Source organism: Geodermatophilus sp. SYSU D01119, assembly GCF_054049975.1.
Genome location: NZ_JBJGYL010000007.1, coordinates 113,718 through 170,579, shown reverse-complemented (window position 1 = coordinate 170,579; position 56,862 = coordinate 113,718). Strand labels below are relative to the sequence as shown.

At 76.5% G+C, this 56,862-nt stretch carries 53 protein-coding genes (2 of these 53 running past the window's edge); 26 read left to right on the top strand and 27 right to left on the bottom strand.

Annotation, left to right across the window (positions count from 1 at the left end):
• From ACI79X_RS07680 to ACI79X_RS07670, 3 genes are all read left to right on the top strand, one after another.
• Window positions 1-366: the 3' end of an alpha/beta fold hydrolase gene (locus ACI79X_RS07680; protein WP_457024824.1), read on the top strand. It extends 420 nt beyond the left edge of the window; only the last 366 of its 786 coding nucleotides appear in the window; its start codon lies beyond the left edge, outside the window; the stop codon is at window positions 364-366.
• A gap of 96 nt (window positions 367-462) precedes the next feature.
• Window positions 463-1,428, top strand: coding sequence for an NADPH:quinone oxidoreductase family protein (locus ACI79X_RS07675; protein ID WP_457024823.1), 966 nt, complete (start codon window positions 463-465; stop codon window positions 1,426-1,428).
• 26 nt (window positions 1,429-1,454) lie between these two features.
• Window positions 1,455-1,718: a hypothetical protein gene (locus ACI79X_RS07670; RefSeq protein WP_457024822.1), complete on the top strand. Its 264-nt coding sequence runs from the start codon at window positions 1,455-1,457 to the stop codon at window positions 1,716-1,718.
• A 14-nt stretch (window positions 1,719-1,732) separates the two neighbouring features.
• Here the strand turns inward: ACI79X_RS07670 and ACI79X_RS07665 are convergent, their stop codons facing one another.
• The 3 genes from ACI79X_RS07665 to ACI79X_RS07655 all read right to left on the bottom strand — a co-directional run bounded on the left by ACI79X_RS07665 (window position 1,733) and on the right by ACI79X_RS07655 (window position 4,691).
• Window positions 1,733-2,575 carry an ABC transporter permease gene (locus ACI79X_RS07665; RefSeq protein ID WP_457024821.1) on the bottom strand — a complete coding sequence of 281 codons (843 nt, stop codon included), beginning with the start codon at window positions 2,573-2,575 and terminating at the stop codon, window positions 1,733-1,735.
• On the bottom strand, window positions 2,572-3,555 hold the full coding sequence (locus tag ACI79X_RS07660; protein WP_457024820.1) for an ATP-binding cassette domain-containing protein: 984 nt from the start codon (window positions 3,553-3,555) through the stop codon (window positions 2,572-2,574). The genes ACI79X_RS07665 and ACI79X_RS07660 overlap by 4 nt, the downstream gene beginning before the upstream one ends.
• An 80-nt stretch (window positions 3,556-3,635) precedes the next feature.
• Window positions 3,636-4,691 (bottom strand): hypothetical protein, encoded by a 1,056-nt coding sequence (locus tag ACI79X_RS07655; RefSeq protein ID WP_457024819.1) that lies wholly within the window; start codon window positions 4,689-4,691, stop codon window positions 3,636-3,638.
• Window positions 4,692-4,855: 164 nt separating this feature from the next.
• Between ACI79X_RS07655 and ACI79X_RS07650 the strand changes: the two genes are divergently transcribed.
• Window positions 4,856-5,419, top strand: a complete 564-nt coding sequence (locus tag ACI79X_RS07650; protein ID WP_457024818.1) for a GtrA family protein — start codon at window positions 4,856-4,858, stop codon at window positions 5,417-5,419.
• A 38-nt stretch (window positions 5,420-5,457) separates the two neighbouring features.
• On the opposite strand, the gene ACI79X_RS07645 is transcribed toward ACI79X_RS07650, so the two are convergent.
• Complete coding sequence (locus ACI79X_RS07645) at window positions 5,458-6,597, bottom strand: phosphatase PAP2 family protein (RefSeq protein WP_457024817.1); 1,140 nt, start codon at window positions 6,595-6,597, stop codon at window positions 5,458-5,460.
• A gap of 89 nt (window positions 6,598-6,686) precedes the next feature.
• Between ACI79X_RS07645 and ACI79X_RS07640 the strand changes: the two genes are divergently transcribed.
• Both ACI79X_RS07640 and ACI79X_RS07635 read left to right on the top strand, forming a co-directional pair.
• Window positions 6,687-8,195, top strand: coding sequence for a hypothetical protein (locus ACI79X_RS07640; protein ID WP_457024816.1), 1,509 nt, complete (start codon window positions 6,687-6,689; stop codon window positions 8,193-8,195).
• Window positions 8,196-8,200: 5 nt separating this feature from the next.
• Window positions 8,201-8,782, top strand: coding sequence for a CDP-alcohol phosphatidyltransferase family protein (locus tag ACI79X_RS07635; RefSeq protein ID WP_457024857.1), 582 nt, complete (start codon window positions 8,201-8,203; stop codon window positions 8,780-8,782).
• A 49-nt stretch (window positions 8,783-8,831) separates the two neighbouring features.
• Here the strand turns inward: ACI79X_RS07635 and ACI79X_RS07630 are convergent, their stop codons facing one another.
• On the bottom strand, window positions 8,832-10,358 hold the full coding sequence (locus tag ACI79X_RS07630; RefSeq protein ID WP_457024815.1) for a hypothetical protein: 1,527 nt from the start codon (window positions 10,356-10,358) through the stop codon (window positions 8,832-8,834).
• A 98-nt stretch (window positions 10,359-10,456) separates the two neighbouring features.
• Between ACI79X_RS07630 and ACI79X_RS07625 the strand changes: the two genes are divergently transcribed.
• The 5 genes from ACI79X_RS07625 to cydC all read left to right on the top strand — a co-directional run bounded on the left by ACI79X_RS07625 (window position 10,457) and on the right by cydC (window position 16,725).
• On the top strand, window positions 10,457-10,825 hold the full coding sequence (locus ACI79X_RS07625) for a DUF2784 domain-containing protein (RefSeq protein ID WP_457024814.1): 369 nt from the start codon (window positions 10,457-10,459) through the stop codon (window positions 10,823-10,825).
• A 138-nt stretch (window positions 10,826-10,963) separates the two neighbouring features.
• Window positions 10,964-12,388: a cytochrome ubiquinol oxidase subunit I gene (locus ACI79X_RS07620; RefSeq protein ID WP_457024813.1), complete on the top strand. Its 1,425-nt coding sequence runs from the start codon at window positions 10,964-10,966 to the stop codon at window positions 12,386-12,388.
• A 2-nt stretch (window positions 12,389-12,390) separates the two neighbouring features.
• Window positions 12,391-13,425 (top strand): cytochrome d ubiquinol oxidase subunit II, encoded by a 1,035-nt coding sequence (cydB, locus tag ACI79X_RS07615; protein WP_457024812.1) that lies wholly within the window; start codon window positions 12,391-12,393, stop codon window positions 13,423-13,425.
• Between the two features lie 10 nt (window positions 13,426-13,435).
• The gene (cydD, locus tag ACI79X_RS07610; RefSeq protein ID WP_457024811.1) at window positions 13,436-15,097 is read left to right on the top strand and encodes a thiol reductant ABC exporter subunit CydD; all 1,662 of its coding nucleotides are present in this window, start codon (window positions 13,436-13,438) and stop codon (window positions 15,095-15,097) included.
• On the top strand, window positions 15,094-16,725 hold the full coding sequence (cydC, locus tag ACI79X_RS07605; RefSeq protein WP_457024810.1) for a thiol reductant ABC exporter subunit CydC: 1,632 nt from the start codon (window positions 15,094-15,096) through the stop codon (window positions 16,723-16,725). The genes cydD and cydC overlap by 4 nt, the downstream gene beginning before the upstream one ends.
• A 15-nt stretch (window positions 16,726-16,740) precedes the next feature.
• Here the strand turns inward: cydC and ACI79X_RS07600 are convergent, their stop codons facing one another.
• The 6 genes from ACI79X_RS07600 to ACI79X_RS07575 all read right to left on the bottom strand — a co-directional run bounded on the left by ACI79X_RS07600 (window position 16,741) and on the right by ACI79X_RS07575 (window position 23,817).
• Complete coding sequence (locus ACI79X_RS07600) at window positions 16,741-18,054, bottom strand: alpha-amylase family glycosyl hydrolase (protein ID WP_457024809.1); 1,314 nt, start codon at window positions 18,052-18,054, stop codon at window positions 16,741-16,743.
• A 110-nt stretch (window positions 18,055-18,164) separates the two neighbouring features.
• A complete protein-coding gene (locus ACI79X_RS07595) occupies window positions 18,165-20,357 on the bottom strand; it encodes a diguanylate cyclase domain-containing protein (RefSeq protein ID WP_457024808.1) in 2,193 nt (730 codons plus the stop codon).
• Between the two features lie 50 nt (window positions 20,358-20,407).
• Entirely contained in the window at window positions 20,408-21,253 is an 846-nt protein-coding gene (locus ACI79X_RS07590; RefSeq protein WP_457024807.1) for an ABC transporter permease, read from the bottom strand.
• Window positions 21,250-22,176, bottom strand: coding sequence for an ABC transporter ATP-binding protein (locus ACI79X_RS07585; RefSeq protein WP_457024806.1), 927 nt, complete (start codon window positions 22,174-22,176; stop codon window positions 21,250-21,252). The genes ACI79X_RS07590 and ACI79X_RS07585 overlap by 4 nt, the downstream gene beginning before the upstream one ends.
• A gap of 38 nt (window positions 22,177-22,214) precedes the next feature.
• A complete protein-coding gene (locus ACI79X_RS07580; protein WP_457024805.1) occupies window positions 22,215-23,321 on the bottom strand; it encodes a hypothetical protein in 1,107 nt (368 codons plus the stop codon).
• Window positions 23,305-23,817 carry a sigma-70 family RNA polymerase sigma factor gene (locus tag ACI79X_RS07575; RefSeq protein WP_457024804.1) on the bottom strand — a complete coding sequence of 171 codons (513 nt, stop codon included), beginning with the start codon at window positions 23,815-23,817 and terminating at the stop codon, window positions 23,305-23,307. Before ACI79X_RS07575 ends, ACI79X_RS07580 begins: the two co-directional genes overlap by 17 nt.
• 196 nt (window positions 23,818-24,013) lie before the next feature.
• Between ACI79X_RS07575 and ACI79X_RS07570 the strand changes: the two genes are divergently transcribed.
• Window positions 24,014-24,223: a dodecin gene (locus ACI79X_RS07570; RefSeq protein ID WP_457024803.1), complete on the top strand. Its 210-nt coding sequence runs from the start codon at window positions 24,014-24,016 to the stop codon at window positions 24,221-24,223.
• Between the two features lie 4 nt (window positions 24,224-24,227).
• On the opposite strand, the gene ACI79X_RS07565 is transcribed toward ACI79X_RS07570, so the two are convergent.
• Both ACI79X_RS07565 and ACI79X_RS07560 read right to left on the bottom strand, forming a co-directional pair.
• Complete coding sequence (locus ACI79X_RS07565) at window positions 24,228-24,608, bottom strand: hypothetical protein (RefSeq protein ID WP_457024802.1); 381 nt, start codon at window positions 24,606-24,608, stop codon at window positions 24,228-24,230.
• 28 nt (window positions 24,609-24,636) lie between these two features.
• On the bottom strand, window positions 24,637-26,229 hold the full coding sequence (locus tag ACI79X_RS07560; protein ID WP_457024801.1) for an acyl-CoA synthetase: 1,593 nt from the start codon (window positions 26,227-26,229) through the stop codon (window positions 24,637-24,639).
• Between the two features lie 354 nt (window positions 26,230-26,583).
• On the opposite strand from ACI79X_RS07560, the gene ACI79X_RS07555 reads away from it, so the two are divergent.
• From ACI79X_RS07555 to ACI79X_RS07535, 5 genes are read left to right on the top strand one after another with little or no spacing between them, the layout of a single operon-like run.
• A complete protein-coding gene (locus ACI79X_RS07555) occupies window positions 26,584-27,372 on the top strand; it encodes an ABC transporter ATP-binding protein (RefSeq protein ID WP_457024800.1) in 789 nt (262 codons plus the stop codon).
• Entirely contained in the window at window positions 27,360-28,253 is an 894-nt protein-coding gene (locus ACI79X_RS07550; protein WP_457024799.1) for an ABC transporter ATP-binding protein, read from the top strand. The genes ACI79X_RS07555 and ACI79X_RS07550 overlap by 13 nt, the downstream gene beginning before the upstream one ends.
• On the top strand, window positions 28,250-29,140 hold the full coding sequence (locus ACI79X_RS07545) for a branched-chain amino acid ABC transporter permease (RefSeq protein ID WP_457024798.1): 891 nt from the start codon (window positions 28,250-28,252) through the stop codon (window positions 29,138-29,140). The genes ACI79X_RS07550 and ACI79X_RS07545 overlap by 4 nt, the downstream gene beginning before the upstream one ends.
• Complete coding sequence (locus tag ACI79X_RS07540) at window positions 29,133-30,362, top strand: branched-chain amino acid ABC transporter permease (RefSeq protein WP_457024797.1); 1,230 nt, start codon at window positions 29,133-29,135, stop codon at window positions 30,360-30,362. Before ACI79X_RS07545 ends, ACI79X_RS07540 begins: the two co-directional genes overlap by 8 nt.
• The gene (locus tag ACI79X_RS07535; protein WP_457024796.1) at window positions 30,359-31,612 is read left to right on the top strand and encodes an ABC transporter substrate-binding protein; all 1,254 of its coding nucleotides are present in this window, start codon (window positions 30,359-30,361) and stop codon (window positions 31,610-31,612) included. Before ACI79X_RS07540 ends, ACI79X_RS07535 begins: the two co-directional genes overlap by 4 nt.
• Before the next feature lie 132 nt (window positions 31,613-31,744).
• Here ACI79X_RS07535 and ACI79X_RS07530 read toward each other — a convergent pair whose 3' ends face one another.
• Together ACI79X_RS07530 and ACI79X_RS07525 are read right to left on the bottom strand one after the other, a co-directional pair.
• Complete coding sequence (locus ACI79X_RS07530) at window positions 31,745-33,406, bottom strand: CocE/NonD family hydrolase (RefSeq protein WP_457024795.1); 1,662 nt, start codon at window positions 33,404-33,406, stop codon at window positions 31,745-31,747.
• A gap of 166 nt (window positions 33,407-33,572) precedes the next feature.
• Window positions 33,573-33,755 (bottom strand): hypothetical protein, encoded by a 183-nt coding sequence (locus ACI79X_RS07525; protein ID WP_457024794.1) that lies wholly within the window; start codon window positions 33,753-33,755, stop codon window positions 33,573-33,575.
• A 112-nt stretch (window positions 33,756-33,867) separates the two neighbouring features.
• Here ACI79X_RS07525 and ACI79X_RS07520 point away from each other — a divergent pair, with 112 nt between their 5' ends.
• Entirely contained in the window at window positions 33,868-34,764 is an 897-nt protein-coding gene (locus ACI79X_RS07520) for an alpha/beta fold hydrolase (RefSeq protein WP_457024793.1), read from the top strand.
• A gap of 96 nt (window positions 34,765-34,860) precedes the next feature.
• On the opposite strand, the gene ACI79X_RS07515 is transcribed toward ACI79X_RS07520, so the two are convergent.
• The 3 genes from ACI79X_RS07515 to ACI79X_RS07505 all read right to left on the bottom strand — a co-directional run bounded on the left by ACI79X_RS07515 (window position 34,861) and on the right by ACI79X_RS07505 (window position 37,264).
• Entirely contained in the window at window positions 34,861-35,736 is an 876-nt protein-coding gene (locus ACI79X_RS07515; RefSeq protein ID WP_457024792.1) for a PadR family transcriptional regulator, read from the bottom strand.
• A 41-nt stretch (window positions 35,737-35,777) separates the two neighbouring features.
• Window positions 35,778-36,254, bottom strand: coding sequence for a hypothetical protein (locus ACI79X_RS07510; RefSeq protein ID WP_457024791.1), 477 nt, complete (start codon window positions 36,252-36,254; stop codon window positions 35,778-35,780).
• A gap of 62 nt (window positions 36,255-36,316) precedes the next feature.
• On the bottom strand, window positions 36,317-37,264 hold the full coding sequence (locus ACI79X_RS07505) for a serine hydrolase (RefSeq protein WP_457024790.1): 948 nt from the start codon (window positions 37,262-37,264) through the stop codon (window positions 36,317-36,319).
• A 136-nt stretch (window positions 37,265-37,400) separates the two neighbouring features.
• Here ACI79X_RS07505 and ACI79X_RS07500 point away from each other — a divergent pair, with 136 nt between their 5' ends.
• Window positions 37,401-37,598 (top strand): DUF1918 domain-containing protein, encoded by a 198-nt coding sequence (locus tag ACI79X_RS07500; RefSeq protein WP_073419784.1) that lies wholly within the window; start codon window positions 37,401-37,403, stop codon window positions 37,596-37,598.
• Window positions 37,599-37,602: 4 nt separating this feature from the next.
• Here the strand turns inward: ACI79X_RS07500 and ACI79X_RS07495 are convergent, their stop codons facing one another.
• Window positions 37,603-38,460 carry a LysR family transcriptional regulator gene (locus tag ACI79X_RS07495; protein WP_457024789.1) on the bottom strand — a complete coding sequence of 286 codons (858 nt, stop codon included), beginning with the start codon at window positions 38,458-38,460 and terminating at the stop codon, window positions 37,603-37,605.
• Between the two features lie 70 nt (window positions 38,461-38,530).
• On the opposite strand from ACI79X_RS07495, the gene ACI79X_RS07490 reads away from it, so the two are divergent.
• From ACI79X_RS07490 to ACI79X_RS07480, 3 genes are all read left to right on the top strand, one after another.
• Window positions 38,531-39,424: an EamA family transporter gene (locus ACI79X_RS07490; RefSeq protein WP_457024788.1), complete on the top strand. Its 894-nt coding sequence runs from the start codon at window positions 38,531-38,533 to the stop codon at window positions 39,422-39,424.
• A 77-nt stretch (window positions 39,425-39,501) separates the two neighbouring features.
• Window positions 39,502-40,083, top strand: a complete 582-nt coding sequence (locus tag ACI79X_RS07485) for a hypothetical protein (RefSeq protein ID WP_457024787.1) — start codon at window positions 39,502-39,504, stop codon at window positions 40,081-40,083.
• 195 nt (window positions 40,084-40,278) lie between these two features.
• Window positions 40,279-40,893, top strand: a complete 615-nt coding sequence (locus tag ACI79X_RS07480; RefSeq protein ID WP_457024786.1) for an AAA family ATPase — start codon at window positions 40,279-40,281, stop codon at window positions 40,891-40,893.
• Here the strand turns inward: ACI79X_RS07480 and ACI79X_RS07475 are convergent.
• Window positions 40,856-43,402, bottom strand: a complete 2,547-nt coding sequence (locus ACI79X_RS07475; RefSeq protein ID WP_457024785.1) for an HAD-IC family P-type ATPase — start codon at window positions 43,400-43,402, stop codon at window positions 40,856-40,858. The genes ACI79X_RS07480 and ACI79X_RS07475 overlap by 38 nt on opposite strands.
• Before the next feature lie 112 nt (window positions 43,403-43,514).
• Between ACI79X_RS07475 and ACI79X_RS07470 the strand changes: the two genes are divergently transcribed.
• Window positions 43,515-45,071 (top strand): sensor histidine kinase, encoded by a 1,557-nt coding sequence (locus ACI79X_RS07470; protein WP_457024784.1) that lies wholly within the window; start codon window positions 43,515-43,517, stop codon window positions 45,069-45,071.
• Between the two features lie 77 nt (window positions 45,072-45,148).
• Here ACI79X_RS07470 and ACI79X_RS07465 read toward each other — a convergent pair whose 3' ends face one another.
• The 4 genes from ACI79X_RS07465 to ACI79X_RS07450 form a co-directional block, all read right to left on the bottom strand.
• Window positions 45,149-45,358 (bottom strand): hypothetical protein, encoded by a 210-nt coding sequence (locus ACI79X_RS07465; RefSeq protein WP_457024783.1) that lies wholly within the window; start codon window positions 45,356-45,358, stop codon window positions 45,149-45,151.
• A gap of 220 nt (window positions 45,359-45,578) precedes the next feature.
• Window positions 45,579-46,730, bottom strand: a complete 1,152-nt coding sequence (locus ACI79X_RS07460) for an acyl-CoA dehydrogenase family protein (protein ID WP_457024782.1) — start codon at window positions 46,728-46,730, stop codon at window positions 45,579-45,581.
• Window position 46,731: 1 nt separating this feature from the next.
• Window positions 46,732-48,738: an acetyl/propionyl/methylcrotonyl-CoA carboxylase subunit alpha gene (locus ACI79X_RS07455; protein WP_457024781.1), complete on the bottom strand. Its 2,007-nt coding sequence runs from the start codon at window positions 48,736-48,738 to the stop codon at window positions 46,732-46,734.
• Window positions 48,739-48,740: 2 nt separating this feature from the next.
• On the bottom strand, window positions 48,741-50,366 hold the full coding sequence (locus ACI79X_RS07450) for a carboxyl transferase domain-containing protein (RefSeq protein ID WP_457024780.1): 1,626 nt from the start codon (window positions 50,364-50,366) through the stop codon (window positions 48,741-48,743).
• 46 nt (window positions 50,367-50,412) lie between these two features.
• Between ACI79X_RS07450 and ACI79X_RS07445 the strand changes: the two genes are divergently transcribed.
• A complete protein-coding gene (locus tag ACI79X_RS07445; protein ID WP_457024779.1) occupies window positions 50,413-51,018 on the top strand; it encodes an SACE_7040 family transcriptional regulator in 606 nt (201 codons plus the stop codon).
• Between the two features lie 85 nt (window positions 51,019-51,103).
• Here ACI79X_RS07445 and ACI79X_RS07440 read toward each other — a convergent pair whose 3' ends face one another.
• Entirely contained in the window at window positions 51,104-52,771 is a 1,668-nt protein-coding gene (locus ACI79X_RS07440) for an AMP-binding protein (protein ID WP_457024778.1), read from the bottom strand.
• 126 nt (window positions 52,772-52,897) lie between these two features.
• Between ACI79X_RS07440 and ACI79X_RS07435 the strand changes: the two genes are divergently transcribed.
• Window positions 52,898-53,461: a TetR/AcrR family transcriptional regulator gene (locus ACI79X_RS07435; RefSeq protein ID WP_457024777.1), complete on the top strand. Its 564-nt coding sequence runs from the start codon at window positions 52,898-52,900 to the stop codon at window positions 53,459-53,461.
• 72 nt (window positions 53,462-53,533) lie between these two features.
• Entirely contained in the window at window positions 53,534-54,106 is a 573-nt protein-coding gene (locus ACI79X_RS07430) for a DUF4865 family protein (RefSeq protein ID WP_457024856.1), read from the top strand.
• A gap of 58 nt (window positions 54,107-54,164) precedes the next feature.
• On the opposite strand, the gene ACI79X_RS07425 is transcribed toward ACI79X_RS07430, so the two are convergent.
• Both ACI79X_RS07425 and ACI79X_RS07420 read right to left on the bottom strand, forming a co-directional pair.
• On the bottom strand, window positions 54,165-56,348 hold the full coding sequence (locus tag ACI79X_RS07425; protein WP_457024776.1) for an MMPL family transporter: 2,184 nt from the start codon (window positions 56,346-56,348) through the stop codon (window positions 54,165-54,167).
• A 3-nt stretch (window positions 56,349-56,351) separates the two neighbouring features.
• Window positions 56,352-56,862: the 3' portion of a TetR/AcrR family transcriptional regulator gene (locus tag ACI79X_RS07420; RefSeq protein WP_457024775.1), read on the bottom strand. The gene runs 92 nt beyond the window's last position; only the last 511 of its 603 coding nucleotides appear in the window; its start codon lies beyond the right edge, outside the window; it ends in the stop codon at window positions 56,352-56,354.

Genomic DNA, 56,862 nt, shown 5'->3' with positions numbered 1-56,862 from the left:
CTGGACGCCGGCGACCACCCCGGCGCGGTGGGCCACTACATGCGCGACATCCCGCTCGACGTGCTGAGCGGCCTGCGGGAGTCCGCGCTGTGGGAGCCGTTCGTCCGGAACGCCGAGAGCCTGCGGGCCGACGCCCAGGCGCTGGAGTGGGCGATGTCCGCGCCGCACGCGCAGCTGTTCGGCGGGCTGGACCTGCCGGTCCTGCTCGTCGTCGGCCGGGAGACCCTCGACGAGATGCCGGCCGCGGCCGCCTCGCTGGCGGCCGCGCTGCCGCGAGGCGAGCGCGCGGAGGTGGACGGTGCGCAGCACACGTGGGAGCCGCGCGCGATGGCCGACCTGCTGGAGCGGTTCCCGCCCGGCCGCTGAGGGTCCCGGGGCCGTTGCGCCCCTGGACCCGCTGCGACCCCCGTCACCTGCACTGACAGACTCGGCCGGACCGTCCCCGAGCGTCCAGGAGGACCCGTGCGCGCCGCCCAGATCGCCACCCTCGACGGCCCCTCGGCCATCGCCGTCGTCGACGTCCCCGAGCCCGACGGTGCGGGGAAGGTCCTCGTCGACGTGCACGTGGCCGGGGTGACCTTCCCCGAGGTGCTGCTCAGCCGCGGCGAGTACCAGCTCAAGCCGCAGCCGCCGTTCGTGCCGGGCAGCGAGGTGGCCGGCGTGGTGCGCAGCGCCCCCGAGGGCAGCGGGTTCACCGCCGGCCAGCGGGTGGCCGCCTTCCCCGGGTTCGGCGGCTTCGCCGAGGTGGCCGCGGCCGACCCGGGCTTCGTCTTCCCGCTGCCCGACGGCGTCTCCTTCGAGCAGGGCGCGGCGCTGCCGATGAACTACCTGACCATGCACTTCGCGCTGCGCCGACGCGGGCAGCTGCGCGAGGGCGAGACGGTGCTCGTGCACGGCGCCGCCGGCGGCCTCGGCACCGCGGGCATCCAGCTCGCGAAGGCGTACGGCGCCCGCGTCATCGGCGTGGTCTCCAGCGAGGGCAAGGGCGAGGCGGCCCGCGCGGCCGGCGCCGACGACGTCGTCCTCGCCGACGGGTTCCGCGAGCGGGTCAAGGAGCTCACCGGCGGCCGCGGCGTCGACCTGGTCGCCGACCCGGTCGGCGGGGACCGGTTCACCGACTCGCTGCGCAGCCTCGCCCGCGAGGGCCGGCTGCTGGTGCTCGGCTTCACCGGCGGGGAGATCCCGACCGTGAAGGTCAACCGCCTGCTGCTCAACAACGTGTCGGTGGTCGGCGTCGGCTGGGGCGCCTTCTGGTCCGGCGAGCCGTCCTTCGTGCAGGAGCAGTGGGCCGACCTGCTGCCGCTTCTGGAGCAGGGCCGCCTGCAGCCGGTCCTCGGCACGGTGCACGACCTGGCCGACGCCGCGGCCGCCGTCACCGAGCTCGACGAGCGCCGCGCCACCGGCAAGGTGCTGCTGCGGGTGCGCTGACCCGCGCGGTCGGGCAGCCTCGGGCCATGAGCGAGCGCGGCACCGGCGGCACCGACAGCGGTACCGCGGCCGGCACCGTCGTCCGGGTGGACGACGGTGCCGGCGCGGTCCTCGAGGTGCCCGGCGCGCCCGGCGACTGCTGGGCCGACGCCGCCGTCGTCGAGGGCGACCCGCTGCGGGCCGGGCAGGTGGTCACCGTCGAGTGGACCACCCCCGGCGCGCACGGCCTGCCGGTGCGCGCCGTGCGCGTGCACCGCCGCACCGACCTGGAGGGCACGCCCGGCGCCTGAGCGGAGGGCCCGGCTCAGTCCCGCGAGCGGCGGCGGAACGCGGCCACGGCGAGCGGCGCGAACACCGCCGTGAGCAGCAGCGACCAGCCCACCGACACCAGCACCGGGTGCTGCAGCGGCCACGCGGCGTCGGCGGGGGCCGGCAGCCCGTTGCCCCACAGCTCCCGGCAGGCCTGGGTGAGGGCCGAGACCGGGTTCCACTCGGCGATCGCCCGCAGCCATGCCGGCATGCTCTCCGGCGGCGCGAACGTGTTGGCCACGAACGTCAGCGGGAACATGACCGTGAACATGAACCCCTGCACGGCCTCGACGGTCCGCATCAGCGAGCCCACCCAGATGCCCAGCCAGATCATCGCGAAGCCGAACAGCAGCAGGAGCCCGAACGCCAGGACGCCGTCCACGACGCCGTTGCGCACCCGCCAGCCGATGAGCAGCCCGGTGACGGCCATGACCGCGACGCCGATGCTCGAGTGGATGAGGCTGGAGATGCTCCGCCCGACCAGCACCGACGACCGCGGCACCGGCAGCGACCGGAACCGGTCGACGATGCCCTTCTGCAGGTCGCTGGTCAGCCCCATCGCCACGACGGCCGAGGCGAAGACCATGGTCTGCACCATGATCCCGGGGAGCAGGAACTCCTTGTAGCTGGCGCCGGCCACCGCGATCGCGCCGCCGAAGACGTAGGCGAACAGCAGCACGAACATCACCGACTGCACCGTGACGTCGAGCAGCATCTCCGGCATCCGCCGGATGTGCACCAGGTTGCGCCAGACGATCACCGACGACGCCCGCAGCAGCGACGGCGGGCGGATCTCCGGCCGGACGGGCGCCCGGGGCGGGCTCTGGGTGGCGGTCACGGCGCGGCTCCCTCGGTCGCGGGGTCGGTCCCGGTGCCGGGCTCGGCGCGGTGCCCGGTCAGGTGCAGGAAGACGTCGTCGAGGCTGGGCCGGGCCAGCCCCAGGTCGTCGAGCTCGATGCCGCTGTCGTCGAAGACGGCGGCGATCCGGGTCATGTCGCGCAGCCCGCCGGCCTGCGCCGTGAGCCGCCGGCTGCCCGGCTCGACGTGCACCTCGGGGGAGTGGTCGCGCATCAGCGCGGCCGCGGCCTCGAGGTCGGCGGAGTGCGTCAGGGTGACGACGACGCTGGCCCGCCCGGCGCGGTCCTTGAGCTGCGTGGGCGTGCCGGCGGCGATCACCCGCCCCTTGTCGACGACGACGATCTCGTCGGCGAGGTGGTCGGCCTCCTCCAGGTACTGCGTGGTGAGGACCAGCGTGGTGCCCTCGGCGACGAGGTCGCGCAGCACGTCCCACAGGCCCGAGCGGCTCTGCGGGTCCAGCCCGGTGGTCGGCTCGTCGAGGAACAGGATCGGCGGGACGGCGAGCAGGCTGACCGCGAGGTCGAGCCGGCGGCGCATGCCGCCGGAGTAGCCCTTGACCGGGCGGTCGGCGGCGTCGCCGAGGTCGAAGCGCTCGAGCAGCTCGTCGCCGGCCCGCCGCACGTGGGCGCGGGACAGGCCGTACAGGCTGCCGATCAGCCGCAGGTTCTCCCGGCCGGTGAGGATCTCGTCGACCGTGGCGGCCTGGCCGGTGAGGCCGATGCTCCGGCGCACCAGGTCGGGCTGCTCGCGGACGTCGAAGCCGGCCACCCGGCCGGTCCCGGCGGTCGGCACGCTGAGGGTGGTCAGCATCCGCACCAGCGTGGTCTTGCCGGCGCCGTTGGGCCCGAGCAGGCCCAGCACGGTGCCGGTGGGGACGACGAAGCTCACGCCGTCGACGGCGCGGTGGTCCCCGAAGTGCTTGGACAGGTCGACGGCCTCCACCGCCGGGGGCGCGGTCACGGCGCCTCCCGGGAGGTCGGGGCCACGGGGTCGGTGAGCGTGGTCACGTGGTCAGGATGGGACCTCCAGTGGACGTGAGGTCAACGGTTTTCCGGCTCGGGTCCCTGCCAGCGGCCCGCCGCCACCGGGAACACCCACCGGCGGCCCGGCCACTCGGAGACGCACCAGAGCTCCTCGCCGGGTACGGACCAGGCCAGGTCCTCCGGCCCGGCCGGCAGCACCCGGCGGTGGCGGCGCCACCTCCCGGGCGCGCCGACGTACAGATCCCCGCCGACCTCCGGGCCCGCGCTGGCCGTGACGAACCACGTCGAGCCGTGGACGGCCACCCCCTGCATGCGCCTCGGCTGGTCCTCGTACACAGCACACGGGGCCACCGTCCCGCGGGAGTCGGCGGCCGGCAGCCCGGTGACGGGGTCCAGGGGGAAGCGGACCAGCCGGGGGGCCGCCTGACCGTTGCGGCGGTACTCCCCGACGACGAGCTCGGGCCGGCCGTCGACCGTCGCGACGGAGAGGAACGAGTGGCGCAGGCCCCGGAGCGCCGAGCGCAGCGGCACCCGGTAGGCCACGTACTGGGGGAGGACGTGGTCGCAGCCGCGCGGCGCGCGGCGGCCCCGCCCGCCCCGCCGCCGGGGCGCGCGCATCACGTCGGCGAGACGGAAGACCCGGACGCCGGACACGGTGTCGGCGACGTAGAGCAGCCCGCGGTGGACCGCGATGCCCCCGGCGTGCACCCGGACGGCGCCCGCGGTCAGGATGCCGAGACGACGGCGGGGCCGGACCAGCAGGACGTGCCGGTACCGGGGGCGGGCGGGGTCCGTCCGGTCGACGACGGAGATCCGCGTCCCCGGCCCGCGGAGGGACCGGCGCCGCCGCCCGTACCAGCTGACCAGCAGCACGTCTCCCGAGGGCAGGCTCGCGATGCCCTGCGGCCACCACACCGGGTCGTGGCGGTCGGCCTCGTCCCAGGTGAGGCCGCGGCCCGCGGCGGGGGCCGGGACCGCGCACGCCTCGGCGGCCCGGCCGGGGTCGGCGAGGACGCCCTCCAGGGAGATCCGCTCCAGCCGCCCGGCGAGCCGGTCGACGAGATCGGCCCGCGGGCGGGTCGCCACCAGGGCGTGGCGCGGCGCAGCCCCCACGCGCCCATCCTCGGCCGGGAGGGCCGGGAGCGCGATCCAGGCGCGGCGGTCCCGTCCCGGCCAGCGTGTTCGCCGTCCGGACGCCATGCTGGTGCCCGGCCGACACCGGGACGACGGGTCCCCGTCACCTCGCCACGGTGCGGCCACGGGGAGGGGATGGGTGGATGAGAGGCACGCCGACCGAGGTCTCGCACGAGGGGGCCGCCGGTCCCGTGTCGACCCCCGGCGGGGAGGAGGGCAGTCCTCCGGACGGGCGCCGGCCCGCTGACGACGGGCCCGCGCCGCCGTCGCACGGGCGCGGCCGGGCACTCGGACGGGAGGCGTCCGGCTTCGCACTGGTGGGCGCCGTCGGGCTGCTCGTCGACATCGGGGGCTACAACCTGCTGGTGCACCTGGGCGGCAACGGCGTCCTGGACGACCAGCCGCTCGTCGCCAAGACGCTCTCCCTGGTCGCCGGGACCTCCGTCGCCTACGTCGGCAACCGCTTCTGGACCTACCGCGACCGGCCGCGGGGCCGGCTCGCGCGCGAGTACGTGCTGTACATGGCGCTCAGCTCGGTCGCCCTCGTGATCTCCCTGCTCTGCCTGTGGGCCTCGCGCTACGTCCTCGACCTGAGGAGCCCGGTGGCCGACAACGTCTCCGCGAACGTCGTCGGTCTGGCCCTGGGCAGCCTCTTCCGCTTCGTGACCTACCGGCGCTTCGTGTTCCCGGAAGAGCGCACGGCCTGATGCCCGGCGGCGCCGGACGCCGGGCGGCGTCCTCCGTCTCAGGAGCCGGAGGGGAAGGCCTGCGGGCGGCGCCGGAGCGCGCGCCGGGGCCGGACGGCTGCGGCCACCTCCGCGCCGTCCTGTTGCGTGCCGTCCTGTTCCGTGCCGTCCGTCCGGGCCCGCTCCGCCCGGCCGCGGAAGCGGCCCGTCCCCCAGGCGGCGAGCAGGACCGACGCCGCGCCGATCGCCAGTCCGGCGACGTCGTCCACGACGTAGTGCCACCCGAAGTACACCGTCGCGACGACGGTCAGCGCGAAGAACACCCACAGCGCCGCGCGCACCGCCACGGACCGGAGCGTGAGCTGGGCGATGAGCGCCGCGGTGAACACGATCGACACGTGCAGCGACGCGAACGCGGCGATGCTGTTGAGGCGCTCGGTCCCCTCCGGATCGGCGAGGACCAGCAGACGGGACCGCAGCAGGCTGTCCTGCAGCCGCGAGGTACCGGTCTCGGCGAGATCACGGAACAGCTGCCACTGCGCGTAGACCGGCCCCCGCGACGGCAGGACGTAGTAGCTGGCCGTGCCGAGCGCCCAGTTGAGGCACAGCGCGGTCACGTACCAGCTGGCGTCACGGGACCGGCCCCGCGTCACGAGGGCGAGCCCGAGCGAGGCGGGCACGAACACCAGGAAGGCCAGGTACACGGAGGACAGGACGTGCGCGGCGACGTCGGTGCCGAGCAGGTCGTGCAGCAGCTCCGCCGGCGCGGCGCCGCCGGTGAGCGCGCGGTCCGTCGCCTCGAGCTCGTCGTCGACCACACCGGGCCGGAGGAGCGGCAGGTAGTGCTTGAGGTTCCGGTAGGCCACGTACGTGACGTAGAAGGCCGCGAGCCCGACCAGCACCGGGCGGAGCCGGCGCCAGGGCCAGCGCTCCCGCGCGACGGCGACGACCTCCCGCACCGGGGCCCGGGACGTCCGCGCGCGCAGCGCGGCCCGCGGCAGCACGTCCAGCCCCAGCAGCAGCGCCGCGATCAGCGGCAGGCGGACGTAGGTGGGGCCGAGGAACCCGTCGGGGTCGCGCAACGGCTGGCCGAGCGCCACGGCGCAGACGACCGCCACGGCACCGGTGACGAGGGCGACGGCCACGGCCATCGCGTAGGCGGGGTGGTCGCGACTTCCACGAGCGGCGGGTGGGACCATGCGCGGCTATCTTCTCTGGATCGTCGGCAAGAACACGTCGTCGCCCTGATCGCCGTCCAGGCCACCCGGAACGGAGCGTCGTGGGGACGATGACCTTACCGGCCCTGCCGGGTCCGGCCCTCCGGCCGGGGGACCGCGGGTCCGGGTCCCGTTCCGGGTGGGCCGTCCTCGGGCTGGCGGCGGTCGTGCACCTGGCGCTGTGCTGGGTCCTCCGGGGGTTCCTCACCGACGACGCCTGGATCTCGGTGCGCTACGCGGAGAACCTGGCGGCCGGCGACGGCTTCGTCTGGAACCCGGGCGGCCCCCGCGTCGAGGGCTTCAGCAACCCCCTGCTGGTCGCCCTGGAGGCGCTCGCCTCGTGGGCCGGCTGGTCGGCTCCCGCGGCGGCCCGGGTCCTGGGGATCGCCGGCGGCCTGGCGTGCCTGGTGCTGGTCCACCTCGGCGGCCGGGCGGTCGTCGGGGAGTCCACCGCCCGGGTGGCCACCGTCCTCACCGCCTGCGGCGCACCATTCGCGCTCTGGGCGGTGGGCGGCCTGGAGACGCTCCTCGTGGCCGCCGCCGTCACGGCGGGCACCCTCGAGGTCGCCCGGCGGGACGGCGGCCGGGTCCTCCGCGCGGCCGCGGCGTTCGCGGTGCTGCCGTGGCTGCGCCCGGAGGGGCTCGCGGTGGCGGCGGCCGTGGTGGCGCTGGGGGAGCTCCCGGGGGTGTTCCGGACCGCGACCCGCCGGCGGGCGATCCGCCGCATCGCGGTGCTCGGCGGCGTCCCACTCGGCTCGCAACTCGTCCTCGAGGCCGCGCGGCTGGGGATCTACGGGCACCTGCTCCCCAACTCGGTGCTCTACAAGTCCGGCGCCGGGGACGCCCTCACGGTCCTGCAGAAGTTCCTCGACCAGGCGCTGCTGCCGCTCCTGCTGGCGGCGGCGGGCGCGGTGCTGCTGACCGGCCGCGCGCGGCTGCTGGCGGTGCCGCCCGTGCTGTACGCCCTGGGCTCGATCGGCACCCTCGACAGCGCGAACGCCTACAGCCGGTTCTTCCAGCCGGTGTGGCCGCTGGTCGCGCTGCTCGCCGCGGTCGCGACGGTGCGCGCCGCGGAGCGCCTCGCCCGGCACCGCGGCGGGGGCCGCCCCGCCGCGGTCGCCGCCGTCGCCGTGGGCCTGCTCCTGCTCCTCCTGCCCCCGGCCGGCCTCCGGAGCGTGCACGGCTGGCAGGAGCGCTACACCGACTGCCGGGTGGGTGCCCGCGAGTCCGTCCTCGGCTGGCTGGCCACCACCCCGCCGGACACCTCGTTCGCCATCTCCGACGCGGGTCTGGTCCCGGCCCGTGCCGGGGGGCGGTACGTGGTGGACGACTTCTTCCTCAACGAGCCGCTGATCCAGGAGACCGGCCGGCTGCCCGTCGCCGAACGGGCGGACCTGGTGCACGGGCGCGCCCCCGACGTCCTCGTGCTCGCCAGCCGCGACGCCGGGCGGTTCGTGGGCTACTACCCGACGGAGCAGGCGATCTTCGACCACCCGGCCATGTCGGCCTACCGCCTGGCGCACGTGGCGACCGGACGCGGCGCCTCCTGCGGCTACACCCTCATGGCCTTCCGGCGGTGACCGGCATGGCGTGGACGCTGCCGAACGGCCTCACCGGGCTGCGCCTGCTCGCCGTCCCCTTCCTGGGGGCGGTCCTCGTCCTCGAGGGTGACACCCCCGGCGGCCGGTGGGCGGCCCTCGCGCTGTTCGTGGCCGCGTCCGTCACGGACGTCGCGGACGGCTGGCTCGCGCGGCGCCGCGGCCAGTGCACCGACTTCGGCGCCCTCGTCGACCCCATCGCCGACAAGGCCCTGGTCACCACGGTGCTGGTCTGCCTGTCCGCCCGGGACCTGCTGCCGTGGTGGGCGACCGTGGTGGTCCTCGCCCGCGAGGCCGCCGTCACGGTCGTGCGCCTGGCGGTCGTGCGCCACGGGGTCATCCCGGCCAGCCGCGGCGGCAAGCTGAAGACGGTGGCGCAGACGGTCATGATCGTCCTCGCGCTGGCGGCGCCCGGATGGACGGTGGTGCTGGCGGTGCTGGTCACCACGACGGTGTTGTGGACCGTCCTGACCGGCCTGGACTACGGCGTCAAGGCGCTGGCGCTCACCAGGGCCCGGGCGCCCGGCCTGCGGTCCTCGACCGTTCCCGGGGCGCCCGCCGGCCCCTGAGCGGGGTCCGGCCGCGGCACCGCGGGGCGGCTCGGCACCGCGGTGCGGCTCAGCACCGCGGGGCCGGGGCGAGCTCGCGGGTGAGGTCCGCGCGCAGCCACACCCGGTGGCCGCAGATCTCGGCCACGACCCGGTAGCGCTCGCGCAGCAGGTCCCGCAGCCGGGACCCCTCGTCGATGCCCCACGCGTCCAGACCGTTGACCTGGACGATCCACGCCGGCGCCTCCGGTCCCGCCAGGGTGGCCCGCAGCCGGGCCTGGGCGGGGTCGAGGGTGCGCATCGCCGCGCTCCACAGGTGCGGATAGGGCGACGGCAGGTCCGCGGCCTCCAGCACGGAGGGGAGGCCGTAGGCCACGAAGCCGGTGTCGCCCGCCGCCTTCGAGTCGGCCAGCCACTCGCCGGTCCGCTGGCCGGCCCACGCCGACGGGGCCGTGGCGTGGACCAGGGTGGAGGCCAGTGTGCCCACGAGTGCGGCGGCCACGGCCAGCCGGCAGCAGCCGCGCATCCAGGCGCCGGAGCGGGCGACCGACGGCGCCAGCGCGCCGGCGGCGAGGACGGCGGCCGGCGCGAGCTGCAGCAGGTACGGGGGCCAGTAGGCGCCACCCGACGCGATCCCGGCGACGCCGTAGACCAGGAGCGGCGTGATCAGCCGCACGCCGGCCGGCCCCGTCCGCGGGGCGCGGCGGCCGGTGACGAGCCACGTGACCACGACCGGCAGGAGGCCGGTCACCGTGCCCAGCACCAGAAGCTGTCCCGCCCGGCGGACCGAGTCGCCGGGACTGGTCGACCAGAGGACGTCGAACGCGACGCCGCGGGAGGCGACGAGGTCGAACCAGGCGTCGGCCGGGTCGATCCGGGCCGCCACCAGCCACAGCGCGAGCAGGGCGGCGGGCAGCAGCGCGCCCAGGAGGCCGCCACCGCCCAGTTGGAGGGCGCGGCGGCGGTCCGCGTCACGGCCCCACGACCCCAGGAGGACCAGGCCGGCGAGCAGCAGCAGCCCCTCCAGCAGGCTCTGCTTGACCAGTGGCGCGGCGGCGGCCGTCGCGCCGGCGGCGACGGCCAGGCCGAACCGGCGCCCGGGAGAGGCGGCGTGCCAGGCGGACAGCGCGAGCGCGAGCGCCGCCATCACCACTGCGGCCCCGAACAGCTCGCCGTCCGCCTGCTCCGCCGCCAGCGCCGGGGAGCAGGTGACCGCCGCGGCCACCGCGGCGGCCCACCGCCCGCCCGCCGGCCCCGCCAGCAGGGTGCCGGCCCGCCAGCCGCCGAGGACGAACGCCAGGACGAACGGGACGGCGAGGGCCCGGATGGCCTGGTCCCACCCCGTCAGCGACGCGATCCTGAAGACGGCCATGAGCAGCGGCGGGCGGTCGACGAAGTAGTCGCCGTAGAGGAACTCGCCGCCCGTGTGCCACTGCCGCGCCACGAGCAGGTAGCCGCCCTCGTCGTTGCGCAGCGGCCGCAGGACGTAGCCGGCCCGGACGAGGACCACGACCAGGCACAGCGGGACGAGGAACCGCCTCGCCGGACTCCCGGGCGAGGGGGCCGGCGCGAGGGCCGGGACCGCCGGGAAGGCCACGCCCCATCCAACCGCGGACCGCCCGAGGGCACCTCCTCCCACCGACCGCCGTCCGGCGGACCGGGCGCGGCGGGTCCCCGCGGCCCTATCCTCCGCGCGTGGGGAGCGGGCTGGCCCTGGCGGCCGCGGCGGTCGTCGCCGTCGTGCACCTGGCCTTCCTCGGCTACGTCGTCTTCGGTGGCTTCCTGGCGCTGCGCGGGCTGGCCTGGCTGTGGCCGAGCCTGGCCACCACCCTGTACGCCGCCGTCATCACGCTGGCCGGCTTCACATGCCCGCTCACGACCCTCGAGAAGGCGCTGCTGGAGGCCGGCGGCCGGGTGCCGTACGAGGGCAGCTTCATCGCCCACCACCTGCACGGCGTCCTGTTCCCGGCGCGGTACGAGACGGCGGCCTGGCTGACCTCGACGGGCATCGCGGTCGCCTCCTACGTCCTGGCGCTGCGGCGGCACCGGCGCGCCGGCCGCTGACGGCAGCCCGGCCGGATCGGCTCCCCGGGCTGCGCCCCAGCCGGTGGGGTGCAACCCTCGTCCCCGGACGCCCCGCGACCTCGGCGCAGCACCGCGCCGCCCTTCCCCGCGACCGGCGTCCGGACGAGGTGGTGGCCCGTGGACGTGGTCGAGCTCAGCCGGTTCCAGTTCGCCTCGACCAGCATCTTCCACTTCTTCTTCGTCTCGCTGACCGTGGGACTGGCCTTCCTCATCGCGGTCATGGAGACCATCGCCCACCGCCGCTCGGAGCGGCGCGAGGTCTACGGGAAGATGACCAACTTCTTCGGTCACCTGTTCCTCATCAACTTCGCCGTCGGCGTCGTGACCGGGATCGTGCAGGAGTTCCAGTTCGGGATGAACTGGAGCGAGTACTCCGACTTCGTCGGCAACATCTTCGGCGTCCCGCTGGCGCTCGAGGTGCTCATGGCGTTCTTCCTCGAGAGCACCTTCATCGGGCTGTGGTGGTTCGGCAAGGACCGGCTCAAGCCGTGGATGCGCCTGGGGAGCATCTGGCTGGTGGCCATCGGCACCCAGATCAGCGCGTTCTGGATCGTGCTGGCCAACGCCTGGATGCACCACCCGGTCGGCTACGAGGTGGTCGACGGCCAGGCGCGGCTCACCGACTTCGGCGCCGTGGTCTTCAACTACAAGGCCTGGCTGTACTTCGCCCACGTGCAGGGCAGCGCCTGGGTGGTGGCCGCCTTCTTCGTCCTCGGCATCAGCGCCTTCCACCTGCTGCGCCGGCAGGACACCGACGTCTACTCCCGGTCGCTGCGCATCGGGCTGGTCTTCGCCGCCGTCGGCACCGTCTTCTCCGTGGTCAGCGGGCACACCGAGGCCCAGGTCGCCCGCGAGGACCAGCCGATGAAGTTCGCGGCGATGGAGGCGCAGTGGGAGACCTCGGAGTCACCCGCGCCGTGGTCGCTGGTCGCGCTCATCGACCAGGACGCGCGGGAGAACCGGTGGAGCGTCGAGATCCCCTACGTGGGCTCGATCCTCGCCTACAACAGCCTCGAGGGCCGCTACGACGGCATCAACCAGATCGAGGAGCAGTACGACGCCGCCTACGGCGAGGACGACTACACCCCGCCGGTCGCCTGGGTGTACTGGTCCTTCCGGATCATGGTCGCCATCGGCTCCCTGCTGCTGGCGACGGCGTTCCTCGGCCTGTTCCTCTGGTGGCGGCGCAAGGGCGGGCTCGACAGCACCCGCTGGTTCCTGCGCGCGCTGGTCTGGTTCATCCCGCTGCCCTGGATCGCCAACTTCACCGGGTGGATGGTCACCGAGATGGGCCGCCAGCCGTTCATGGTCTACGGCGAGCTCACCGTCACCGAGGGCGTCAGCGCCAACACCGCCGGGGAGGTCCTCGCCGGCCTGGTCGGCCTGTGGGCGGTGTACCTCGCGCTCATCGGCCTCGACATCTACCTGCTCAGCGTGACCGCCCGGGCCGGCATCCACCGCAAGCCGGACGCCCAGCTGGTCGCCGCGCCCGCGCCGGACTACGAGGACGCCGGCTTCCAGGGGTACGAGAGGCGGAACTGACGGTGGACCTCGTCACGCTCTGGTTCTGGCTCATCGCGCTGACGTTCACCCTCTACTTCTTCCTCGAGGGCTTCGACTTCGGCGTCGACATCCTGCGGCCGACGCTCGCCCGCACCGAGGCCGAGGAGCGCGCGCTCACCGGCACGATCGGCCCGTTCTGGGACGGCAACGAGGTGTGGGTCATCGCCGCCGCCGGGCTGATGTTCTCGACGTTCCCCGTCTGGTACGGCGCGGTGTTCAGCGGCATGTACCCGCTGTTCGTGCTCATCCTGCTGGCGCTGCTGCTGCGCGGTGTCTCCTTCGAGTACCGCAACCAGGTCGACAGCGCCCGCTGGCGGGCGTTCTGGGACTGGATGTCCTTCGGCGGCAGCGTCGTCCCCTCGTTCCTGTGGGGCGTCATCATGGCCAAGCTCATCGAGGGCCTGCCGGTGAACGCCGACTCCCGCGTCGAGGGCGGGTTCGCCGCGATGTTCACCCCGTTCTCCCTGGTGGGCGGGGTGACGACGCTCCTGCTGTTCATGCTGCACGGCGCGAACTTCCTGCTCCTGCGCCTGCACACCGACACCGTGCTCTACAACCGGGCGCGCACCGCCGCGCTGCGCTGGGGCGCGCTGGCCACCGTGGCGATCGTGGCGTTCGTCGTGATGGGCTACGTGACCGAGGGCCTGTTCGAGAGCTTCGGCGTCGTGCCGTGGGTGTTCCCGGTGCTGGCGTTCCTCACCCTGGCCACCATCTGGCTGGCGCTGTCCCGGCGGCGGGACACCCTGGCCTTCACGATGAGCGGGCTGACCATCCTGTTCGCCACCGTCACGGTGTTCCTCGCCCTGTTCACCCGCGGCGAGGTGCTGCCCTCCACGCTCGACCCCGCCAACGGGCTCACGCTGCGGGAGACGGCCAGCCAGCACTACACGCTGGTGCTCATGACCTGGGTGGGCGGGATCTTCCTGCCGCTGATCATCGGCTACCAGATCTGGAACTACTACGTCTTCCGGGAGCGGGTGCGGCCCGACGAGGGCGCCCTGACCCACGGCTACTGACGCGCCGCCCGTGAGCGACCCGAGCCCGACGCGGCGGCTGCTCGCCCTGCCCGGCCCCCGCCGGCTGCTGGCCGGCTGCGCGGCCGCGGGGGTGCTCACCTGGGCGCTGCTGGTCGTGCAGTGGGCGCTCGTGGCCGCCGTCGTCTCCCGGGTGGCCCTCGGCCGCGCGGCCCCCGCGGAGCTCACCGGCGCCCTGGCCGGCGTGCTCGCCGCCTGGCTGGCGCGCGCCGCGCTGCTCGGCCTGCGCGACCGCGCCGCCGCCCGCACCTCGGCCCGCGTGCGCCGCGAGCTGCGCGCCGCGCTGCTGCGCCGGCTGCTCGACCTCGGCCCCGGGCACGCCGCCGGCGAGCGCGCCGGGGAGCTGGCCACTACCGTCACCGAGGGCGTGGCCAAGCTCGACGGCGTGGTCGGCCGGCTCGCGCCCGGCGCGGCGGCCGCGGCGGTCGTCCCGCCGCTGGTCGCGGCCACCGTGCTCGTGCTCGACCCGGCCAGCGGCGGTCTGCTGCTGCTCACCGGCCCGCTGCTGGTGTTCTTCCTGTGGCTCACCGGCACCTTCGCCGCGCGGGCCGCCCGCTCGTCCTGGGAGACCCTCGGCCGGCTCGGCGCGGTGCTGGCCGACACCGTGCGCGTGCTGCCCACGCTGGTCGCGCACGGCCGGGCCCGCGGCAGCACCCGGTGGCTCGCCGGCGTGAGCGAGGCGCACCGCGCGGGCACGATGCGGCTGCTGCGCACCGCCTTCCTCTCCGGCTTCGTGCTCGAGTTCGGCGCGGTGCTGTGCACGGCGCTGGTGGCCGTCACCGTCGGCGTGCGGCTGTTCGAGGGCGACCTGCAGCTCGAGCGGGCGCTGCTGGTGCTGCTGCTCACCCCCGAGTTCTTCGCGCCGCTGCGGGCCCTGGGCGCCGACCGGCACGCGAGCCTGGAGGGCCGCCCGGCCGCCGAGCGGGTGTTCGCGCTGCTCGACACCCCGGTGCCCGCCCGCGGCACCCGCCCCGCGCCCGCCGGCGTCCCGGCCCTGGCGCTGCGCGGCGTCACCGTCCGGTACGGCACCCGCACCGCGCTCGACGGCGTCGACCTGGACCTGCCGCCGGGCTCCCGCACCGCGCTCGTCGGGCCCAGCGGCGCCGGCAAGACCACGCTGGTGCGGCTGCTGCTGGGCCTCGCGCAGCCCGACGCCGGCACCGTGCTGGTCGACGGGGTCCCGCTGACCGAGCTCGACCCCGCGTCCTGGCGCGCCCGCGTGGCACACGTCCCCGAGCGGCCGTGGCTGCTGCCCGGCACCGTCGCCGACAACGTGCGGCTCGGCCGGCCCGGCGCGTCCGACGCCGACGTGGCCCGGGCGCTCGACCGGGCCGGGCTCACCGCCCTCGTGCGCGGCCTGCCCCGCGGCGCGGACACCCCGCTGGGGGAGGACGCGGCGCGGCTGTCCGGCGGTGAGCGGGTCCGGCTGGCGATCGCCCGCGCCCTCGTCGCCGACGCCGCGCTGCTGGTCCTCGACGAGCCCACCGGCCAGCTCGACGCCGCCACCGAGCAGCAGGTGCTCGCCGCCCTCGACGAGCTGGCGCGCGGCCGCACCCTGGTCACCGTCACCCACCGCGGCGCCCCGCTGGCCCTGCACGACCGCGTGGTCGGCCTCGACGGCGGGCGGCTGCGGGAACCGGCGGTGCCCCGGTGAGGGAGGTCCTGGCGCTGGTCCGCGGGCCCCGCGCCGGGCTGGCCGTGGTCCTCGGCGCGCTCACCGTCCTCGCCGGCGCGGCGCTGCTGGCCACCTCCGGCGCGTTGATCACCGGGGCGGCGCAGCGGCCGCGCACCCTGCTGGTGCTCATGCCGCTGATCACCGGCGTGCGGTTGTTCGGCGTCGCGCGGGCCGCGCTGCGGTACGCCGAGCGGCTGGTCACCCACGACGTCACGCTGCGGGCGGTCGCCGCGGTGCGCGAGCGCGTGCTCGAGCGCCTGGTGCCGCTGGCGCCCGCGGCCCTCGTCGGGGTCCGCGGCGGGGAGCTGCTGGCCCGGGTGCGCTCCGACGTCGACGAGCTGCAGGGCGTCGTCGTCCGGCTGGTGGCGCCGGCCGGCGTCGCCGTGCTGGCCGGCGGGGCCGCCGTCGCGCTCACCGCCCTGGTGTCCCCGCCCACCGCGGCCGTCCTCGCGGTGCTGCTGCTCGTCCTCGGCACCGCCGTCCCGGCGGCCGCCGCGCGGGCCGGGCGCCGCGCCGCGGTCGCCGCCGCCCGGGCCGACGCCGACGTCACCGCCGACACCCTGGACCTGGTCCGGGGCCTGACCGACCACCTCACCGGCGACGGCGGCGCCACGGCCCTGCGCGCGCTCGGCGGGCACCTGGAGCGGCAGGAGGAGGCCGAGCGGGCGGCCGCGCGGCTGGCCGCCGTCACCACCCTGTGCCGGGAGGGCGTCCCCGGAATCGGCGTGGTCGCGGCGCTGTGGATCGTCGGGCAGGACGTCGCCCGCGGGGACACCGGCGCGCCGCTCCTGGCCGCCTGCGCGCTCGGCGTGCTCGGCGCCTTCGAGGCGGTCGGCGGCCTGGGGGCCGCCTGGAGCGCCGCCGGCGGCATCACCGCGGCCGCCCGGCGGGTGGCGGAGCTGGGCGGCCGCCGTCCCGCCGTGGCCGACCCCGCGGACCCGCCGCCCCTGCCCGCCGGCTCCGGCCTGCGCCTCGAGGGCGTGACGGTGCGCCACCCGGAGGCGCCCGGCCCCGTCCTCGCCGGGCTGGACCTCGACCTCCCGCCGGGCGCGAAGGTGGCGCTCACCGGGCCGAGCGGGGCCGGAAAGAGCACGCTGCTGGCGCTGGCCGCCCGCGTCCGCGATCCCGACGCCGGCCGGGTCGCGCTCGGCGGCACCGACCTGCGCCGGCTCCCGCTCGACGGCGTCCGGTCGCGGGTGCTGTGGAGCGCGCAGGAGCCGCAGGTGCTCGGCAGCACCCTGGCGGCCAACCTGCGTCTCGGCCGGCAGGACGCGACCGACGACGAGCTGCTCGCCGTCCTCGCCGACCTCGGGCTGGGCGGGCTCGCGGTGTCGCCGGGCCTGGGCGGCTGGGTGGGCGAGGGCGGGTCGCGGCTGTCGGCGGGGGAGCGGGCCCGGGTGGCGCTGGCGCGCGTGCTGCTGAGCCGGGCGGACGTGCTGCTGCTCGACGAGCCGACCGCCTCCCTCGACCCGGCGACCGCGGAGCGGGTGCTCGACCTGCTCGGCCGGGACCCGCGCGCCGTCCTGCTGGTCACGCACGACGCCGCCGCCCTCGACGACCGCTGGCGGGTGGTGGCGCTCGCCGCCCCGTCCCCGGCCGGCCGCTGAGCGGGATGAGCGGCGTCAGCCGGTGAGCACCGCCCAGCCGTGCGGCGGCAGCTCGACGGCGTCGCGGCGGACCGTGGCGGCCCCGGCGAGCACCGTCCCCGCGCCGGGGGCGGGCACGCGGGCCGCGGCGTCGCCCAGGTTGAGCGCCACCAGCAGCCGCTGCCCGTCGCCCGCGACCGCGTAGACCAGCTGCTCGTTGGCCACGTGCACCTGCTCGGGCGCGGCGGTGTGCAGCCACCGGTGCCGGCGGCGCAGCCCGACGAGCTCCTGGTGCAGCGCGAACGTCGGGGCGCCCAGCGGGGACAGCCCGCCGGGGTCGGCCGGGAACGGCGGCCGGACGGCGTCGTCGCCGCCGGCGCGGTGCTCCTTGACGCCGGTGAACGCGTGCTCGTCGCCCGACCACACCGCCGGCGTCCCGCCCACGGTGAACAGCACCGCGAGCGCGTGCGGCAGGTGCCGCGGGTCGCCCACGGCGCTGGCGATGCGGGTGACGTCGTGGTTGCCCACGAACGTCCACGGCACGAAGGAGCGCAGGAACTCCCCGTGCCGCTGCAGCGACCAGGCCAGCTCGAACAGGTTCCGGTCGGCGATGCCGTGCCAGGTGGCCTGCCACAGCTCGTACTGGGTGACCGAGTCCAGCCCGCCCTCGGCGACGACCCGCGGGTAGTCGCCGTGGATGACCTCGCCGACGACGTAGGCGCCGGGGTGCGCGGCGCGCACGGCCGGCAGCACGCGCGCCCAGAACGACGGCGGCACCGCGTAGGCGGCGTCCAGGCGCCACCCGTCGGCGCCGCGGTCGAGCCAGTGCGTCATGACCCGGGTGACCAGGTCGGCGACGGCGGGGGAGGAGTGGTCGAGCTCGACGAGGATGTCGTGGCCCTCGAAGACGTCGGCGCGCGGCGCGGTGCCCGGCGTCCAGCCCTCGGCCCAGGACAGCCGGAACAGTTCCGCCGTCGGGGCGCCCGGGCCCTGCTCGACGACGGCGCGGAAGGCGGGGTGCTCGCGGCCGACGTGGTTGAACACCCCGTCGAGCAGCACCCGGATGCCGCGCTCGCGGGCCGCGGTGAACAGCGCGTCGACGTCGGCGTCGTCTCCCAGGCGCGGGTCGACCCGGAAGTGGTCGACGGTGTCGTAGCCGTGGGTGGAGCTGGCCGCGATCGGGCCGAGCGCCAGGCCGTTGCAGCCCAGGGCGAGCAGGTGGTCCAGCCACCGCTGCAGGTGCGGCAGCCGGTGCCGGACCTCCCCGGGCGGCAGCGCCTCGCGCTCGGCGCCGGTGAAGGACAGGGGGTGCACCTGCCACCAGATCGCGTCGGACGCCCAGGCAGGCACGGGTCCCCTCTCGGTCGGCGCGCGGCCGGCCGGCCGCCCGCGACAGCATCGTGCCCGGTGCTCGGCGGGCGCGGTGCGGGCGGGGCGGGGAGGCCGCACCCTCCCCGGCCTCAGGGGGCCGGCTTGTCCCGGTACATGGCCGCGTCCGCCCGGGCGATCAGCGCGGCCGGGTCGTCGGCGTCACGGGGGTGGAGCGCGGCGCCGGAGCTCGCACTGAGCCGGACGGTGACCCCGGGCAGCTCCATCGGGTCGGTGAGGGCGTCGTGGAGGTGCTGCCGCACCCGGTCGACGGTCTCGTCCGCGGTCGGGGCGGCACCGTCGCCCGGAGCCGCCCCGTCCGTCGGCGGCAGGCCGGTGAGGACGACGAGGAACTCGTCCCCGCCGAGCCGGCCCAGCAGGTCGCCGGCGCGGACGGCCGACCGCAGGCGGCGGGCGGCCCCGACCAGCGCCGCGTCGCCGGTGGCGTGGCCGAATCGGTCGTTGACGGCCTTGAACCCGTTGAGGTCGAGCATGACGGCGGCCACGCTGGTGCCGCTCCTGCGCGCGCGCCGCAGCTCCAGGTGCAGGTGCTCGAGGACGTGGGCCCGGTTCGGCAGCCCGGTCAGCGGGTCGTGGTGGGCGAGGTGCGTCGTGCGGCGCTCGCGCTCCACCCGCTCGGTGACGTCGAGCTGGGTCCCGATGTAGTGGGTGATCTCGCCGGTCGCGTCGGTGACCGGGCTGATCCGGAAGTCGTTCCAGAACGGCGTGCCGTCGCGCCGGTAGTTCAGCAGGACGGTGTGCACGTCCCGCCCGGCCAGCATCCGCCGGCGGATCGGCTGGACCTGGCTGGGGTCGGTGTCCGGGCCCTGCAGGAACCGGCAGTTGCGCCCGAGGACCTCGTCCCGCGCGTATCCGGTCAGCCGCAGGAACGCCGCGTTGGCGTAGACCAGCGGGAGGTCGGACTGCACCGCGTCGGCGATGACGATGCCGCTGCTGGCCGTCGCGATGGCGCGCATCAGCAGGTGGGGGAGCTCGGTCGTGGCGACCGACAGGACCCCCCGCACCGGGGGGGCCGCCGGGGCACCCGCGGCCGGCCCGGGCGTGGCGGCCCGCACGTTGTCGAGGAGGAGGCCCGCGGTCTCGAGGACGCGCTGCCGGTCGTAGGTCAGCACGTAGTCCAGCCGCCGGTCCGGAGGCCCGGGTCCCGTGTCGGCGGCGGGCACGTCGCGGGCCGCGAGCGCCGCGGCGAAGTGCGGCCCGACGACGGCGACCGCCCACTGGTCGGCGAGCGGCCCGCCGGCCGCCAGCGCCGTGCCGAGGACGCCGGGAGCGGGTTCCTCCGGCATGCCCACGCCCGTGACGGCGGTGAGCGCGGAGACGGCGGCCAGCGACTCGTAGCGGCGCCGCGTCCGGGGCGTCATGGCCTGCTCGCTCTGGAAGTTCGCCAGGACGACCGTCTGCTCGTCGAGGAGCAGGGCCTGCCGCTCCAGCTGGCGGGTGATCGAGGCGAGCAGCGGCACCGTGGCCCGCTGGGCGGGGGACCGGGCGCTGAGCAGCGCGTAGGGCGAGCCGTCCCCCGCGGGGACGGCCCGTGGCGGGGGTGGGGGGAGGCGGAGCGCGGACAGGTGCACGCCGTCCGGCGGGCCGGGGCGGCCGAACATGAAGCCCTGGCCCAGCCGGGCACCCAGCGCGAGGGCCCTCTCCAGGTGCAGCTCGGTCTCGATCCCCTCGGCGAGCACGAGCGCGCCGGAACGCTCCGCCTCGGCACGGACGGCGTTGACCACCTCCGCCAGGCGCAGCGTGGTGTGGCCGCGCAGCAGCGCCAGGTCGAGCTTGATCACGTCGGGCCGGAGGAAGGGCATCAGCGCCAGGCACCGCTGCTCCGCGCCGACGTCGTCGAGGGCGACCCGCCATCCCATGTCGCGCGCACGGCGGACGCCTCGGACCAGCTCGGCGGGGCGTTCCAGGAGCTCCCGCTCGGTGACCTCCAGGACGACCTGGACGTCGTCCGCCGTCAGCTCCGCCAGCTCGGCCAGCCGCCGGGGGCCGAGGGTCGACAGCGTCACCGGCTCGATGTTGACGAAGACGGTCACGTCGCCGGGGACCCGCCCGACGCCGGACAGGGCCGACCGCAGGCACTCCTCGTCGAGCTCGGCGACGGTGCCGGACGCCCGCGCGGCGGCGAACAGGCCCTCGGCCGACCCCGGCGTGCCGGGCGCCACCCGCGCCAGCGCCTCCACGGCCACCGGCGCGTGGTCCAGGAGGTCGACGATCGGCTGGTACACCGAGTGGACGGTGCGCCGCGCCGAACCGGGCGACGTCACGGGCCGAGCATCCCACGCCCGGGGGAGGGCGGCCCGGCGCGCGGACGGGGTCAGACGTCGCGGCGGCCGAAGGACAGCGCGGCCAGCCCGCCGATGAGCAGCAGCCAGACCGCCACCCACAGCAGGTAGCCGGTGCTCAGCGGGGCGATCGCCAGGAACGGGGAGCCCTCGAAGCCGGCCGCGGTCAGCGACGTCGTGTCCTGGAAGGCGTGCATGGCCCCGCGCCACAGCCCGTCGGTGGGCAGCAGCATCCGCGACACCTCGCCGACCCGCGCGACGCCGTCGTTGCCGATCAGCTCGCCGACGCTGCCCACCACCCCGGCCACCCAGGTGGCGCCGAACAGGCCGACGGCGACGATGCCGGAGGCCATCGGGGAGATCGCGGTGGCCAGCAGCAGCGCGAGCGTCATGAGCACCGTCGTCTGCGCGGCGAGCAGCAGCAGCCCCACGACCGGGTCCGGCGGCCAGAACCCGACCGCCCAGTACACGACGGCGAACTGCGCGAGCCCGGCGGCGAAGACGTAGCCGGTGCCGAAGGCGACCAGCCCGAGCCACTTGCCGGCGAGCACGGTGGCGCGGCGCACCGGGCGGGCCAGGATCGACAGCGCCTGCCCGGACTCGACCTCGCCGGACAGCGTGGGCCCGGCGAGGAACGCGGTGCCGAGCGCGGCGATGAGGCTGTAGCCGAACATCACCAGGTTGAGCAGCTGGGAGGCGAACAGCCGGGCCTCGCCGCTGGTGAGCGCACCGAACTCCGGGTCGACGGTGGCGAGCTTGGCGAAGCCCCACGCCGACAGGCCCAGCAGCGCCAGGGTGAGCAGGCCCAGGGCCCGCAGCACCTTGCGGCGGGCGGCCTCGCGCAGGGTCAGCCCGGCGAAGGTGAGCGCCGTGCTCATGCGTGCTCCTCCCGCAGGATGCCGAGCAGCCGCTCCTCCAGGCTGATCCGCACGGGCTCCACGGCGTGCACCCGCACGCCCAGGCCCACCAGGTCGGCCACCAGCGCGGGCACGACGGCGTCCTCCTCGCCGGCGGGCAGCGCCACGGTGACCTCGCGGCCGGTGCGGGTGACCGCGCCGACGGCGGCCAGCCGTGCCTCGGCGGCCGGCGTGAGCCCGTCGAGGCGCAGCCGCAGCTCGCGCTGGCCGAGCAGCTCGGCGAGCGTGCCGGAGGCGGCGACCCGGCCGTGGTCGAGGATGACCACCCGGTCGCACACCCGCTCCACCTCGCCGATCAGGTGCGAGTTGAGCAGGACGGCGACGCCCCGTTCGCGCAGGTCGAGCACGACGTCGCGGACGTCGACCCGGCCCAGCGGGTCCAGCGCGCTGGTGGGCTCGTCGAGGACGACCAGCTCCGGGCGGGCCACCAGCGCCACGGCCAGGCCGAGGCGCTGCTGCATGCCCTTGGAGAACCCGCCCACCCGGTCGCCGCTGCGCGCGGCCAGCCCGACCCGGGCCAGCACCTCGGCCTGCTCGGCGGCCGGCACCCGCGCGCCCGACAGGCGCACGTGCAGGGTGAGCACCTCGGCGGCGGTCAGCCACGGCTGGTACCGGAAGAGCTCGGGCAGGTAGCCGACCCGCTCGCGGGCGCGGGGGTCGCGGCCGGGGCGGCCGAGCAGCAGCACCTCGCCGTCGTCGGGCCGCACCAGCCCGAGCAGCATCTTGATGACGCTGGTCTTGCCGGCGCCGTTGGGGCCGAGCAGGCCGACGACCTCGCCGCGGCCCACGGTGAAGGACACGCCGTCGACGGCGGTGCGCCTCCCGTACCGCTTGCGCAGCCCCGAGCACCACACCGCCGGGGACGGCGGCAGCTGCTCGAGCACCCGCGCGGCGTCCCCGGCGGCGGCGGTGCGGCCGGCGGTCAGTCGAGGTCCCGGGCGACGGCGAGGACCTCGTCCTCGGACAGCGACCCGGCCACGCCGGTCACCACGCCGTCCTCGACCCAGACGACGCCGTGCAGGGTGCCGTCGCGGGTGGCCAGCACCGTGGCCTCGGTGCCGTCGACGTCGGCGGTGGAGACGGTGGCGAGCTCGGCCGGGACCGGCAGCGGCAGCGTGGTCCCGTCGCCGGTGAAGGTGCGCAGCTGCGCGGCGAGCTCGTCGGGCAGGCCCGGCAGGCCGAGCAGGTAGTCGCGCGCGGTCTCGAACGGCACGCCCGAGGAGTAGGCGACCGGCGCGGTGACCCGGCCGACCACGAGGGCCGGCACCCCGCGGGCCTCGGACCACACCGCGGCGACGCCGGGGCCGGCGACCAGCCGGAACGTGGCGCCGTCGAGCCCGGCCGGGGGCGGCGGCAGCGTCTCGCCGGCCTCGGCGGCGGCCCGCGCGGCACGGTCGGCGGAGAAGGTGAACTCCGCGACCGCCTGGCCGCCGACGGTGTACGCCGGCTCGCCGGTGACCCCGGTGGGCAGCTCGGCGACCTCGGGGACCTCCAGCCCGGTGGCGTCGGCCGCGGCGTCGGCGTCGGGCACCTCGCGGACGTCGGGCTCGGACACGAACGCCACGTCGCCGTAGGCGGTGAGGTCGGGCAGGCCGACGAGGTCGGGAGTGCTCACCGGGACGGCGGCGACCTCCTCGGTGCGGAACACCTGCAGCCAGTCGGCGGCGGCCGCGGCACCGGCGCCGCCGAGGACGACGGCCACGCCCACGGCGGCGACGACGGGGCTGCGGAGGGGGCCGCGCCGGCGGCTCGCCCGGGCCGGTGCGGGCGCGGGGGACGGCGCCGGGCGGGCCTGGTCGGCGACCGCGGCGGACAGCCGGTGCCAGGCGGCGTCGGTGCCGGTCCCACCGGCGGCGGGGGACAGCGCGGCCCCGACGGCGTCGGCGTCGGCGCGGGCCCGAGCGAGGCCGGCCAGGCAGACGTCGCAGCCGGCGACGTGCGCGCGGTCGGCGTCGGCCACGCCGGCCGGCTCGTCGACCAGGCGGCGCAGGGTGCCGTCGGTCGGGTGGCGGTCAGCGAACAGGCGCATGAGAGGTCAACTCCTCGCGAAGGGCGGACTCGGCCCGTCGGACGGTGGTGCCGACGCTGCCGGGGGAGAGGCCGAGGGCGGCCGCGACGTCGGCGTAGCTCAGGCCGCTGTGCCGCAACACGAGCGCCACGGCCTGCGTGCGCGGCAGCCGGGCGAGCGCGGCGCGCACGCGGCCGGACTCCTCGCGCGCGACGACGGTGTCGGCGACGTCGGGGGCGGGCAGGGGCCCGTCGGTGGCCGCCTCCTCCCGGGCGGCGCGGCGGCGGCCCGAGCGGAGGTGGTTGAGGGCGGTGTGGGCGGCGGCGACGGCCAGCCAGCCGGGCGCCTCGGCGGCGGGCACCGCCGAGCGGGCGAAGGACAGGAACACCTCCTGGGCGACGTCCTCCGCCTCGTCCCGCGAGCCGAGCACCCGGGCCGCGACGGAGACCACCGCCGGGTACCCGGTCCGGAAGACCTGCTCCAGGTCGGCCCGGACGGCGCCCGGCGCTCCTGCCACGGCTGCGTCCCCCCGCCTGCCTCGTTCCCGCACGGCACCCCGTACCGACGCGGTCCGGAGGGCGGCGGCCGGTGCCTGCCTCACGACGTCCACATCCCTACAGCACCGCCGGCGCCGCGGATGTGACACGCCGCCCGGGAGGGACAGGATGGGCGGGCGTCCCGGCGCCCGCCGGGCCCGGGTCCAGGAGGCCGCCGTGAGCAACCACGTCTACCGGCTCAGCGAGGTCGTCGGCAGCAGCCCCGACGGCGTCGACGACGCCATCCGCACCGGCATCGCCAAGGCGGCGCAGACGGTGCGCAACGTCGAGTGGTTCGAGGTCACCCAGGTGCGCGGCCAGGTCGTCGACGGCGAGGTCGCGTACTTCCAGGTGGCGATGAAGATCGGGTTCCGCGTGGAGGACTGAGGTCTCAGCGCGGGTCGAACGGCACCACCGCGTCGGGCCGGACCGGGACCGGGTTGGGCCACCGGGAGGCGGTGCCGGTGATCGGCTGCGCGTCGGTGACGACGTGCGCGGGCGTGCCCGGGTAGATCGCGAGCACCCGCGCCGGGTCGGTGAGCGTCTCGGTGTGCTCGACGAGCTCCCCGCGGCGCAGGGACGACGTCGTCCGCTCCCCGCGCAGCTCCGCGCCGACCTCGGCCACCCAGCGCGCGCCCTCGTGGGTCCAGGTGACCGAGCGGACCCGCGCGCCCGGCGGCGCGGGCTCGACCCCGGCGAACTCCGCCAGCGCCTCGTAGAGCCGCTCGGCCTGCTCGTCGTCGGTGGCGCGGGGGAGGAAGAAGGTCGGCACGCCGGCATCCTCCCCGGCGCCACCGACATCACCCGCCCGCGAGCCCGGCGTAGGTGGTGCGCAGCTCGCGCTTGAGGATCTTGCCGCTGGCGTTCTTCGGCAGCGCGTCGGCGAGCGCCACGTGCCGCGGCGTCTTGAACCCGGCCAGCCGCTCCCGGCAGAAGGCGACCAGCTCGTCGGGGTCGACCGGCTGCCCGTCGCGGGGGACGACGACGGCGGTGACCGCCTCGATCCAGCGCGGGTGCGGGATGCCGAAGACGGCCACCTCGGCGACGGCGGGGTGCTGGTAGAGCACCTCCTCCACCTCGCGGCTGGCCACGTTCTCCCCGCCGGTCTTGATCACGTCCTTCTTGCGGTCGACGACGGTGATGTAGCCGTCGGCGTCCATGACGCCGAGGTCGCCGCTGTGGAACCAGCCGTCGCGGAAGGCCTCGGCGGTCTTCTCCGGGTCGTTCCAGTAGCCGGCCGTGGCGTGCGGGCTGCGGTGCACGATCTCGCCCTCGACGCCGGGGCCCACCGGCTGCCCGAGGTCGTCGACCAGCCGCGTCTCGCCGTTGAGGCAGGCGGTGCCCGCCGAGCCGGGCTTGCGCAGCTGGTCCTCGGGGGACAGCACCAGCGCGAGGGCGGACATCTCGGTCTGCCCGTAGAAGTTGAACAGCGCCATCCCCGGCAGCCGCCGCGACAGCTCCTCGACGGTGGCCACCGGCATGATCGACGCGCCGTAGTAGCCCTTGGCCAGCGACGACAGGTCGCGGCGGTCGAAGTCCGGGGAGCGCAGCAGGCCGATCCACACCGTCGGCGGGCAGAACAGGCTGGTGATCCGCTCCCGCTCGATCGTCTCCAGCACCCGGGCGGGGTCGGGGGAGTCGAGGACGACGTTGGTGCCGCCGAGGTAGAGCGCCGGCATGAGGAAGACGTGCTGCGCGGCGACGTGGAACAGCGGCAGGGCGTGCAGGGCGACGTCGTCGGGGGAGTAGCGGCCGTCGACGATGCAGCTGACGTACTGGGCGACCAGGCTGCGGCTGGTCATCATCACGCCCTTGGGCCGCGACTCGGTGCCGCTGGTGTACATGAGCTGCAGGACGTCGTCGTCGGCGACCGGGACGTCGACCGGCGAGGTGTCGTCGTGCGCGGCCCACGCCTCGTAGGGCTCCCAGCCCTCGGGCGCGACGCCGTCGCCGCCGAGCACGCCGCGCAGGGAGACCTCGCCGTCCCGGCCGGAGAGGACGAGCGCCTCCTGCGCCACCGGCAGCAGCGCGGCCTCGGCGACGACGCCGGTGGCCCCGGAGTGCTCGAGGAGGAACGCGACCTCGCCGGCCTGGAGCATGAAGTTGACCGGGACGGCGACCGCGCCCAGCCGGGCGAGGGCGACGGTGAGCACCACGTAGCCGTCGTCGTTGTGCGACAGCAGCGCCACCCGGTCGCCCTTCGCCACGCCCCGCGCGGCCAGCGCGTGCGCGGTCCGGTCGACGACGGTGTCGAGCTCGGCGTAGGTGTAGGAGCGGTCGCGGAAGCGCAGCGCCGTCCGCCCCGGCGCGCGGGCGGCGGAGCGGCGCAGCAGGTCGGCGAGGGCGTGCCGGCGCGCCCGCGTGGTGGTGGCGGTGAGGTCCTCGACGGACACGGTGTCTCCCGGGGCTCGGAGGGCTGGTTCCTGTGACCCGGGGCACAACCTAGGGGTCCGCGGCGACATGGGGCCGGGCACACCTCCCGGGCCCGTCCGGTGTGCGCGGGCGCCACGGCACCGGGGGTTGCGCCCCGCCCGACCGGGGGGAGGGCGCTTAGCACGGCGGTCACGATCAGCACAAGCACCGGGGGCCCCACACATCGGCGGACCGGGATGTGGCGAGACCGCGCGGGGCCGGATCACCGGGAGGTCACAGTCGGTCCCACCTGCGCCGACTTGCTTGACGGCCGCCCTATCGTTCCGCGCCATGTGGCCCATCTCACGTCCGGGACAGCCGCCCGCGGAGGCGCCGTGCTGACCGTCGACTCGCTGCGCGTGACCTACGGCGGTGCCGTCGAGGCCGTCCGCGGCGTCTCGATGGAGGTGCCCGACCGCGCCGTCGTCGCGGTGCTCGGCAGCAACGGCGCCGGCAAGAGCACCCTGCTGCGGACCATCTCCGGCACCCTGCGGCTGCACCGCGGCCGGGTCGACGCCGGCACGGTCCGCTTCGAGGACACCGACCTCACCCGGCGCGACGCCGGCCAGATCGTGCGCCGCGGCGTCGTCCAGGTGCCCGAGGGGCGGCGCATCTTCGGCCGGCTCACCGTCGAGGAGAACCTGCGCGCCGGCGGCATGGGCAACCGCGACCGGGCGGCCAAGGCCAAGGCCGTCGCCCGGGTGCACGACCTGTTCCCGGTCCTGCGCGAGCGCGCCGGCCAGCGCGCCGGCCTGCTGTCCGGCGGTGAGCAGCAGATGCTCGCCATCGGCCGCGCCCTCATGGCCAGCCCCCGCCTGCTGCTGCTCGACGAGCCCTCGCTCGGCCTCGCGCCCCGCGTCATCGGCCAGATCGGCGAAGTCATCGCGGAGATCAACCGCCAGGGGACGGCGGTGCTGCTGGTCGAGCAGAACGCCACCATGGCCCTCGGCGTCGCCGACCGGGCCTACGTCCTCGACGTCGGCCGGGTCTCGCTGTCCGGCGACGCCCGCGAGCTCGCCGCCACCGACGAGGTGCAGCGCCTCTACCTCGGCCACACCGGCGACGCCCCCGTCCAGCGGGAGGACACCGCCCCGCGCCGCAGTCTGTCGCGGTGGACGGCGTGAGCGCCGCCGCGCCCGGGAGCGCCCGCGACACCGCCCGCGACACCACCCGCGACGACGTCCCGCCGGTCGAGGTCGACGGCGTCAGCGTGGCCTTCGGCGCGATCAAGGCGCTGGGCGACGTCTCGTTCACCGTCGCCCCCGGCTCCATCCACGCCGTCATCGGGCCCAACGGCGCCGGGAAGTCGACGCTGTTCAACGTCCTCTCCGGCGTCTACCGGGCCACCTCCGGCGAGGTCCGGTTCGGCGACGCGGTGCTCAGCTCCATGCGGCCGTTCCAGATCGCCGGCGTCGGGGTGGCCCGCGCGTTCCAGAACATCGCGCTGTCGGGCGCGCAGACCGTCGCCGAGAACCTCATGCTCGGCCGCCACCACCTCACGAAGGCCGGGTTCCTGTCCTCCGGGCTGCGGCTGCCGCGCGCCACCCGCGAGGGGAGGGTGCACGGCGAGCGCATCCGGGAGATCGCCGAGTTCCTCGACCTCGGCGACAAGCTGCACACCCCCGTCGGCGTGCTGTCCTACGGCGACCAGAAGCGGGTCGAGGTGGCCCGGGCGCTGTGCATCGAGCCGCGGCTGCTGCTGCTCGACGAGCCGGTGGCCGGCATGAACGCCCAGGAGACCGAGCGGATGGCCGGGGCGATCCGGGAGATCCGGGCGGCGCTGGGCATCTCGGTGATCCTCGTCGAGCACGACATGGGGATGGTCATGTCGCTGGCCGACCGGGTGACCGTCCTCGACTTCGGCCGGCGCATCGCCGACGGCACCCCCGCGCAGGTCCAGTCCGACCCCGAGGTCATCCGCGCCTACCTCGGCTCGGGCACCGAGACCGACCCGGCCGAGGCGGCCGCCGCCCACACCACCGACGCCACGGGGAGCCCGGCGTGACCCAGTTCCTGTCCCTGCTGCTCAACGGCATCTCGCTGGGCGCCATCTACGCGCTGATCGCGCTGGGCTTCGTGATCATCTTCAAGGCCAGCGAGGTCGTCAGCTTCACCCACGGGTCGCTGCTGCTGCTCGGCGCCTACTCGATCGCCCGGCTCTCCGAGCCGCTCGGCTTCCTGCCCGCCGTGCTCGTCGGCGTCCTCATCACCGCCTTCGCGGCGTTCCTGGTGGAGCGGCTGATCATCAACCGGCTGCGCGGCGCCCCGGTGATCAGCCTGGCGATCGTCACCATCGGCGTCGACATCATCCTGCTCACCGAGCTCATCCGGCAGATCGGCCCGGACATCCTCAACGTCCCGCACCCGTGGGGCGGGGACTCCGTGCGCATCGGCGGCGTGGGCATCAGCGAGAACCGGCTCATCGCCATGGGCGTCGCCGGCGTCCTGATCGTCGCGTTCTTCGTCGCCTTCAAGTACTCCAGCTGGGGCGTGGCGATGCGCGCCTCGGCCGAGGACGGCGAGGCGGCCGCGCTCATGGGCATCCGCCAGGGCCGGGTGTCGGCGCTGGCCTGGATCGTCGCGGGCGTGCTCGCCGCGGTGGCGGCGCTGTTCCTCGTCGGCGCCCCGACGCCGGGCGTGAGCGCCGCGGCCTACACCGTCGCGCTGCGCGCGTTCCCCGCGGCGATCCTCGGCGGCCTGGACTCCACCGGCGGCGCGCTGGTGGGCGGGCTGCTCATCGGGATCACCGAGGCCATGGCCGCCGGCTACCAGGAGCAGCTGTCCTTCCTCGGCCGCGGCTTCGGCGAGGTCGCCCCCTACGTCGTGATGATCATCGTGCTGCTGGTCCGCCCCTCCGGCCTGTTCGGGACCAAGGAGCTGACACGTGTCTGACACCCTCTCCGCCCCGGCCGGGGCGACCCGCACGCGGGGCGCGGCGCCGGCCCGGCCCGGCCGGTCGCCGATGCGGTTCCTCCAGCCGCTGGTGCTGCTCGCGCTGCTCGTCGTCCTGCTCGTGGCGCCGCTGTACGTGGAGGAGTTCTGGCTGCGCACCGGGTTCGCCGTCGCCGGGGCCGTCGTGGGCGCGATCGGGCTGAACCTGCTGGTCGGCACCACCGGCCAGCTGTCCCTGGCGCACGCGTTCTTCCTCGCCGTCGGCGCGGTCAGCTACACGTTCATCTCCGGGGAGTCCGGCGGCCTCGGCACCCGCGCGGTGCTGCGCGGGCTCGGGCTGCCGCCGATCGTCGGGATGGTCGTCGGGGTGCTGCTCGCGGGCCTGGCCGGGCTGCTGTTCAGCCCGATCGCGGCCCGGCTGCGCGGCATCTACCTCGGCGTCGCCTCGCTCGGCCTGGTGTTCATCGGCGTCCACGTGCTCAACACCTGGACGCCGGTCACCGGCGGGTTCAACGGCCGCTCGGTGCCGGAGTTCTCCCTGTTCGGGTTCAGCTTCGGCAACGACGACCCCCAGCTGTTCGTCCTGGGCGTGCCGTTCCGCGAGGCCGAGCGCCTCTGGTACCTCGGCCTGGTCCTCGCGCTGGCCGCCTACGTCTTCGCCCGCAACCTGCTGCGCAGCCGGCCCGGCCGGGCGCTGCAGACGCTGCGCGACAGCGAGGTTGCGGCGTCGGTCATGGGCGTCAACGTGCAGGCCTACAAGGCCCGGGTGTTCCTGGTCAGCTCGATGTACGCGGGCCTGTCCGGGGTCATGTACGCGCTGAGCATCGGCAGCATCGCGCCGGAGTCCTTCGGCCTGACCGTGTCGATCCTGTACCTGGCGATGATCGTGCTCGGCGGGCTCGGCTCGGTCGCCGGCGCCGCCCTCGGCGCGGCGTTCGTCACCGCCCTGCCCCTGGTCTTCCAGCAGTTCGCCGACGTGCTGCCCCTGGTCAGCTCCCCGGGTGAGGACGGCATCGCCGCGGGCATCGCCGCCCGCTACCTCTTCGGCGCCGCGGTCATCCTCGTCGTCCTCTTCGAGCCCGGGGGCCTCGCCGGCTTCGCCAACCGCTTCCGCCGCCGAGGGCGTGCCCCCGGCCGCGGACGACCGAGCGCCTCCGCGGGCTCGGCCGCCCGTCCCACCGACCCGTCCGATCCACCAGCGCAAGGGAGCAGCACCAGATGAGAGCAGGTACGCGTCTGCGGGGGGCCACCGTCCTGACGGCGGCGGCGGTGCTCGCCGTCACCGGCTGCAGCACCAAGGCGCCGGACAGCGGCGGTGGCGGCGGCGGTGGCGGTGGCGGCGACGCCGCCGGTGAGGTGACCACCGACGTCGGCGTCGAGGGCACCACCATCCGGCTCGGCGTCCTCACCGACCTGACCGGTGTGTTCGCCGCGCTCGGCACCGACATCACCAACGGCAACACGCTGTACTGGGACGAGAACCAGGTCTGCGAGACCTACGACGTCGAGCTCGACGTCCAGGACACCGGGTACGTGCCGCAGACCGGCGTGCAGCTGTACTCCGGCATGGAGCCCAACGTCCTGGCGATGCAGCAGACGATCGGCTCGCCGATCAACACCGCCCTGGCCGCCGACTACGAGAGCGACTCGATCGTCAACTTCCCGTCGGCGTGGGCGCGCACCCTCACCGAGATCCCGGGCACCGGCGTCCTCGGCGCCACCTACGACGTCGAGCTGGCCAACGGCTACCAGTACCTGTTCGACCAGGGCCTGCTCGCCGACGGCGACAAGGTCGGCCACATCTACTTCGAGGGCGAGTACGGCGAGAACGGCCTCGCCGGCACCCGCGCGGTGGCCGAGGCCCGCGGCCTGGAGGTGGTCGAGGCGCAGATCAAGTCCTCCGACCAGGACATGTCCGCCCAGGTCACCCAGTTCGCCTCCGAGGGCGTCGACGCCATCGTGCTGACCGTCGCGCCCGCCCAGACCGCCTCGGCGGCCGCGGTGGCCCAGGCGGCCGGCCTGGACGTCCCGATCCTCGGCAGCAACCCGGTGTTCGCGCCGGGCCTGCTGCAGGGCCCGTCCGCGCAGTGGCTCAAGGACCACCTGTACGTGGCCTCGCCGATCACCGCGTGGGACGCCCAGCCCGAGCTGCTCGAGCGGTACCAGGCGGCCTACCCGAACACGACGCCGAGCCTCGGCGCGGTCTTCGGGTACGCGATGGGCGACGTGATGAACCAGGTCCTCACCGCGGCCTGCGAGAGCGGCGACCTCACCCGCGAGGGCGTGACCGCCGCGTTCGGCGAGCTGTCCGACGTCGACACCGACGGCCTGCTGGTGCCGATCAACGCCTTCGAGACCGGCGTCTCGCCGAGCACGCAGAGCTTCATCCTGCGGCCGGCCGACGTCCCCGGCGGCGCCGAGGTCGTGCAGGACGCGTTCGAGGGCGAGCTGGCCGGCGAGCTGGCCGGCTGAGGAAGGCCCCCGGTGCTACCCGTCCCGCGTTGACGCTCGGGCCGGCACCCTGCACGGGGCCCCGTTCCAGCACGTGCCCGGCGCCTCCTCCCCGATGCGGGGAGGGGGCGCCGGTGGCGTGTCCTGGGCCGGTCAGCCCAGGACCGGCAGCTCGACCCGGGAGGGGGAGGCGGCGTCGCCGAGCACCTCGAACCGGCACGGGCGGCCCGACGCCGGCACCGCGAACGGGTCGCCGGTGCCGAGGTTGCGGGCGAAGCGGGGGAACGCCCCGCCGGCCACCTGCACCCGCAGCCGGTGCCCGGCCCGGAACCGGTAGGCGGTGGGGAAGAGCTCCACGTCGACGGCGAGTGCCCCGTCGGCGCCGACGGTGACGTCGGCGGCCGGCACCGAGCGCGGGTCCAGCCGCCGGATCCCGTCGACGACGTTGCGCGAGACCCCGGCCGGGTCGACGTCGCACAGCCGCACGAACAGGTCGGCGTGCTCCAGCTCCGGGCGCACCGAGATCCGCGCGCGGACGTGCCCGACGACGTCGAGGTCGCGCGCGAGCACCGGCCCGGTCCACACGAGCACGTCGTCGCGGGCCTCGACGGCGCGGTTGTCGGCCTGCTTGCCGGGACGCTCGAGCAGCGGGCCGCCGACGGTCGGCGTCGGGTCGGCCGGGTCGTAGGTGAACGCGCGCGGCGCCTCGCCGGGGATCCCGGCGTCACCGCTGAGGGTGCCGTCGGCGCGCAGGTGCAGCACCTCGCCGCGGGTGCCCGGCGGCGGCCACGACGTCGTCTCCAGCCACGTGCCCGCCTGCTGCAGGTACAGCCGCACCGGCGCGCCCGACGGCGCCGGGCCGCCCTGCAGGTGGTGGCGCAGCCAGGCGACGTCGGAGCGCACCGCCTCCCGCAGCTCCGCCGGGTCGCCGTGCAGCCACGGGCCGACGGTGACGCGGACCGGCACCCCGGCGGCCTGCAGGCGGGTGACGTCGGTGAGCTGCGCCGCGGCGAACAGGTCCCACCAGCCGGTGACCATGTTGGCCGGCGGCATGCGGGACAGGTCGGCGCCGTCGTGGTCGGCGACGGCCCAGAACGGGTCGCCGGGGGCGGCGTGGCCGGTGAAGTCGCGCCAGAACGGCACGGGCGCGCCGGCGGCGGCGGTGTCGGCGGCCTGCAGCGGCAGCAGCCGCAGCGCCCGGTCCACCCGCGCCCGCAGGCCCGGGTTCAGCGGGCCGGGCAGCCCGCCGGCCTCCTGCCGCCCGATCGCGACCGACCAGCGCAGCGCGTTCTCCAGCCCCGGCGCGCCGTGGTCGTAGAAGGCGGCGGTGATCCGGGCGGCGGTGACGTGCGGGGAGACGGCGACCAGCGGCGGGTCGGCGTAGGGCGCCACCGCCCACTGGGTGTGCCCGAAGTAGCTGGCGCCGGTCATGGCCACCCGGCCGTCGCACCAGTCCTGCGCGCGCAGCCAGGCGAGGGTGGCCAGGCCGTCCTCGCGCTCGGTGGTGAAGGGCCGGAAGTGCCCGCCCGAGCCGAACGTGCCGCGGGTGGACTGCACGAGGACCTGGAACCCGCGCCGGGCGAAGGGCGCGGCCAGCGCGTGCGCGAGCAGCCCGGCGCGGCCGTAGGGCAGCCGGATGAGCACCACCGGCAGCGGGCCGGTCGCCGTCGCGGGGCGGTAGTGGTCGCCGAGCAGGGTGACGCCGTCGGGCATGGGGACCGCGACGCCGCGCTCGACGGTGTAGCGGGTGGCCCGCAGCGGCAGCCCCAGGGCCGCGTCCGCGAGGAGCCCGCCCAGGCGTGCCGCTGCGCTCATCCAGCCGTCCTCCCGGTCGCCGACCCAGACCCGGGCCACTCTGCCCGAGCCGCCGGTCCCGCGCGTCCCCGTCGACGGCGGGTGGTGTGCGGATGCGGTGCGTTCCGCCGCCCGGATGCGCCCTGACCGCACGTCACCGGCGACCGTCGGACACCGCCGGCGCCGCTCAGCTGCGGGGGCGGGGCGGCGCGACCGGCTCCTCCAGCCAGTTCCAGCTGTGGTGGCTGAACAGCGTCTTGTTGCCGTGCGAGTCGTAGACGACGAGGTGGCCGGTGGCGGTGAAGCTGAACCGTGCGGCGTCGTCGAAGCGGAGCACCTCGCCGTCGGCGCGGTGGAGGTCGAAGGCCATGCCGGAGCGTGGCACGGCGGCCGGTGCGCGGCAGGTCCGCGCGGCACCGATGAGCTGCGCCCGCGCCGGGGGTCTGTCCTGCACCACCCCATCCCGGCGCCCGGAGGCCCCCGTGACCACCTCGACCACCCCCCCGACCCGCGAGGTCCGCAGCGCGACCCTTCCCGTCCCCGGCGCCGAGCTCGCGTGGGACGTGCGCCCGGCGGCCCCCGGCAGTCCGGCGGCGCCGCCGCTGCTGCTGGTCGGCTCCCCGATGGCGGCCGCGGGCTTCGGCACGCTGTCCGGGTTCTTCCCCGACCGCACCGTCGTCACCTACGACCCGCGGGGCTCCGAGCGCAGCCGCCGTACCGACGGCGCCACGACCAGCACGCCGCAGGAGCACGCCGACGACCTCGCCGCCGTCGTCGAGGCGGCCGGTGGCGGCCCGGTCGACGTCTTCGCCAGCAGCGGCGGCGCGGTCAACGCCCTCGAGCTGGTCGTCCGCCGGCCCGAGCTGGTGCGCACGCTGGTGGCGCACGAGCCGCCGTCGCTGCCGGTGCTGCCCGATCGCGAGGAGGCCTCGGCGGCGACCCGCGCGGTGGCCGACGCCTACGCCCGCGACGGGTTCGGCGCCGGGATGGCCGGCTTCATCCGGCTGGTCGCCCACCGCGGCCGGGTGCCGGCCGACATGGGCCCGGTGCCCGACCCGGCGGCCTTCGGCCTGCCGGCCGGCGACGACGGCTCGCGCGACGACGTGCTGCTCGGCCAGAACCTGATCACCTGCACGCACCACGAGCACGACGTCGAGGCGCTGCGCGCGGCGCCCGTGCGGATCGTGCTGGCGGTGGGGGAGGAGTCCGACGGCGAGCTCGCCCACCGGGGCGGGGAGGGCATGGCCGCGCGGCTGGGCACCGAGCCGGTGGTCTTCCCCGGCGGTCACGCGGGGTTCCTCGGCGGCGAGTACGGCCAGACCGGGGAGCCGGAGGCCTTCGCGGCCCGGCTGCGGGAGGTCCTCGACGGCGCCGCGTGACACCGCGCCCCGTCCTGTGCACTCGGCGCGGCGGGAGGGCCGCCCCGGGCGCGGTGCGTGCACACGGCGCGCCCGGAGCGGCGGGGAGGGGACGGCTCAGGCGTCGGGCGCCTGCGGGTCCCCGTCGTCGCCCGCGGTCTCCGGCCCCTCCGCGAGCAGCAGGTACAGCGCGCGGCGGGCCTGGGCCAGGACGTCGGCGGCCGCGGCGAGCTGGGCCTCGCTGCCGGTGCGGGAGACCTGGCGGACGGCGCCGTGCACCTGCTCGAGCAGGCCGCGCAGGTCGGCCCAGGGCGCGGCGCCCTGGGCGCCGGCGAACGGGTCGGCGCCGGTGCCGCGCAGCTGCTCGACCGCCTCGCGGCCGGCGTCGGTGAGGGTGGCGAGCTTGCGGCCGGCGTCGGCGGTCACGCTGACCAGGCCCTCGTCCTCGAGCTGGGCCAGCGTCGGGTAGATCGCGCCGGGACTGGGGGTCCAGCGCCCGCCGCTGCGCTCGCCGATCGCCTGCATCAGCTGGTAGCCGTGCATCGGCTGCTCGGCGAGCAGGATCAGCACGGCGGCGCGGACGTCGCCGCGCGGGGCGCGCCCGCGCCGGCCGCGTCCGCCCGGGCCGAAGCCGAAGCCGGGGCCGGCACCCGGGCCGGAGCCCGGACCCTCGGGGCCGCCGGGACCGAAACCGGGGCCGAAACCGGGGCCGAAGCCCGGGCCGAAGCCGAAGCCGGGGCCGAAGCCGGGGCCGAAGCCGGGGCCGGGGCCGCCGCGGTGTCCGCGGCCGTGCCCGTGGTGGTGGCCGGGACCCGCCTCGGGGTCACCCGCGCGGCCCGGTCCGCCGAGGCCGGAACCGAACGGACCGCCGAACGGGATGCCGCCCCAGCGGGAGGCCCGGTCGTCGCGACCGCGCCGGCGGCCGCCCCAGCCGGGGTGCCCGCCGGGCCAGGGGCCGGAGCCCTCGGGGGGCTCGAAGGGGTGGGAGCTCATGTCGTCCTCCTGACGTATCAGATGACGGTAACGATACATCGCTACATGACGGAGAGCCAGGCCGCGGAGGAGGACGCCGCGATCGCCTGCACGGCCGCCTCGCCCAGGGCGTCGACCTCGGCGGCCAGCGCCGGCAGCGCCACGGGGGCGGAGCCGGAGGCGGCGAGCAGCCGGGCCAGCCGGCCGGCCACGGCCTCGACCTGCCGCGCCGGCGGGGTCCCCGGGGCCGGCCGTGCCGGCGGCAGCACCGACCAGGCCTGGCCGGTCTCCGCGCACAGCACCGGCATGCGGCGCAGCAGCGCCGCGCTCCCGGCCGCCACCCGCCACAGGGCGCCGGTGCGCAGGTGCGCCGGACCGGTCGACCCGGCGGCGGCCCAGCGGAGCAGGCGCACCACCTCGGTCCACACGAGGTCGGACACCACGTCGTCGACGGCGCGGCCGCCGGGCGGGCGCCGGGTCAGCACGAGGGTGCGGGTGGCGTACGGGTCGAAGAGCCAGGCGGGCCGGTCCGCGTCCATGCCCGCACCCTCGCCGTCGTCCCTGTCGGTGGCCTGGGTGCCGGCGGGGAGCCGCCTGCCGGTCAGGCGAGTGCGGCGAGGACGGCCGCGGCGGCGGTGTCGAGCGCGGTGCGGGCGCGACCCCAGGACGTGGACGCCGGGAAGTCGCCGAGCAGCACGACGACGGTGCCGTCGGCGAGCACCCCGGCGGAGTGCAGCTGGCGGGTGCCGCCGACGCAGCACATCCAGCCCTGCTTGGCCGCCACGCCGGAGGTGCCGGCGAGCAGCCCGAAGGTCTGGGAGAACCCGTCGGCGGCGGTCGCCGAGGTGGCCCGCATCCAGCCGAGCAGCGTCGCGGCCGGCCCGGCGCCGAAGGTGGTCTCCAGGCCGGCGAGAAGCCGGGCGACGTCGGCCGCGCTGGTGGTCGCCTCGCCCCACTGCCCCGCCTCGGCCGGGGGAGCGGTCGCGCCCAGCCCGGCCCGCGCGGCGACGTCGGTGAGCAGCGCGGCGCCGTCGAAGCGGTCCCACAGCAGGCTCATCGCGGTGTCGTCCGAGCGCACGACCGCCCGCTCCATGCGGCCGAGGTCGGTGTCGCCGAGCGCCACCGCCCCCTCGGCGCCGAGCTGCAGCAGCCGGCCGACGACGACCAGCTTGACCAGCGAGGCGGTCAGCACGGCGTCGCCGGCCCCGGGCCCGGTGACGACGTCCTCGCCGTCCGGGCCGACGACGGCCAGGGCCACCGACCCGCGCGCGCCCGCGGCGGCCGTGTCCACGGCGGCGAGCACGGCGCCGGCGTCCACGGCGACCGCCCGGTCCTGGACGGCGGCCCGCGACGGCGGCCCGGTCGGTCCGGGCGCCGACGCCGAGGGACCTGGAGCGGAGAGCGCGGGACCGGAGGGGGAGGAGGACGCCGTCTCCACCCGGGTCGCGGCGCAGCCCGCGAGCAGAGCCAGGACGACCGCGAGCGCCACCGGCGGCGCGGCCGCCCGGCGCGCGCGGGAGCCCGGCCCGGGGCGGCGGACGGCGCTCACGGCCGCAGCCTGCGCCGCGTTCCTGGCAGGCGCGTGAACGCCGTGTTGCCGGATCGGGCGGAGCGGCGGGCCTTGCCCGTCCGCGGCGGTGGGAGCACGCTCGGGGTCCGGCTGGTCCGCACCGCTGGAGGTCGCCGTGGAGGCACGCGTCGGGGACCGGATCTGCGTCCGGTCCACCCACCAGGGAGAGCCGGAGCGCACGGGCACCGTGCTCGAGGTCCGCGGGGAGCGCGGCGGGCCGCCCTACGTCGTCCGCTGGGACGCCGACGGGCACACCGCCGTCTTCGTCCCGGCCGGCACGTGCACGGTCCTGCCGGAGCCCGCCGCCGGCTGAGCGCTCAGCCGCGGGCGTAGCGGGCGCGGGCGAGCTCCAGCAGTCGCGGCAGCCCCGGCGGCGGGGCGTCGGCCCACCAGGCGAGGTCCACCGCCACCGGCGGCGCGTCGCGCAGCGGCCGGTAGGCCACCCCGGGCCGCGGGTGCTGGCGGGCGGTGGCCTCGGCCGTCACCCCGGCCACCTGGCCGGCGGCGATCGCGGTGAGCCAGGGGTCCACGCCGCGGATGTCGCGGATGGCGGCGGGCTCGTGCGGCGGGGTCCACAGCGACGCCGTCGTCGTGCCGGTGGTGCCGTCGGAGGCGAGCACCCGGCCGGCGAGGTCGGCGAGCAGCAGGCTGCGGCGGCGGGCGAGGGGGTCGTCGTCGGCGACGGCGGCGAAGCGCCGCTCCTCGCCGAGCCGGGCGGTGCGCAGCCGCGGGTCCGACGCCGGGCGGCGCAGCACGGCGACGTCGGCCAGGCCCTCGGTGAGCCCGGCGGTCGGGGTGTTGGACTGCACGAAGACCAGCGCGGCCCCGGGGGAGGCGGCGGCCCAGGCCCGCTGCACGGCGGTGGTGTGCCGGCCCAGCGCCGCCCAGGCGTAGCCCACCCGCAGCTCGCCGCGCGCCCGCTCGGCCGCCCGGCGGATCGCCGCGACCTCCTCCAGCACCCGGCGGGCGTGGGCCACCACGCCGTGCCCGGCCGGGGTGAGGGCGACCTCGCGGGTGGTGCGGTGCAGAACCCGCACGCCCAGCGCGCGCTCGAGCGCGGCCACCGTGCGCGACACCGACGCCTGCGTGGTGGACAGGGCGTCGGCGGCGGCGGTGAAGGTCCCGGTGTCGACGACGGCGAGCAGCGCGCGCAGCTGCCGCACCTCCGGATCCATGCGCCGACCGTATCGCCGGGCGCGACACCGGCATTTCCGCAGGCCGCGCGGCGTGCCCAGGATGGGTCGGGTGACCGCCCCGTCCACCCCGGCCGCGTCCGCCGTCCCGTCCTCCCGCACCGCCCGCGGCGCGGCCACGCTGCTCGCCGGGTCGCTGAGCAACCAGGTGGGCGCCGCGTTCGGGGCGCTCGCCTTCCCGGCGGTCGGCCCGGCGGGCGTCGTGGCGGTGCGCCAGTGGGTGGCCGCGGCCGTGCTGGTGCCGCTGGCCCGGCCCGCGCTGCACCGGATGACCTGGGCGCAGTGGTGGCCGGTGCTCACGCTCGCGGTGGTCTTCGGCGGGATGAACCTGGCGCTGTACTCGGCGATCGAGCGGATCGGCCTGGGCCTCGCGGTGACGCTGGAGTTCCTCGGCCCGCTCGCCGTCGCGCTGGTCGCCTCGCGCTCGCGCCGGGACCTGCTGGTGGCGCTCACCGCGGCCGGCGGCGTCTGGTTGCTGGTGCTGCCCGGCGGGTCCAGCGACTGGGCCGGCATCGGCCTGGCGCTGGCGGCGGCGGGCTGCTGGGCGGCCTACATCCTGCTCAACCGGGTCGCCGGCGCCCGGCTGCCCGGCCTGCAGGCGCCCGCGGTGGCCACGGCGCTGTGCGCGCTGGCGGTCACGCCCGTCGTCGTGGTGCTGGTCGTCCAGGAGCGGCTGACGGGCGCGCCGCTGGCGTACGCCGTCGCCGCCGGGGTGCTCGCCTCGGCGGTGCCCTACGCCGCCGACCTGGTGGCGCTGCGCTGGGTGCCCGCCCGCGCCTTCGCCGTGCTGTGCAGCGTGCACCCGGTGTGGGCCGCCCTCGCCGGCACCGTGCTGCTCGGGCAGGCGCTGCACCTGCACGAGTGGGCCGGCATCGGGGTGGTGGTGCTCGCCAACACCGCGGCGGTGCTCGGCCCGCGGGTCCACAGTCCCGCCACGGCCGGCTGACAGGTCCGGCACAGGGACCGCGCCGAGCCTCGTGGGTGAGGGCCGGACGAGCCGGCTCCCCGGACGAGGAGCTCCCCGTGCGCAAGAAGATCGTGCTCGCCACCGCGGCCGGCGCCCTGGCCGTCGGCGGCCTGGGCCTGGCCGCCCCCGCCATGGCCGCCGACGACGAGAGGGCGGAGACGCCGTCGGCCACCTCCGCCGAGGAGCGCATCCGCGACGCGCTCACCGGCCTGGTCGACGACGGGTCGATCACCGCCGAGCAGGCCGACGAGGTGGCCACCACCCTCAGCGAGGCGGGCGTCGGCGGCCGCGGCGGCCCGGGGTCGGGCGCCGGGCTGTCCGTCGCCGCCGAGACGCTCGGCCTGTCCGAGGAGGAGCTGCGCACCGCGCTGGAGGCCGACGACGCGAGCCTCGCCTCCGTCGCCGCCGACCAGGGCGTCGCCGTCGAGGACCTCACCGCGGCGCTGGTGCAGGCCGCGCAGGAGCGGCTCGACGAGGCCGTCGCCGACGGCCGGCTCACCCAGGAGGAGGCCCACGAGCGCGCCGCGGACCTGGAGTCCCGCACCGCCGAGCTGGTCGAGTCGCCCGACCTCGGCGACCGCGGCGGGTTCGGTGGACGCGGCCCCGGTGGCGCCGGCGGCGACGACGACGACGACTGACCCCGCACCGCCCGCGGCGCCGTCCTCCTCCGGGGGACGGCGCCGCGCCGCACCCCGGGGACGCGCGGGCGCCGGTGCGCGTTGGTGCAGGCAGACGCCGCGTCCGCGGACCCGCTCCCGGCCGGGGAGCGGGGGTACCGTCGCCCGCCACGCCGGACGGGCCGCGACCGACGCCGGCGCCCCGAGGAGGGACCCGTGACCACCGCCATGTCCGCCCCCGTGCCCGCCCGGAGGGCCGCGCCCGACGCCGCGTCCGATCCCGCGACCGACGCCGCACCGCCCGCCCGCTCGCTCGTCGTCGTCGGCGGGCTCCCCGGCAGCGGCAAGACCACCCTGGTGCGCCGGCTGCTCGGCGCGGGGGTGGACGGCGTCACCGCCGTCGACTCCGAGGACGTCGCCGCGCGCTGGCGCACCGGGCAGCTCGTGCCCTACCGGTACGTGCGGCCGCTCGTGCACGCCGCCCACCGCCTCCGGGTGCTCGCGGCGGTCGCGGGGCCGGCCCCGGCGGTCGTGCTCACCGACCCGTGGACCAGCCGCTGGTGGCGGCCGGTCGTCCTGCGCGCGGCCGCCCTCGCCGGCCGCGGCGTGCGGCTGGTGCTGCTCGACGTGTCGGCCGCGGACGCCGCCGACGGCCAGCGCATCCGCGGCCGCCGCATCCCCGAGGGCCGGATGCGCCGGCACGCCGGCCGGTGGGAGCGCTACCTGCCGGGCGCCGGCACCGGCCTGCGCCCCGACACCGTGCTCGTGGTCGACCGCTCCCGCGCCGGCCGGCTCAGCCTCGCCGACCTGCTGGGGCGCCCGGCGGGCTGAGCGCCCCGGTCAGGCCCAGCGCCCGCTCGAGCAGCCGCAGCCGGTAGACGGCGGTCAGCACGGCGAACCACAGCACCAGCGCCGGCAGCACCGTCTGGAACACCGGCTCGGCGGCGTCGGTGAGCCCGAAGTAGTCGGTGAACGCCGGCCAGAACAGCCCCGCGGAGAAGACGACGACCAGCGCGAGCACCAACCACGCCGGGCGGCGGTCGCCGTCGGGCCGGGTCCACGCGGCGAAGAGCCGGCTCGGCGGCCGGATGAACAGGATCAGCAGGAACGCCGCGTAGGACACGAACGTCGACAGCGCGGTCTGCGCCCCGATCGTCGCGGCGGCCTCGGCGAAGCCGACGTCGTCGGAGGACAGGCCGGTGTAGTCCTCGAACGCGGCGACGACGAACGACGGCGGCGTCGACTCGGTGAAGTCGGTGAGCAACTCGGTGTAGTGCCGGGCGTAGACCGCGACCCCGCCGGCCGCCGTCACCAGCATCGCCGGGACCACGAACCGCCACAGCGTCGTGAGCAGGTGCGGGTCCGGCGGCTCGGGGCGCGCCCAGGCGGTGAGGAAGAGCGTGGGCAGGCCGACGGTGAGCAACGTCAGCCCGACGTTGGCCGGGGAGTAGGGGAACCCCAGGCCGAGCATCGTGACGGCGAGGATGACCAGCCCCTGCGTGCCGACGCGGGCGAGGAACACCTGCATCGAGGTGCCGATCCCGGCGATGATCCGCCGGCCCTCGTGCGCCGCGGGCAGCAGCGCGGCCAGGGAGTCGCCGGTGAGCACGATGTCGGCGACGTCGCGGGTGACCGCACTGCCGCCGGCCATCGCCACCCCGACCTGCGCTCGCTTGAGCGCCCGGGCGTCGTTGACCCCGTCGCCGACCATCGCCACGTACCGGCCCCGCCGGCGCAGCGCGTCGACCAGCCGCTCCTTCTGCTCCGGCGCCACCCGCCCGAACACGGTGGTGCGGGCGACGACGTCGTCGAGCTGCGCCTCCGACAGCCCCTCCAGCGCGGGGCCGGCCACGGGCTCGCCGGGCTCGAGACCCGCCTGGCGGGCGAGGGCGGCGACGGTGCGCGGGTCGTCCCCGGACACCACCTTGACGGCGATCCCGTCGGCGGTGAGACGAGCGAGTGTCTCCCGCACGCCGGGGCGCAGCTCGTCGGCCAGGGCGACCACGGCCAGCGGCTCCAGCGGCGGCAGCGCCGGGCGTCCCGCGGCGTCACGGAGCGGCGCGTCCGCGGCGGCGCGGGCGAGCACCAGCACCCGCAGGCCCCGGCCGGCGAGCTCGCGCACCGGCGCGCCCAGCGGCGGGCCGGACAGCCGCGGCGCGAGGGTGTCGGGCGCCCCGAGCACCAGGACGCCGTCGGCGGTGCGCAGCGCGCTCCACCGCAGCGCCGAGGTGAACGGCACGTCCTCGGTCACCGGCACCGGCCGCCCGGGCAGCGCCGCGGCCAGCGCCGTCGTCGTCAGGTTGGGCGCGGGGGTGCTGGCGGCGAGGGTGGCGAGCACCCGGCGGACGGCGGCGTCGTCGAGCGGGCCGGCCGGGCGCACCTCGGCCAGCGAGAGCCGGCCGGTGGTCAGGGTGCCGGTCTTGTCGGTGCAGACGACGTCGACGTTGCTCACCGACTCCACCGCGTTCACCTGCTGCACCAGCGCCCCGCGCCCCGCGCTGCGGGCGGCGCCGACGGTGTAGGCGACCGCGACGAGGAAGAACAGCCCGTAGGGCACCAGGCCCGAGAGCACCGCGGTGGTCTGCACGGTGCGCACCAGCGTGAAGCCCTCCAGCGCCGCCTGCGCCAGGATCGTCGCGCTCATCAGCGCCACCAGCAGCATGACCAGCCGGACGACGAAGTCGATGCGCCGCTGCAGCGGCGTGCGGTCGGTGGAGGCCCGCCGCGCCTCGGCGGTCAGCCGCCCGGCGTAGGAGGCCGCGCCGACGTCGCGGGCGAGCACCGCGCCCTCGCCGCCGACGACGAAGGACCCCGACAGCAGCTCGTCGCCGGGCCCCTTCGGCAGCGCCTCGGACTCGCCGGTGAGCAGCGACTCGTCGACCTCGAGCCGGCCGTCGAGCACCGGCCCGTCGACGACCACCTGCGCGCCGGGGCCCAGCCGCAGCACGTCGCCGCGCACCACCTCCTCCGGCGGCACCTCGGCGGCGGCGCCGTCGCGGACCACGGTGACCGTGCCCCGGGCCAGCAGCTGCAGCCGGTCGAGCTTGCGCTTGGCGCGGATCTCCTGGACCGCGCTGATCGCGGCGTTGACCAGGCCGAGGCCGACGCTGGTGAACGCGTCGCTGTAACGGCCCAGCGCCAGCAGCGCGGCGCCGATGGTGAACAGGACGACGTTGAAGAAGGAGAGGACGTTGGTCCGCAGGATGCGCGCGTAGCCGCGGGACGAGGCGCTGACGGCGACGTTGCCCTCGCCCCGCCGGTGCCGCTCGCGCGCCTCGGCGGCGGTCAGCCCGGTGGGCGCCGTCCCGGGGGCCGCCGGAGGGCCGGTCGTGGTCTGCACCGCCCGACGATGACACCCGTTCCCGCGCCCGGCAGCCCCGGCGCGCGGCCGCCCAGCCGACTCCCGCCCGGCGTCCAGCCGGCGTCCAGGGTCCGCGCGCACCGTGGCGGCCATGGACCTCCGTCGGCCGCGGTCGCTGCGCACCCGGCTGCTGTGCGCCTTCCTCGTCCCGCTCGCGGTGGTGCTCGCCGTCGTCGGGGCCACGGCCACCGCCGCCGTGCGCGGGGAGCTGCTCGGGCAGGTCGACGACCGGCTGGCCGCCGCCGGCGCCCGCTCCGCCCAGGCCGACGACGACCCCGGGTACGGGCCCGGCCGGGACGGGACCGGGCCGGGCTTCCTGCTCACCCCCGGCCAGGGCGACGGCACCCTCGGCGCGCGGGTGGTCGGCGGGGTGGTCACCGAGGCCGCCGTCATCGGGAAGGAGGGCGACGGCGAGGCGCTGACCGCCGCCGAGGCCGCCGCGCTGGCCGGCGTCCCGGCCGACGGTGAGCCCCGGACGGTCCACCTCGGCGACCTCGGGACCTACCGCGTCGTGGCCGCCGCCGACCCCGGGGAGGTGCTGGTCACCGGCCTGCCGCTGGCCTCGGTGCACGCCGCCCTGCTGCGGCTGGTCGTCGTCGAGGTCGCCGTCGGCCTGCTCGGGCTGCTGGCCGCCGGGGTGGTCGGCTCGGCGGTGATCGGGCGGACGCTGCGGCCGCTGCACCGGGTGGCGGCGACCGCCGGGCGGGTGGCGCGGCTGCCCCTGTCCAGCGGCGAGGTGCGGCTGCCCGACCGGGTGCCGGCCGCCGACACCGACCCCCGCACCGAGGTCGGCCGGGTCGGGGCCGCGCTCAACCGGTTGTTGGACTCGGTGGAGTCCGCCATCGCCGACCGGCAGGCGTCGGAGACCCGGCTGCGCCGCTTCGCCGCCGACGCCAGCCACGAGCTGCGCACCCCGGTCACCTCCATCCGCGGCTACACCGAGCTGGTGCGCCGCCGCGGAGGGCTGCCCGAGGAGGCCGACGCCGCGCTGCGCCGGGTGGAGGCCGAGGCGGTGCGGATGTCGGACCTGGTCGACGACCTGCTGCTGCTCGCCCGCCTCGATGCCGGTCGCGATGCCGGTCGCGATGCCGGTCGCGATGCCGGCCGGGACGCGGGCGGCGGCAGCGGTGCCGGCCGGGAGCTCGCCCGCGACGACGTCGACCTGACCGGCCTGGTCCTCGACGTCGTGAGCGACGCCCACGCCGCCGGGCCGGGGCACCGCTGGCGGGTGGACCTGCCGCCGGCCGCGGTGCTCGTCCCCGGAGACGCCGCCCGGCTGCACCAGGTGCTCGCCAACCTGCTGGCCAACGTGCGCACCCACACCCCGCCCGGCACGACGGCGACCACGCGGCTGCGCGCCGAGGGCGGCGAGGCGGTGCTCGAGGTGGCCGACGACGGCCCCGGCATCCCCGCCGGCCTGCAGGCGGAGGTGTTCGAGCGGTTCGCCCGCGGCGACTCCTCCCGCTCGCGGGCCGCCGGCAGCACCGGCCTGGGCCTGGCGATCGTGGCCGCGGTGGTGGAGGGGCACGGCGGCACGGTGGCCGTGGCGAGCCGGCCGGGGGAGACGGTGTTCACCGTCCGGCTACCGGGCGCCACGGTGGCCGAGGTCGAGGACGACGAGGAGCCGGCGCCGGCCGGGATCGGGTGACCTGGTCGTCGCGCCTCCTCCCTCACGTCCCACCGTGGGGGAGGAGGCGCCGCGGGAAGGGAGGACGGCGCGCCGGGTCAGGCGGGGGCGAGCTCCTCGCAGCGGGGGCAGACGTCGCCGGAGCCGAGCCCGCGCCGGCCGCTCCAGGCGCCCTGGACGACGGCGACCGGCGTCCCGCACACCGCCACCCACGGAGGCGGTCCGTCGGCGGCCTCCCGCGGGACGGCGTGCGCCGTGCTGCTCTCCTGGTCCCGGCCGGCCGCGTGGGCGTTCCCCGCACTCGTCACCGGCCCAGTCTCCCGGCCGTCCGCACCCCGGGGGGGGGGGGGGGGGGGGGGGGGGGGGGGGGGGGGGGGGGGGGCGGGGGGGGGGGGGGGGGGGGGGGGGGGGGCGGGGGGGGGGGTGGGCTCGGGGTCGGGGGGGGCGGGGGGGGGGGGCGGGGGGGGGGCGGCGGGGGGGGGGGGGGGGGGGGGGGGCCCCCCCCCCCCCCCCCCCCCCCCCCCGTGGTCAGAGGCCGAGCGTGCGGGCGACGAGCATGAGCTGCACCTCGGTGGTGCCCTCGCCGACCTCGAGGATCTTCGAGTCCCGGTAGTGCCGGGAGACGGGGTACTCGTTCATGAAGCCGTAGCCGCCGTGCACCTGGGTGGCGTCGCGGGCGTTGTCCATGGCGGCCTCGCCGGCGACGAGCTTGGCGATCGCCGCCTCCTTCTTGAACGGCAGGCCGGCGAGCATCTTGGCCGCGGCGTCGTAGTAGGCGGCGCGCGCGGCCACCACCCGCGCCTCCATCCGGGCGATCTTGAAGGCGATCGCCTGGTTCTGCCCGATCGGCCGGCCGAACGCCGACCGCTCCCGCGCGTACCGCACGCTCTCGTCCACGCAGCCCTGCGCCGCCCCCACCGACAGCGCAGCGATCGCGATGCGGCCCTCGTCGAGGATGGACAGGAAGTTGGCGTAGCCGCGGCCGCGCTGCCCGAGCAGGTTCTCCTCGGGCACCCGGACGTCGTCGAACGACAGCGGGTGGGTGTCGCTGGCATGCCAGCCGACCTTGTCGTAGGCGGGCTCGGCGGTGAACCCCGGCGTGGGCACCGGCACGAGGATCGAGCTGATCTCCTTGCGGCCGTCGGCGAGCTCGCCGGTGACGGCGGTGACGGTGACCAGCCGGGTGATGTCGGTGCCGGAGTTGGTGATGAACGCCTTGCTGCCGTTGATCGTCCACTGTCCGTCGGCGAGCACCGCCGTCGTCCGGGTGCCCCCGGCGTCGCTGCCGGCGCCGGCCTCGGTCAGGCCGAAGGCGCCCAGCGCCTCCCCGCTGGTGAGCAGCGGCAGCCACCGCTGCCTCTGCTCCTCGGTGCCGAACCGGTACACCGGCATGGCGCCGAGCGAGCAGCCGGCCTCCAGGGTGATGGCGACGCTCTGGTCGACCCGGGCGAGCTCCTCGATGGCCAGGCACAGGGCGAAGTAGTCGCCGCCCATCCCGCCGTACTCCTCGGGGAAGGGCAGGCCGAACAGGCCCATCTCGGCCATGCCGCGCACGACCTCGTAGGGGAACGTCCGGTCCCGGTCGTGCTGGTAGGAGACCGGCGCGACGACCTCGCGCGCGAACTCCTCCACGGTCTTGCGCAGCTGCTGCTGCTCGTCGGTGAGGCGGGTGTCGAGCACGTCAGGGCTCCTGGGTCGGTGCTGCGGGGGTTGCTGCGGGGTGGGCTGCGGCATGGACGACGGCCAGTTCCTGGCCGAGCGCGACCTGGTCGCCGACGCGGACGGACAGGTCGACGGTGCCGTCGGCGGGAGCGGTGAGCGTGTGCTCCATCTTCATCGCCTCGACGACGATGAGCGGCGCGTCGGCGGCGACCTCGGCGCCGGCCGTCACGTGCACCGCGACGACGGTGCCCGGCAGCGGGCTGCGCACCGTGCGGTCGGCGGTGCCGGCGTCGGCGTGCAGGCGGGCCGGCGGCAGCTCGGTCAGCGCCGCGGTGACGCCGTCGACGTGCACCCAGGTGGTGGCGCCGTCGACGGCGGTGCGGGCGGAGGTGGTGCGCCCGTCGACGGTGAGCAGCAGCCCGCCGTCCGCGGGCTCGGCCGAGACCGCGTGCTCGTCCCCGTCGCCGACCCGCAGGCGGGTGCCTCCGGTGAGGGCCACGGTCAGCCGCTCGCCGTCGGGGCCGGCGACGTCCCACCGCAGCGGCGCGCGCCGGCCGCCGGTGCGCCAGCCGCTGGGCACGTCCCACGGGTCGACGACGGGGCCGGCCGGCCGCAGCGCGGCGAGCCGGGTGAGCGCGAGGGCGGCGTACGCCTCCACCGGGACGGCGGCCGTGGTGAGCGCGTCGAGGTCGCGCTCGACCAGCCCGGTGTCGAGCCGGCCGGCGCGCACGTCGGGGGAGGCGAGCAGCGCGCGCAGGAACGCGGTGTTGGTGCCGACGCCGAGGACGACGGTGCCGGCCAGCGCCCGGTCGAGGCGGGTGAGCGCGGTCTCCCGGTCGGGGCCGTGCGCGATCACCTTGGCGAGCATCGGGTCGTAGGTGGTGCCCACGACCGAGCCCTCGAGCAGGCCGCTGTCGACCCGTACGCCCGCGCCCGCGGGCTCCGCGAGGACCAGCGCGGTGCCGCCGGTGGGCAGGAAGCCGCGCGCCGGGTCCTCGGCGTAGAGCCGGGCCTCGACCGCGTGCCCGGAGAGGACGACGTCGTCCTGGCCGAACGACAGCGGCTCGCCGGCCGCCACCCGCAGCTGCTGCTCGACCAGATCGGTGCCGGTGACCAGCTCGGTCACCGGGTGCTCGACCTGCAGCCGGGTGTTCATCTCCATGAAGAACGGCTCGTCGGGGGCGTCGCCGGCGACGATGAACTCGACGGTGCCGGCGCCGGTGTAGCCGACGGCGCGGGCCACCTCGCAGGCCAGCGCGCCGTAGCGGGCGCGCTGCGCCGGGGTGAGCAGCGGCGAGGGCGCCTCCTCGACGATCTTCTGGTGCCGCCGCTGCAGGCTGCACTCGCGTTCGCCGAGGTGCACCACGGTGCCGTGGGTGTCGGCCAGCACCTGCACCTCGACGTGCCGCGGGTCGGGCACGAACCGCTCGAGGAACAGGGTGTCGTCGCCGAAGCTGGTGGCGGCCTCGCGGCGGGCGGAGACCAGCGCGGCGCGCAGGTCGGCGTCGCGGTGCACCAGGCGCATGCCCTTGCCGCCGCCGCCGGCCGAGGGCTTGACCAGCACCGGGTAGCCGACCTCCGCGGCCGCCTCGGCCAGGTCGTCGTCGGTCATGCCCGGGTCGGTGCGGCCGGGCACGACGGGCACGCCGGCCGCGCTCACGGTCTGCTTGGCGCGGATCTTGTCGCCCATGATCTCCACGGCCTTCGCCGGCGGGCCGACGAAGACCAGCCCGGCGTCGGCGCACGCCTGGGCGAACGCGGTGTTCTCCGACAGGAAGCCGTAGCCGGGGTGCACGGCCTGCGCGCCGGTGGCGCGGGCCGCCTCGAGCAGGCGCTCGACGGCGAGGTAGGACCGCGCCGCGGGGGCGGGGCCGAGCCGCACGGCGACGTCGGCCTCGCGGACGTGCCGGGCGCCGGCGTCGGCGTCGGAGAAGACGGCGACGCTGCGGACGCCGAGGCGGCGCAGCGTCCGGATGACCCGGACGGCGATCTCTCCGCGGTTGGCGACGAGGACGGTGTCGAACACGCTCACATCCGGAAGACGCCGTAGGAGACCGGCGCGAGCGGCGCGTTCGCGCACGCCGACAGCGCCAGGCCGAGGACGGTGCGGGTGTCGAGGGGGTCGATGACCCCGTCGTCCCACAGGCGCGCGGTCGCGTACCAGGCGTTGCCCTGGGACTCGTACTGCGCGCGGATCGGCTCCTTGAACGCCTCCTCGTCCTCGGCGCTCCACGAGTCGCCGAGCTGGTCGCGGCGGACGGTGGCCAGCACGCTGGCCGCCTGTTCGCCGCCCATGACGGAGATGCGGGCGCCGGGCCAGGTGAACAGGAAGCGGGGGGAGTAGGCCCGGCCGCACATCGAGTAGTTGCCGGCGCCGAACGAGCCGCCGATGACGACGGTCAGCTTGGGCACCCGGGCGCAGGCGACGGCGGTGACCATCTTCGCGCCGTGCTTGGCGATGCCGCCGGCCTCGTAGTCGCGGCCGACCATGAAGCCGGTGATGTTCTGCAGGAACAGCAGCGGGATCGACCGCTGGTCGCACAGCTCGACGAAGTGCGCGCCCTTGAGCGCCGACTCCCCGAACAGCACGCCGTTGTTGGCGACGATGCCCACCGGGTGGCCCTCGACGTGCGCGAACCCGCACACCAGCGTGGTGCCGTAGAGCGCCTTGAACTCGGAGAACCGGCTGCCGTCGACCAGCCGCGCGATGACCTCGCGGACGTCGTAGGGCGTGCGCGGGTCGGCGGGGACGACGCCGGGCAGCTCGGCGGGGTCGACAGCGGGCGGCTCGGCCGGGCGCACCTCCCACGGGCGGGGGGCGCGCGGGCCGAGGTTCGCCACGATGTCGCGGACGATCCGCAGGGCGTGCGCGTCGTCGTCGGCGAGGTGGTCGGTGACGCCGGAGGTGCGGCTGTGCAGCAGCCCGCCGCCGAGGTCCTCGGCGCTGACGACCTCTCCGGTCGCGGCCTTCACCAGCGGTGGGCCGCCCAGGAAGATCGTGCCCTGGTCGCGGACGATGACCGCCTCGTCGGCCATGGCCGGCACGTAGGCGCCGCCCGCCGTGCAGGAGCCGAGCACCGCGGCGATCTGCGGGATCCCCTGGGCGCTCATGGTGGCCTGGTTGAAGAAGATCCGGCCGAAGTGCTCGCGGTCGGGGAAGACCTCGTCCTGCATCGGCAGGAAGGCGCCGCCGGAGTCGACGAGGTAGACGCAGGGCAGCCGGTTGTGCAGCGCCACCTCCTGCGCCCGCAGGTGCTTCTTCACCGTCATCGGGTAGTAGGTGCCGCCCTTGACGGTGGCGTCGTTGGCCACGACGACGACCTCGCGGCCGCTGACCCGCCCGACGCCGGTGATGATCCCGGCGCCCGGCGCGTCGCCGTCGTACATGCCGTCGGCGGCCAGCGGCGACAGCTCGAGGAACGGGCTGCCCGGGTCGAGCAGGGCGTCGACGCGCTCGCGGGGGAGCAGCTTGCCCCGGGCGACGTGCCGCTCCCGGGTGCGGGCGGGGCCGCCGAGGGCCGCGGTGGCGAGCCGGTCGTGCAGCTCGGCGCGCAGCTGGTCCTGGGCGGCGGCGTTGCGGGCGAAGGTCTCGCCGCGGACGTCCGCCTTCGAGGCGAGCACCGTCCCCGACGTGTTAACCGTAGTTAACGTCACGGGCGTCACGTTAACGCACGTTCACACCTGGCGCTACCATCCCGGCGTGGCAGCGGCCGGGGGCGACGTCGACAGCGCGCTGGCGGCCGACGCGGCGCGGCCCTCCCGGCGCGAGCAGATCCTGCGGGCGGCGGCGCAGCTGTTCGCCGAGCGCGGCTCCCGGTCGGTCGGCGTCGACGACGTCGGCGCGGCGATCGGGGTGACCGGGCCGGCGATCTACCGGCACTTCGCCAGCAAGGACGCGATGCTCGCCGAGATGCTCGAGGGCATCAGCGAGCGGCTGCTGGCCGGCGGGCGCGAGCGGGTGGCGGCGGCCGGCGACGACCCGGCGGCGCAGCTGCGCGCGCTCGTGGCGTTCCAGGTCGACTTCGCCCTCGACAACCCCGCGCTGATCACCGTGCACGACCGCGACCTCGGCTCCCTGGCACCCGAGCACGCCGCGCGGGTGCGCCGGCTGCAGCGCCGCTACGTCGAGGTGTGGGTGGACGTGCTGGCGCGGTTGCGGCCGGAGGAGGGGACGGCGGCCAGCCGCGCCCGCGCGCACGCCGTCTTCGGGCTGGTCAACTCCACCCCGCACAGCGCCGGCCGGCTGTCCCGGGAGCGGACGGCGGCCCTGCTCGCCGCGATGGCCGAGGCCGCCGCCACCGCCTGATGTCCGCTCGGGCATTGGGAGCTATCCGCACGTATCGCCGGCCGAGACGTGCGAAAAGCTTCCAATGCCTCGCCGCCAGCCGGGCTCAGGCGTTGCGGACCGCGGCGGCCGCCTCCAGGCCGAGCTCGTGCACCGAGACCTCGCGCATCTCGACCTTGCGCACCTTGCCGGTGACGGTCATCGGGAAGGCGTCGACGACCTTCACGTAGCGGGGGACCTTGTAGTGGGCGAGCTTGCCCGCGCAGAACTCCCGCAGCGCCTCGGCGGTGAGCGGCTCGGCGCCCTCGCGCAGCCGCACCCACGCCATCAGCTCCTCGCCGTAGCGCTCGTCGGGGACGCCGATCACCTGCGCGTCGACGACGTCCGGGTGGGTGTAGAGGAACTCCTCCACCTCGCGCGGGTACACGTTCTCCCCGCCGCGGATGACCATGTCCTTGATCCGGCCGACGATGTTGAGGTACCCGGCCTCGTCCATGACGGCGAGGTCGCCGGTGTGCATCCAGCGGGCGGCGTCGACGACCTCGGCGGTCTTCTCCGGCTCGTCCCAGTAGCCGAGCATCACCGAGTAGCCGCGGGTGCAGAACTCACCGGGCGTCCCGCGCGGCACGGTGGTGCCGGTGACGGGGTCGACCACCTTGACCTCCAGGTGCGGGTGCACCCGGCCGACGGTGGAGGTGCGGCGGTCGAGGTCGTCGTCGGCGCCGGTCTGGGTGGACACCGGCGAGGTCTCGGTCATGCCGTAGCAGATGGTCACCTCGGTCATGCCCATCTCCGCGACCACCCGCTTCATCACCTCCACCGGGCACGGCGAGCCGGCCATGATCCCGGTGCGCAGGCTGGAGAGGTCGTAGGTGCCGAAGTCGGGCAGGGCGAGCTCGGCGATGAACATCGTCGGGACGCCGTAGAGGGAGGTGCAGCGCTCCTCCTGCACCGCGCGCAGCGTCGCCGCCGGGTCGAACGACGGCGCCGGGACCACCATGGTCGCGCCGTGGCTGGTGGCCCCGAGGTTGCCCATGCCCATGCCGAAGCAGTGGTAGAAGGGCACCGGGATGCACACCCGGTCGGCCTCGGTGTAGCCGCAGCCCTCGCCCACGAAGAACCCGTTGTTGAGCAGGTTGTGGTGGGTGAGCGTGGCGCCCTTCGGGAAGCCCGTGGTGCCCGACGTGTACTGGATGTTGATCGGGTCGTCGGGGGAGAGCTCGGCGGCGCGCTCGGCGAGCAGCGCGTGGTCGGCGGCGCGGCCGGTCTCCATCAGCCGCTCCCACTCCGGGTCGCCGAGGAAGACGACCTCGCGCAGGTCGGGGCAGTCGCCGCGCACCTCGGCCACCATCGCCCGGTAGTCGCTGGTCTTGAACTCCGGCGCGGCCACGAGCACCGAGATGCCGGCCTGGCGGAGCACGAACGCCAGCTCGTGGGTGCGGTAGGCGGGGTTGATGTTGACCATGACGGCGCCGAGCTTCGCCGTCCCGTACTGCACGAAGACCCACTCGGCGCAGTTGGGCGACCAGATGCCCACCCGGTCGCCCTTGGCCACGCCCAGCGCGTCCAGGCCCAGGGCGCAGGCGTCGACGTCGGCGACCAGCTGCGGGTAGGTCCACCGGCGGCCGGTGGCGCACTCCACGAGCGCCTCGTGGTCGCCGACCCGCGCGGCCGTCCGGTCCAGGTTCGCCCCGATCGTGTCGCCGAGGAGCGGGACCGTCGAGGTGCCGCTCGCGTAGGAGGGCAGGGCCGGGGGCGCGCCGTGCTGGGTCACTGCTGGTCCTCTCCGTCCGGGCATGGGTGGGTAGAGGCTGCACCCTCGGGGCGGCCGGCGGCACCCCCGAACGGCCGGGGCGAGACGTCTCGACGCCTGTACCTACTGGTGTGTACGGTCGCCGCCGTGAACGCCCGCGAGCGACTGGTCGAGGCCGCGCAGGACCTGCTGTGGGAGCGGGGGTACGTCGGCACCAGCCCCCGGGCGATCCAGGACCGCGCCGGCGCGGGCCAGGGGAGCATGTACCACCACTTCACCGGCAAGGCCGACCTCGCGCGCACCGCCCTCCAGCGCACCGCCGACCGCGAGCGCGCCGGCGCGGAGGCCCTGCTCGGCGGCGGGGGCACGGCGCTCGAGCGGCTGACCGCCTACCTGCGGCGCGAGCGCCAGGTGATGCGCGGCTGCCCGGTCGGCCGGCACGCCCAGGACCCCGACCTCGTCGCCGACGCCGGGCTGCGCGCACCGGTCGAGACGACGTTCGCCTGGCTGCGCTCCCGCCTCGCCGAGGTCGTGGCCGAGGGGCGGGCAGCGGGGGAGCTGCGCGCCGACGTCGACCCCGCGGCGGTGGCGGCGGCCGTCGTCGCGACCGTCCAGGGCGGCTACGTCCTGGCCCGCGCCGCCGGCCGGCCGGAGCCCTTCGACGAGGCGGTCGAGGGCGCCGTCGCGCTGCTCACGGCCCTGACCCGCTGAGACCCCCTGAGACCCCCTGAGACCCCCTGAGACCCCTGAGACCCTGAGGCGCGAGGAGACGACGTGCACGTCATGCAGTACGAGATCGGCCTGCCGGCCGACTTCGACATGGGGGTGATCGAGCACCGGGTGGCCACCCGGGGCGCCGCCACCGACGACTTCCCGCACCTCGGCGTCAAGGCCTACGCCGTCCGCCGGGCCGGCCGGCACGGCTCGCCGGTCAACGCCTACGCGCCGTTCTACCTGTGGCGCGACCCCGCGGGCCTCGACGCCTTCCTCTACGGCCCGTTCCGCGCCATCGTCGCGGACTTCGGCCGGCCGCCGGTGCGCTCCTGGATCGGCGCCTCCTTCGACCGCGGCCCGGCGTTCCCGGAGGTGCCGGTGTTCGCCACCCGCGAGGTGCGGGCGCTGCCCGCCGACGCGGCGCCGGGGGAGGCGGTGGCCCGGGAGGTCGCCGCCCCCGCGCCGGAGGACGGCCGGTGGCACAGCCGCGCCGTCGCCGTCGACCCCTCCCGGTGGGAGCTCGTCCGCTACGTCCTGTGGAGCGCGGTGCCGGGCGACGTCCCCGCCGGGGTGACGCCCTTCGACGTGCTGCACGCCAGCACCCCGCACCTGGCCGACCTGCCGACCGGCCGCCTCTGGTGACGCGGTCCGGCCCGCCTCCCCGGGAGGGGAGACGGGCCGGACCGCTGCGCAGAGGGGGTCAGCGGGGGTCGCCCACCAGCTCCCGCTCGCGGGCCGACGCCGGGTCCCGCTCCAGCGCCGCGCCCTCGACGTCGAGCACCGGCAGCCAGCGCAGCCAGCGCGGCAGCCACCACGCGCGCTCGCCGAGGAGCGCCAGCGCCGCGGGCACGAGCACCATCCGGACGACGAAGGCGTCGACCAGGATGCCGATCGCCAGGGCGAACGCGATCGACTTGATCGTCGCCTCGCCGGCCGGCACGAACCCGGCGAACACGCTGAACATGATCAGCGCGGCGGCCACGACCACCGGCGCGGCCTGGCGGAACCCCGTGCGGATGGCCTCCAGCGGCGGGGTGCCGTGGCTGTGCGCCTCGTGCATCCGCGACACCAGGAACACCTGGTAGTCCATGGCCAGGCCGAACAGGATGCCGATCACCAGGATCGGGGTGAGGCTCAGCAGCGGCCCGGTGGTGTCGAGGTTGACCACGTCGGCCAGCCAGCCCCACTGGAACACGGCGACCGTCGCGCCGAGCGAGGCGCCGATGGTCAGCAGGAAGCCCAGGACGCCGACCAGCGGCACCAGCAGCGACCGGAACACCAGGACCAGCAGCACCAGGGCCAGCCCGACGACCAGCGCCAGGTACCTGGGCAGCGCCTCGTCCAGGCTCTGCGCGACGTCGACGCTGACCGCCGTCTGGCCGGTCACCGAGGCCTCGACGCCGTCGAGCGAGCCGAGCTGGTCGCGCAGGTCGGCGACGAGCTGCTCGGTGGCCGCGCTGCTCGGGCTCGACTGCGGGACCACCGTGAGCAGGGCGGCGGTGCCGTCGGCGTTCGGGACCGGCGGGGCGACGACGGCGACGTCGTCGAGGCCGGTGACGTCCTGGGCCTGCCGCGCGGCGGCGTCGACGGCGCCGTCGCCCTCGAACAGCACGGTGATCGGGCCGTTGAAACCCTCCCCGAAGCCCTCGGCCAGCAGCGCGTCGGCGCGGGCGGCGGAGCTGTCCTCGGCCGGCTGCTGGATGAGCGTCGTGCGCATCGAGGCGACCGGGATCGCGACGACGCCGAGCGCGACGATCGCCAGCAGCAGCGAGGCGACCCGGCGGTGGGTGACGCCGTCGGCCCACCCGGCGAGGAAGCCGCGGCCGCGGGCCGGGACGGGCGTGCCGTCGACGGCCGCCGCGCGCATCCGCCCCGGCAGCACCCGGTGACCCAGCACGGCGAGCACCGCGGGCACCAGGGTGAGGGCCACGAGCACCGCGACGACGATCGTGCCGGCGGCGGCCAGACCCATCTGCGTGAGGAACGGGATGCCGGCGACGAACAGGCCGGCCAGCGCGATGACCACGGTGAGGCCGGCGGTGACCACCGCGGACCCCGCGGTGCCGACGGCCAGGCCGATCGAGCGGCGCACGTCGGTGCCACGCAGCAGCTCCTGGCGGTGCCGCGTGACGATGAACAGCGTGTAGTCGATGCCGACGGCGAGGCCGAGCATCGCGGCGAGGATCGGCGTCGTGGAGGACAGGTCGACGAAGCCGGTGGCGATGGTGATGCCGAGGACGCCGACACCCACGCCGACCAGCGCCGTCAGCAGGTTCATGCCGGCGATCGCCAGCGCGCCGTAGGTCACGGCGAGCACGACGAGCGCGACGACGACGCCGATCGCCTCCGACGGGCCGCCGACGGCCGGCACCTCCTCGAGGGCCTGGCCGGTGACCTCGACGGTCAGGCCGGTGTCGCGGGCGTCGGCGACCGCGTCGCGCAGCGCCTCCTGCTCCTCGGGCGTGACCCCGCCCGCCTCGGCGTCGTAGGTGACCGTGCTGTAGGCGGTGGTCTGCTGCTGGTCGACCGCCGGCCGCGCCGGGTCCAGGGGGTTCGTGGCGGAGGTGACGCCCGGCAGGTCGGCGAGGGTGCCGACCAGCCCCGTCACCGCGGCCGCGTTCTCCGGCGTGGTCAGCGTGGCGCCCTCGGGCGCGACGACGACGACCTGCGCGCTGACGCCACCGGCGGCCTGGCCGAACTCCTCGCCGATCCGCTCGAGCGCGGTCGTGGACTCCTGCCCGGGGATCGAGAAGCTGGTCGACGTCTCCCCGGCGAGCGTGGTCGCGCCGACGCCGCCGGCGACGAGGACCAGCAGCCACACGCCGAGCACGGCGAACCGGTGCCGCGCGGAGAACGTCCCGAGTCGGGACAACAGGACAGCCATGGATCAGGCCTCCGCCTGGTGGGGGTGGGAAGGGACCGCGCGGGGACGGCGGTGTCCCAGCGCGTCGAGGCACGTGGCGACCACGAGGGGCCGCCACGCGCTGGTCTGCTCCGCCTCGTGGGCGGCGAGGGTGAGGACGGCGAGCGCGGCGACGGCGCCGAGCACGCGCACGAGCCGCTCGGGGTCGGCGTCCTCGTCGTGGGGGTCGACGCCGAAGCACTCGAAGACCGCGGTCTCGGGGCCGCCGGGCTCGTGCGCGCCGCCGTCGGGGAGCTCGGTCACCGGGGCGAGCAGCATGGCCACGAAGCCCGGGTGGCCGAGGGCGACGTCGACGAGGACCTCGATCGCCCGCCGGTCGCGGGCGGGGCCCGCGGGCAGGGGCCGGACGGCCTCGAGCACCCGCCGGCCGAGCGCGTCGGCGTGCGCGAGCACCGCCTCGTGCAGGGCGTCCTTGCTGGGGAAGTGGTGCAGCAGGCCGGCCTTCGACAGCCCGACGGCGTCCGCGACGTCCTGC

What these genes read in the sequence shown, in the direction of transcription:
- ACI79X_RS07670 (WP_457024822.1), top strand. Translation starts at nt 1,455, where the DNA reads ATGAGCGAGCGCGGCACCGGCGGCACCGACAGCGGTACCGCGGCCGGC.
- ACI79X_RS07650 (WP_457024818.1), top strand. Translation starts at nt 4,856, where the DNA reads ATGAGAGGCACGCCGACCGAGGTCTCGCACGAGGGGGCCGCCGGTCCC.
- ACI79X_RS07645 (WP_457024817.1), bottom strand. Translation starts at nt 6,597, where the DNA reads ATGGTCCCACCCGCCGCTCGTGGAAGTCGCGACCACCCCGCCTACGCG.
- ACI79X_RS07640 (WP_457024816.1), top strand. Translation starts at nt 6,687, where the DNA reads ATGACCTTACCGGCCCTGCCGGGTCCGGCCCTCCGGCCGGGGGACCGC.
- ACI79X_RS07635 (WP_457024857.1), top strand. Translation starts at nt 8,201, where the DNA reads ATGGCGTGGACGCTGCCGAACGGCCTCACCGGGCTGCGCCTGCTCGCC.
- ACI79X_RS07590 (WP_457024807.1), bottom strand. Translation starts at nt 21,253, where the DNA reads ATGAGCACGGCGCTCACCTTCGCCGGGCTGACCCTGCGCGAGGCCGCC.
- ACI79X_RS07580 (WP_457024805.1), bottom strand. Translation starts at nt 23,321, where the DNA reads ATGCGCCTGTTCGCTGACCGCCACCCGACCGACGGCACCCTGCGCCGC.
- ACI79X_RS07535 (WP_457024796.1), top strand. Translation starts at nt 30,359, where the DNA reads ATGAGAGCAGGTACGCGTCTGCGGGGGGCCACCGTCCTGACGGCGGCG.
- ACI79X_RS07530 (WP_457024795.1), bottom strand. Translation starts at nt 33,406, where the DNA reads ATGAGCGCAGCGGCACGCCTGGGCGGGCTCCTCGCGGACGCGGCCCTG.
- ACI79X_RS07525 (WP_457024794.1), bottom strand. Translation starts at nt 33,755, where the DNA reads ATGGCCTTCGACCTCCACCGCGCCGACGGCGAGGTGCTCCGCTTCGAC.
- ACI79X_RS07515 (WP_457024792.1), bottom strand. Translation starts at nt 35,736, where the DNA reads ATGAGCTCCCACCCCTTCGAGCCCCCCGAGGGCTCCGGCCCCTGGCCC.
- ACI79X_RS07510 (WP_457024791.1), bottom strand. Translation starts at nt 36,254, where the DNA reads ATGGACGCGGACCGGCCCGCCTGGCTCTTCGACCCGTACGCCACCCGC.
- ACI79X_RS07495 (WP_457024789.1), bottom strand. Translation starts at nt 38,460, where the DNA reads ATGGATCCGGAGGTGCGGCAGCTGCGCGCGCTGCTCGCCGTCGTCGAC.
- ACI79X_RS07470 (WP_457024784.1), top strand. Translation starts at nt 43,515, where the DNA reads ATGGACCTCCGTCGGCCGCGGTCGCTGCGCACCCGGCTGCTGTGCGCC.
- ACI79X_RS07430 (WP_457024856.1), top strand. Translation starts at nt 53,534, where the DNA reads ATGCAGTACGAGATCGGCCTGCCGGCCGACTTCGACATGGGGGTGATC.
- ACI79X_RS07425 (WP_457024776.1), bottom strand. Translation starts at nt 56,348, where the DNA reads ATGGCTGTCCTGTTGTCCCGACTCGGGACGTTCTCCGCGCGGCACCGG.